This is a genomic window from Dyadobacter pollutisoli (genome assembly GCF_026625565.1).
GTDB classification, from domain to species: Bacteria; Bacteroidota; Bacteroidia; order Cytophagales; family Spirosomataceae; genus Dyadobacter; species Dyadobacter pollutisoli.
The window spans coordinates 6,861,686-6,919,356 of sequence record NZ_CP112998.1 but is presented as its reverse complement, the minus strand read 5'-3'; the positions used below and the strand labels follow the sequence as shown (position 1 = coordinate 6,919,356).

Here is a 57,671-nt window from a genome sequence, read left to right as displayed (position 1 = left end):
ATATTTGCCTGAATCAGCCTGGCCTACGCAGGTTTCCAAAACAGAGCCTGAAACCATTGCATTGGAATTTGTACAAGGTGAGCTGAAAGGCGTGGCTGGCGAAAGTTTTGAAAATTCCGTACAGGCGATCCAAAAGCTGGCGGCGATTGCACAACCTTTCGGAATTGGCCGTGACATACATGTTGGCGATACGATTATTGGTATCAAAGGCCGCGTTGGTTTTGAAGCCGCTGCGCCATTGATCATCATTAAAGCGCACCACACGTTGGAAAAACATGTGTTGAGCGAGCAACAACTATATTGGAAAGAGCAGCTTTCTAACTGGTACGGAAGCCTTCTACACAAAGGACAGTTCGTGGAACCAGTGATGCGTAACATTGAAACATTCCTGACCGATACGCAATCGCACGTGACGGGCACAGTGCATGTTCACCTGGCTCCATACCGCTTCCATGTAGAAGGAATCGAATCTCCTTTTGACCTCATGTCTTCCAAATTCGGTAGCTACGGCGAAATGAATAACGCCTGGACGGGCGATGACGTAAGAGGATTCTCCAAAGTTGCGTCAAACCAGGTAATGATTTATCAGAAAGTGAGCGAGTCGAATTTGAGTTGATGAGTTTAGAGTTTATGAGTCTTTTCTATGCAAAATTATCAGGAGCTGAAGGTCTGGCAAAAGTCACATCGATTTGTATTGGAGGTATATCAAATTACCAATATTTTCCCGAAGAACGAGACGTTTGGACTGGTTTCACAAATGCGTAGATCGAGCGTTTCGATTGCTGCTAACTTAGCAGAGGGATGTGGTAAAAAAGGTGCCCTGGATATTGCAAATTTCTTTCAGATCTCTTTGGGTTCTTTGCATGAAACAGAATATTACTTACTTCTTTCAAAGGACTTACAATATATAACCAATGAAATATTTGAGTTACGCAATCTAGAAATTAAAGAGATCAAGGCTATGCTAGTATCTCTGATAAAGACAGTTCGTAACATTAGCTAAATAAAAATGACCTTATCAACTCATAAACTCATAGACTCTCTTAAGGTAGGTATAATAGGCGCGGCGGGCTACACGGGCGGGGAGCTGATTAGGATTTTGATCAATCACCCGAATGTAGAAATAGCTTTTGCACATAGTAAAAGCCAGGCTGGGAAACCGGTTTACGCGACGCATACTGACTTGCTAGGCGATACAGATCTGATCTTTTCAGGTGAAGACGTTCAAACACTTTTGAATGACCAAAACCTGAATGCTATTTTTCTGTGCTCTGGTCACGGCGAATCCAAAAAGTTTCTGGATGAGTATGCTGTTTCAGACAACATTAAAATCATTGACCTGAGTACTGATTTCCGTAACGAATCCGGCGGGTTTGTTTACGGGTTACCCGAATTACAAAGAGAGAAAATCAGAACTGCGACCAAAATTGCTAATCCGGGTTGTTTTGCGACAAGCATTGAACTGGCGATTTTACCACTTGCGAATGCAGGGCTGATTAAAGATGACATTCATGTTAGCGCAGTCACAGGTAGTACCGGCGCAGGTCAGTCGTTGAGCGCCACCACGCATTTTACCTGGCGTAATAACAATGTGTCGATATATAAGGCTTTTACGCATCAACATTTGACTGAGATTAAGATGAGTCTCGGGAAATTGCAGGATGGCTTTGACAAGGCGGTTAACTTCGTCCCTTATCGTGGCGACTATACCCGCGGAATTATGGCGAATGTGTACACTGCGTTTGACGGAACCCTGGAAGAAGCAAAAAGCATTTACAAGAGCTTTTACGCATCGCATCCATTTACGCATGTCAGCGACACACCCATTGACCTGAAGCAAGTTGTTAATACCAACAAATGCCTGATTCACCTGGAAGTACACGATGGTCAATTGCTGATTTCAAGCATTATCGACAATCTTACCAAAGGCGCTTCGGGACACGCTGTGCAGAACCTGAACTTGCTTTTCGGACTGCCAGAAGATTCGGGGCTGCGTTTAAAAGCACCGGCTTTTTGATCTATTAATTAGGACAATACCACATTAATTGAAATACCAAGATGTCACATTTATTTGATGTTTATCCAATTTACGATATAGAGCCGGTAAAGGCTCGGGGAAGTTATTTGTGGGATCAGAATGGCACCAAGTACCTCGATCTTTATGGCGGACATGCCGTAATTTCAGTGGGACATTGCAATCCATATTACGTGGATATGCTGACCAAGCAGCTTAATGCGATCAGCTTTTATTCCAATTCCGTCAAAATATCATTGCAGGAAGAGTTGGCTGAAAAATTGGGAGAACTTTCGGGCTACCCCGATTACAAGCTGTTTCTCTGTAACTCAGGAGCTGAGGCGAATGAAAATGCATTGAAACTGGCTTCATTTCATAACGGAAGAACCAAAGTAATATCGTTCACCAAATCATTCCACGGACGTACTGCCGGCGCAGTGGCCGCTACTGACGATGCGTCCATTGTTGCCCCGATCAATTACAATAAACACGTTACATTCCTTCCTTTCAACGACGTGGAGTCGGCTGAAAACGGTATTACTGACGAAGTTTGCGCGGTAATTGTAGAAGGAATCCAGGGCGTTGGCGGAATTAATGTTTCCACGGATGAATTCCTGCAAACATTAAGACGTAAATGTGACGAGACAGGCGCGATCCTCATTCTCGACAGCGTGCAATGTGGCTATGGACGTACCGGAAAATTCTTCTCGCATCAGTTCAGCGGGATAGAGCCGGACATTATGTCGATGGCCAAAGGAATGGGTAACGGATTCCCGATCGGCGGAATTCTGATCTCTCCCAAATTCAAAGCCAGCTACGGATTACTGGGTACCACTTTCGGAGGAAACCATTTGGCTTGTGCCGCCGGAGTTGCAGTACTGGATATCATGAAAAATGATAATCTGATCGAAAATGCTGCGAAAATCGGAGACTACCTTTTGAAGGGAATCGAGGAAATCGGAGGATATAAGGAACTCAGAGGACGTGGATTAATGATCGGTATTGAATTTGACTTCCCGGTTAAGGACCTTCGAAACAAACTTTTGTTCGAGCATAAAATGTTTACCGGAGTAGCGGGTGCCAACACCATTCGTTTGTTACCGTCGCTTACCCTGGGCAAAGAAGAGGCTGATCTTTTCCTTGAAGCATTGAAAAAAGAGGTATCAGTCGCCACCGTTTGATCTAAACTTAACACCTAAATATTGCTATAACCGGTTTCAGAACAACTCCTGAGACATGTCAGAATTCCTAACTGAATGAAACACTTCCTTTCCATAGACGACGTTACAGACCTTAACCAACTCATTTCAAGCGGAATTGCTGCGAAGCGAAATCCATTTGGCGACAGTGAGCTGGGGAAAAACAAAACCATCGGACTTCTTTTCTTCAATTCAAGTTTAAGGACCAGGATCAGTACACAAAAAGCTGCACAAAATCTCGGCCTGAATGTGATTACAATGAATGTCGGTCAGGATGGCTGGGGGCTGGAAATGGAGGAAGGTGTGATCATGAATGGCGACAAAGCTGAACACGTTAAGGAGGCTGCGGCCGTGATTGGAAGCTACTGTGACATTATCGGCATACGTTCTTTCGCGGGCTTACAGGATCGCGAAAAAGATTACTCTGAAATTATTTTTCAGCAGTTTAAAAAATACGCTCAGGTACCTATCGTCAATTTAGAATCTGCGACACGACACCCATTGCAATCCTTGGCTGACTGCATTACGATCGAAGAATTTAAACTTAAACAGCGTCCAAAAGTAGTTTTAACCTGGTTACCACACTTCAAAGCATTGCCTCAGGCAGTAGCAAACTCGTTTTGCGAGTGGATGAACCCGATGGATGTTGAGTTGGTTATTACGCATCCGGAAGGTTATGATCTGGCTCCCCAGTTCGTTGGAAAAGGTCAGGTTATTTACGATCAGGACAAAGCATTGGAAGGCGCGGATTTTGTATATGGCAAAAACTGGTCGTCTTACTCGAATTATGGCCAGGTATTAACCAGCGATCCGTCGTGGATGATCACGGAAGCAAAAATGGCACTGACAGATAATGGCAAATTTATGCATTGCCTGCCCGTTCGCCGCAACATGAAAGTCGCCGACGAAGTGCTGGATGGCCCTAGATCACTGGTGATTGAGCAAGCCGCCAACCGTGAATGGTCTGCACAGGCAGCTTTACGTGAGGTTTTGCTTGGAATGCAGCATTAACAAACATAGAATTAATCTATGGAAACGGTTTTCATTCACCCTGTTTCCAGTAATAAAAATATTACCTGTAATGAGTACCGCAACATTGACCCAGCCTTTCGATACAACAACTGTCAGTTCAATCCGTAAAACAGGCGTCTTAATTGTAAACCTGGGTACGCCGGACAGCCCATCAGTGCCTGACGTTCGCAAATATCTGCGTCAGTTTTTAATGGACGAAAGGGTTATTGACATTCCTTATATCAATCGCTGGCTGCTCATTAACCTCATCATTGCGCCGTTCCGGGCACCAAAATCGGCAAAAGTTTACAAACAGCTTTGGAGACCGGATGGCTCACCATTGAAAACTTACGGGTTTTCGGTTAAAGACAAATTGCAAAAGGCGCTGGGTGAAAATTACATCGTAGAGCTAGCCATGCGTTACCAAAGCCCGAGCATTGAAAATGGTTTGAAAGCCTTAAGGAAAGAATGTCTCACAGATATTATTGTAGTGCCTTTCTTCCCGCAATATGCTTCTGCATCAACGGGTTCGGTGTATAAAGAAGTAATGCGGGTGGTGAAGGACTGGGAAGTATTGCCTGAGATCAGGTTTGTAAACCGGTTTTTGGAACATCCCAAATTCATCAAGGGTTTTGTTGATCTTGGTAAAAAATACATGGCTGAGCGTGAATTCGATCATTTCGTGTTCAGCTACCACGGACTACCGGAGAGGCAAATTACAAAAGGCGATGTGACCAAAAGTTTTTGCCAGTTCGGATCTTGCTGCGACACATTAGATCACAGAAATCAGCATTGCTATCGTGCCCAATGTTTTGAAACAACGCGGCTGTTAGTCAAAGGAATGGGAATTCCGGAAGGGAAGTATACCACCTGTTTTCAGTCAAGATTGGGGAAAAATCCTTGGATTAAACCCTATACCGACGAAGTAATACCGGAACTAACCAAAAAAGGCGTAAAGAGTGCCCTGGCATTTTCACCGGCTTTCGTCGCAGACTGCCTCGAAACGACCATTGAAGTGGGCGAAGAATATAAAGAGCTTTTTGAAAAAGAGGGAGGAGAACACTGGCAGTTGGTAGAAAGTCTCAACGACAGTGACATCTGGATTGAAGCTTTGGAAGATATCATCAAAAATCCGGCAGCCTGATCAGGCGCCGGATTTTTGGCTTTATAGTGTTACACCTTCTTTCTTATAAAGTTCTGAAAGCGTATGCACGGCATAATCAATTTCTTCTTCCGTATTATATTTCCCAAAGGAGAAGCGCACGTTCGCCCGGTTTTCATCGATTTTGAGCTCTGTGAGCACATGAGACCCAATTTCCGTGCCACTGGAACAGGCACTGCCTCCTGAAACTGCTATACCTGCAATATCCATGTTAAACAACAGCATATCGCTGATATCGGACGGTGGAAGGCTCACGCTTAGCACTGTGTACAAACTTTTGTCCAGCTGGTCGGAATTTCCATTGAAAGTTATCCCGTCAATGCTGTCTCTCAGCTTTTCGATCATGCGTGTTTTCAGGCCTTCAATGTGGCTGCGATGCTCATCCATATCACGGTAGGCGATTTCCAGTGCTTTCGCGAGGCCTACTATCCCGTAAATATTCTCAGTACCGCCGCGCATGTTACGTTCCTGCGCGCCCCCATGTACGAAAGGTGCTATTTTAATGCCAGGCCTTACATATAAGAATCCAATGCCTTTGGGTCCATTGAATTTGTGGGCTGCGCCAACAATGAAATTTGTTTTCAACTGCTGCAGATCGTGCCTGTAATGACCCATTGTTTGAACGGTGTCACTATGAAACACTGCATTATACCTCTCACAGATGTCCCCTGCCGCATTCAGATCCAGCAAATTCCCTATTTCATTGTTCCCATGCATTAATGAAACCAATGAACGTGAATTCGACGCCAGTAATGTTTCAAGATGAGCCAGATCAACTTCCCCCTTGTCGTTCAGATTGACAAAGCTCAGCTCTATCTGCCCTGTTTTTTTAAGGTATTCAAGGGTATGTAACACTGCGTGGTGCTCAATACGGGAAGTGATGGCATGTTTCAGACCCAGCGTTTCAATGGTGGAACGAATGGCGGTATTATCAGCCTCAGTACCACCCGAAGTGAAAAATATCTCAGCGGGAGCTGCATTCAATATCGCTGCAATGTTCTTCCTGGCCCGCTCAATCGCCGAACGTACAGCCCGGCCATAAGAATGGATAGAAGACGGGTTGCCGAATTGCTCGGTCATCAGCGGTAACATCACTTCCAGTACCTCAGGGTCCAGTCGTGTAGTCGCCGCATTGTCCAAATAGGCTTTCATTTTTTCAATTAATTTCAATCAATCCGTCGTCGAAGCTTTATTTCTTAGGCTCGGAGATAATCTCCTTGATGTCAGAAATAATCTTGTTCGCGAGGTTGATCGCCGTGGTTTGTGTCTCCGATTCCGAATAAATCCTGATGATCGGTTCCGTGTTTGATTTACGTAAATGAACCCATTCTCTGTCAAATTCGATCCTTACGCCGTCGATTGTGTTCAATGGCTGCTTGGAATATCTCGTTTGAATGCGGCTCAATATGTTATCAACACTAATATCGGGCGTGAGTTCAATTTTGTTTTTAGAAATATAGTAGTTGGGGTAGGACCTACGCAAAACAGAGGCCGTTTTGCCAAATTTGGCCAAATGTGTCAGGAACAAAGCGATTCCAACCAATGCATCTCGTCCGTAATGACTTTCAGGATAAATCACCCCGCCATTCCCTTCGCCTCCGATGACAGCATGGTTAGCCTTCATCATATTGACAACATTCACCTCTCCCACTGCAGAAGCGAAGTATTTACCGCCAGCTTTCACCGTCACATCACGCAATGCAGCTGTGGACGAAAGATTGGAAACGGTGTTCCCCGGTGTGTTTTTAAGAACGTAGTCAGCAACTGCGACCAATGTATACTCTTCGCCGAAAGGAGTACCATCCTCGCACATCAGCGCAAGTCGGTCTACATCCGGATCTACGACGATACCAAGATTGAATGCACCATTATTTAACTCTTTGCTGATTTCCCGAAGATGTTCCGGAAGTGGCTCAGGATTATGGGCAAAGTTGCCCGTCGGCTCGCAGTTAAGCTTTTTTATGTTTTTGGGAGATACTCCAAGTGCTTCAAGCAACATTGGAACGACGATCCCACCGGTAGAATTGACTGCGTCAACAACAATTCTGAAATTTGCATTTTTAATTGCCTCCACATCGACCAAAGCCAATGCAAGCACCTGATCAATGTGCTTTTGGAGGTACGTATCGTCGGTGCTGTAACTTCCTAATTTCTTTACATCAACAAAAACAAAGTCTTCTTCATCCGCAATTCTCAGTACTTCTTCACCGTCGGCTTCTGAAATAAATTCACCGTCGTGGTTCAAAAGTTTGAGGGCATTCCATTGGATCGGATTGTGGCTCGCAGTCAAAATAATACCTCCTGCGGCGTTCTCTGCGGTAACTGCTATCTCAACGGTAGGTGTGGTTGAAAGGCCCAGATCCAGCACATGAAGCCCTACTCCCTGTAATGTACCTGCGACCAGACGGCTAACCATTTCACCGGAAAGCCTGGCATCTCTGCCAATAACGACCTTTAAATTTTGTGGATTTGTACGCCTCAGCCATGTTCCGTATGCAGCTGCAAACTTCACAACATCAATCGGAGTCAGCGCCTCACCCGATTTTCCACCCACGATACCTCTGATTCCTGAGATAGATTTAATTAACGTCACGATCTAGAATTCCTCTTTTTGTTTGGTTGCAAAAATACTAAATTTCCCTCTCTACTAGCCGAATTTTCTTCAAACAACGGCAACATTTGAGTTTATGGATTCCCATCACTCACTTAACGTTCAGCGTAATTTTTCTGATCTTGAATTGAATTATTATTAAAAACAGGTTGCGAAAGAATTCAGTTTGATGACGTTATCTCCATTTTATTAAAAACCGGATCCATCCATTCCAAAGGTAGTTTCTGAACCGAATTGCTCAGCAAAGCACTCCATTGCTTCCCTACATAGTCCAGGTCATCTTTTTCAAAGCGGTGTTCGACAATCTGAAAGGAGTCCTTTTCATACATCACCACATCTATCGGATAATCCACATCATTGGAGCTTACCCTCGTAGAATCAAACGAGAGGAACCCTATTTTCAAGGCATCCTGCATGGAAGAATCAAATTTGAGGCTGCGGTAAAGAAGCGGTTTCCCATAACCCGAATTACCAATGATAATAAAAGGTGAACCGTCACCTACCTCCACCCAGTTTCCCTCCGGATATAACAGGAACAGCTTGTGCTCCTTATCATTTTCAAGCTGTCCGCCTATAATGGCAAACAGATTAAAAGAAAGCCCGGCGGCATTCAATGCATTCCGGTCCTCGTCGGCCACACGCCGCACCTGTTCACCGAGCGCATTAACAGCCTTGTATAGCTTGTTGAATGAAGAATCACGCTCTTCCAGTACTTCCTTGAAATAAGTAATGGCTTTGTCCCGGACCGATCTCAACCCGGAAGTCATTACGAAAATCGAATGCTTTTCTGATTGATAAACGGAAACCTTTTTATTCGTTGAAACCTCCGTACCGGAAGTCAGGCGGGTATCAGCAATGGCGACGAGGCCCGTTGCTACTTTTATCCCAAGGCAATATGTCATGTCGTTGCGGCGCTACAAATGTTATAGGTCGCTAAGTTATTAAAAGTTTGTTCAGTTCATCCACTGGGTCTTAAATTGTCCCGTTGTTTGTCCCTGAGACTGACTTTGCGACTGCCCGGTTTCCAAACCGAAATACATATCAAAAATCGCATTGTCCACCTCGTTATTCTTAGTCTGAAACTTGTCCAGATATTCGTGAAGGCCCATTTTGAACACGTCTTCCACGTCTGTGAATTCCAGTTCACTCCGGATCTTGCTCAATGCACGTTCCGCCGGATTGGTATGCCCGCGCTCAGGAATCGATCCTGCGATGGCATATAACGACAGTTCAGCCTGGCGCACACAGTAGGCAATGGATCTCGGGAACAATTTGTCCAGGATCAAAAACGCAACGATGTTCATTGGCGTCAATGCGCGATGTGTCTGCCGGTACATATTATATGCACTCACCGATTTCAGAACCGCCGTCCAAAGCATCAGGTCCAATGTAGAACCAGAAGTACCGGCATCTTGCAAAAGAGTAAAATATTTTACGTCAAGAAAGCGGGAGCATTTGTCTGCACGTTCTATATGCCGTCCCAGGCGTCCGAAATGCCAGGCCTCATTTCGCGTAATGGAAGCATCCACAACACCGTGAAAAAGCTGGCAGCTTTTGCGGATATCTGTAAAATAGGACTGCATATGGTCCATGTTCCGGAAATTGTCCGGCGACGTACCGCGGATAGACAGATAAAATTCATTGATACTCTCCCACATTTCCTTCGAAATCGTCTCACGGATCGTGCGGGCATTTTCCCGCGCTTCGTAAAGACAGCTAATGATCGAATTAGGATTGCGTTTGTCGAAGGTCATGAAATGGATAACATCCTCTTTCGTCGGCTTATCATAATACTTATAAAATAAATAATGATCAGCGGTTGCAATCAGAAGAGGTTCCCATTGTTCGTCTACGTCAGGAGGGAGATCCAATGCCAGATTAAAATTAACTCCAACGAAACGGGCGTAATTTTCAACCCGCTCCATGTAACGGTTCATCCAGTAAATTGAATTGGCAACTCGGCTAAGCATAAATGGCAAGTATTATATCTAAATTGATTAATCAGAATAATTGTTAAGCGATCATACCAAAATACCTAATAAAATTTTGCAAATACAAGGATGTGCGAAAAGTAATATAATATCTGGAAAGATTATCATTTCAGGAATTTTCCCGTGATTGGTTTGGAATCCACCGGAAACATTTAATTTTTGTAAATTAACAAGTCGAAAACTATAACCTGTATTACTGTGTCGAAAAAAGAGCAATTTATTGCAGCAATTCAGAAATCATATCAAACTGACAAGCCGGTAATTCGTTTGGGCTCCGCTATTTTAGACGGAGAGATTATCGGGGAAGCAAGAGTAAGCCTGCCGCTGCGAATGATGAACCGCCACGGGTTGGTAGCAGGAGCCACAGGATCAGGAAAAACCCGCACATTACAGGTATTGGCAGAGCAGCTTTCCGCAGCGGGTGTGCCTGTGTTCATGTCGGACATTAAAGGTGATTTGTCGGGTATAGCCCAGCCTGGCAAAACCAATGCAGCATTGGAGGAACGTTCACAGATACTCGGAACCGTTTTTGAACCAAAGGGATATCCAGTCGAACTATATTCGCTGAGCGGACAAAAAGGCTCGCAGATGCGTGCGACAATTCTGGAATTCGGGCCTATTCTTCTTTCCAAGATATTTGAATTAAATGAGACACAGGCGGGCGTACTGGCCATTCTTTTCAAGTATGCCGACGATAAAGATCTGCCAATGGTGGATTTGAATGACCTGAAAAAAGTGCTCAACTACCTCGCCGAAGGTCCGGGCGCTGCCGAGATCAAAGCTGACTACGGTACCATTTCCACTTCGACGGCGGGTACGATCCTCCGTAAAATCGTTGCATTGGAGCAGCAGGGTGTAGGTACTATTTTTGGTGAAAAATCTTTTGACATTACCGATCTCATCAATCGCGTCGACGGCCAGGGTGTGATCAGCCTGCTTAACATTTCTGATGTTCAGGACAAGCCTGCATTGTTTTCAACTTTCATGTTGAGCCTGCTGGCAGAGCTGTATCAGAAGTTGCCGGAAGCAGGTGATTTGGACAAACCCAAACTGGTATTCTTCCTCGACGAGGCACATTTATTGTTTAAAGACGCCCCAAAAGCTTTCCTTGACCAGATCGAACAGGTAGTAAGGCTGATCCGCTCCAAAGGCGTAGGGATCTTCTTTTGCACCCAAATGGCGCAGGACGTTCCGGTATCGGTACTTTCTCAGCTGGGAAATAGGGTACAGCACGTTTTAAGAGCATTTACGCCACAGGATGCCGACGCATTAAAACAAACGGTAAAAACCTACCCGCGCTCCGACTACTACGCAATCGACCAGATTCTGACCACATTGGGGATCGGACAAGCACTTATTACGGTACTAAATGAAAAAGGTATCCCTACCGAAGTGGCCGCGACGCATTTGCTCCCGCCAACGTCCATTATGGGACCAATGGTGCAGGCTGATTATGACAAGCATGTCCAGCAGTCCGATCTTTACATGAAATACAAAGACCCGCTCGACCCGGAAAGCGCTTACGAAATGCTGACCAAAAGAATGGAGGAGCATGCGAAAGTAGAGGCGCAAGCGAAGGAGGAAGTCGTTGAAGCCAAAAAGCAAAAGGAAGAAACAAGCGTCATTGCCGACGCATTGAATTCTCCTCTGGCCAAACAAATTGGTCGTGAGGTAGTTCGCGGCGTTTTCGGAATGCTGTTTGGAAAATCCACCCGCACGAGAAAAACCGGCGGAGGACTTTTCGGATTTTAAATATCATTTTTATCCCAGCCGATAACACATCGTTGCTGGGATAATTTTTCAAGATTTGCCTGTACATCAATCCGGGTCTTGGCATTATCGAATGCATCCCGGTAACTTTCTTTCAATTCCCGACGCTTGATCGCTTCCAGAAAACGGCGGGCATCTTCTTCATTTTCCAGCAATAATTCCGGCACTACCGTCGGCTTATCATCATCGCCCTTCGCCACCATTGTGACGTAGGAAGTATTGGTATGCCGCTGAATGCCATTCCGTACATTTTCCGCAATAACCCTGATCCCGATCACCAACGAAGTTCTTCCGACATAATTGACAGAAGCATGCAGCGAAACCAGATCTCCCACCTCCACGGGTTCCAGAAAATCAACACCATCCACCGAAACTGTCACGCAGTAGGTACCCGCATGGCGTGCAGCACATGAGTAAGCCACTTTATCAATCAATGACAATAAAATCCCTCCGTGAATTTTCCCGCCAAAGTTGGCATAAGAAGGGATCATCAACTCGGTGAGGGTAGTTTGGCTGAAACGGACAGCGCGGGGTTCCTGCTCCATTATATTACTAATGCTATTTATTTCAAAAATACAGTCTTACCTGACTTCGCAGATTGCTTGGCAGATTCCAATATTTCTACGACGGTAACATTGACCGGTAACCCGTACAGGTCGTTGGTATCGAGCTTCAAGCGACCCTGCACCACATCCGCCAAAACTGCAAAAGGATCCGTAAATGGAGCCGGACGAGGGTCGAGCTTGATGGTTTCCTCAGGTGCTTTTTCCTGTAATCTTTGTCTGACAACGGTTGCGTTTACAGCAATCGCGTAACCCTTGTTACCATATACTTCCATATCTTTTCTTCCAAATGACCAGTTCCAGGAGCCCTGAATGATACATTGCGCCTTTGGATATTGCAGTACAATGGTCGCCTCATCGTCTACATTCTTGTAAATCTCCGGCTTGTCCTGATGCGTCACCGCAGTTACCGAAATGGGTCTTTCTCCCTTTAAAAGCCAGGTCATCAAATTGGCGCCATAGCATCCGAAATCAATCAGAGCACCTGCGCCGTTTTTGGCGGGATCAGTCAGAATGGCGAAAAATTCCTTGCTGACCCCAATTTCTTTCGGTCCCTGGTGACCATCATTCACCATTACCTTCCGAATGTCACCTAGCTTACCCTGGCTTACCAGATCATTCACATATTGGTTGCTGGCGTACCACGACGTTTCATAATTGGTCAGTACCTGAATGGAATTTTGGCTGGCCAGCTTCTGAATCTCCTTGGCATCTGCGAATGTAGTAGCCAATGGTTTCTCTACCATCACATGAATTTTCCGTGGTGCGCAGGCACGGACAACTATCACGTGATCGCTGATCGCTCCGAAAGCTGAAACGGCCTCTGGTTTCGTTTCATCCAGCATCTTGTTCAGATCTGAGAAGAAAAGCTTCTTGTCCAGCTTGTATTTTTCAGCAAATAAATTGACCAGATCAGGATTGGTTTCGTAAATCCCAACTAGTTGAATGACTTTTTTATCCGCACTATTAAAGACCCAGCCTACATGCCCGTGGCTAAGGCCCGCGACAGCGACGCGCACAGGAGACTGGGCGATTGCCTGGATACTCAGGAGCCCGAAAATCAGCAATAAGATCGTTTTCATAGATTAGGTTAGTTAGGATAGTTTATCAATAATATCTTTAATCACTTCCTGCAAGTAAGCCCCGTTATAAGGCCCGTACCAGCTCATTGTTTTGGTCTCGTACAAGTCACGGTCAAAGTATTTGTCATGCGTGATATAGCCGATATAGCCGCCATTAAAGCTCGTGACCATCAGATTAAGGCCTTTGGTTTTGGCATATGCGTCCAGCGTTCCGACCAGTTCACCCGAAAAATCGCAGGGCATTCCTACCATCAGAATATTGCCAATTCTCAATGCTTTTACAAAGACAGGATATTCTCCAAAAGCCTTGTTAAATGCCCACGACCGCAGCACCAGTCCCATGGTTAGCCGCGGAGAAGGATTGCGGAGAGGCAGCGGCAATGTGATCGCCTCTACGGTCGCACCTTTTACGTCTTCCTTCTTTGTTGAGTCTGAAAGCAATGCTTTTTGTACGCCAAATGCCTGATTTTTAACCTCATCAAAATCGTCGGTACCTTTTTCAATCGGCCCCATACTACCTACTGCCCCGGACATGTACATCGCGAAGTTGTACCGCCCTTTTTCCAGCGAATCCACTAACATACCAGGATAATCGCGCGACAGGACAATGTTTTTAGAGTTCAATACCGTCGAATGTGCCGCGAAGGAACTCAGAATGGCTTTCTGACCACTTGCCGTCACGAATGCAGCTGACCGGATCTCGGGATCAATCTCTCCCTCCTCGCCTACCAGCCTGTTGCGAATATCGACGGTGTCAATGGATTCCATATAGGTGAGCTTCGCCGGTTCCAGCTTAGCCTTGGCCTGGACGATCGCCTGAAAAATAGCATCAGCAATGGTTTCGACAGTCTTCTCATTATATTTTCCAGAAAAAAACAGGGACGATACACCTGTCCCCCAGCCACCTACACTGTTATGACTATGTGTAGCGCCAAAGTAAACATTGTCAAAGGGAATTTCCTTTTCCGTAAGCCGCGATTGGAGCAGTTTGACAACCGTAGGTGGGATAATCAGCAGATCGGCTGCGATAATGGCGGCTTTCGTAACGCCATTGTCAATCACCATCGCCCTTATGTACACTGAATCATGGACGGCGGTGTAAGGACGCCCTCTTCTGTTACCATAACCAGCTGTGGGCGTGGGAGATGCAGGAGTAATATTCACCTTTGCCCATCCTACCCTGAGCGCTCCGCTGGATCCCGAGGTGTCAGGTTTTACTTCACTGATGATCTTCTTCCATTGGGCATAATACGGCATTTCTTTGTAAGGAGTGTGGTCCATGGTGGTCACCATACTAGCAATGATCAATACAAGAAGCAGCACTATTGAGCCGATGATCCGAAAAAGTATTCGAAAGAACTTCATGGAGGCGGTATTTGGGGAAATTAGGTTATAAAATTAGAAAGCCGGAGGATTGGAAAATATCCTCATTTTAACAAAAAACCCGACAAGTGTCTGAGACTATGTCGGGTCTATTTCAGATAGACAACTGATAATTGATCACTTCAGGCTTGCTTTACCAGCTGGATGTTGGCGATCAATTTGACATCCTCACCGATCACGAGGCCACCTGAATCCGTTAACTGCATATAATTCAAGCCATATTCCTGGCGGCTTAACCTTCCTTCTACTTCAAATCCTATTCTGAGGTTTCCTTCCGGATCCTTTTCAACCCCTCCATATTCAGCATCAAGTTCAATGGGTTTGGTAATTCCTTTCAGCGTCAGCAGGCCCGAAAGCTTGTAGTTATCGCCTTTTACCTTATGAAAATAATTGGACTGGAATGTAATGTGAGGGAATTGTTCAGCATCAAAAAAATCTGCGGACTTAAGATGCGCATCACGCATATCCACATTGGTATCTATACTTTTCACATCGAGTGAAAAGTGAATTTCTGCATTCTCAAAGTTATTCAAATCCGATGTAGCTCCGCCTTCAAAATTATTGAAGGAGCCGGTAATCGTGGAAATGACCAGGTGTTTGATCTTAAACTGAACTTCTGAATGCACAGGGTCTACGATCCATTTTGTAACTGCCATAGGTAAGATATTTAAATTCCACAAATGCTTTTGGCACTAAAATTAGTGTTCCTGATTGACAAACGTCGATTAAAATGTTTTAATTCAGAACGCCTGGACGTTAACAATAAATTAAATGGCACGTAATTTTTAAGCAACTCGTTGTCATTACATTTACCAAATATATTAAATCGACTCATACATGAAAATGAAGGGAAGAAGCATATTCACGTATGACGTGTATGCCCCAACCACCGTAACAACTATGTTACGTCCACGCCGTCAGGAAGGCCAGTCTATCATTCAGGAAGGTTTTAATATTGAGCCGTCAGTACCATTTTCAGAGTATATCGATATCTACGGAAACCCTTGTCAGCGGACTATCCTTCCCGTTGGAAAAGTAACCATTACAACCGAAGTGCAGGCGCAGGTTAATCCTACCAAAGCGATCCCCAATCCGCCTCCTGCCTATATGCTGGTGGGTGATTTGCCGGATGATGTGATGCATTATATCCTGCCAAGCAGGTATTGTGAGTCGGATTTGCATGAAATTAATATGTTGGCCTTGGAAATAGCGGGAAACCTCACACCGGGTTATCATCAGGTAGAGGCGATCAGGACCTGGATACATCAGAATGTTACATATCAGTACGGTATGACTGATGCAAGTACCACCGCTTTGGACCTCGCGCGCAATCGTATAGGGGTATGCCGTGACTTTACACACCTCGCCATAGCATTATGCCGAAACCTGTGTATACCTGCGCGCATGACGGTCGGCTACCTGGACAGACTGAAAGTAATGGATTTACACGCCTGGTTTGACGTTTTTATTGGCGGAGAATGGTATACATTCGATGCGGTGCAGGAGCAAACCAGCGGTTATCGAATAGAAATCGCACATGGCCGCGACGCTGCTGATGTGGCAATGGTTACCCAATATGGCAATGCAACGCTGCAATCACTGCATGTGGAGGCGGAATTGATGGAGCCGGAACAGTAAAAAACGAGACTTTCCAGGTTTTGAAAACCTGGAAAGTCTTCCTTGTTTTTATATCACGCCAAGCTCTTTACCAACCTTGGTAAACGCAGCCACAGCTTTTTCAAGATGCTCCTGCTCATGGCCAGCGGAGATCTGAACCCTGATCCTGGCTTTTCCCTGCGGTACTACCGGATAGAAAAATCCGATCACGTAAATGCCTTCGCCTAATAATCTGGCGGCAAATTCCTGCGCAAGTTTGGCATCATAAAGCATAATGGGCACAATTGGGTGCTCACCCGGCAGAATGTCGAAACCTGCTTCCGTCATTTCCTTCCTGAAATAGGCGGTGTTTTTTTCCAGTTTGTCGCGCAATGCCGTCGACGATGAAAGCAGATCGAGTACTTTGATAGACGCGCCGACAATGCTTGGCGCTAATGTATTGGAGAAAAGATATGGCCGCGAACGTTGGCGAAGTATCTCCACAATTTCCTTTTTGGCAGCGGTAAATCCTCCCGACGCACCGCCCAATGCTTTTCCGTAGGTACCGGTGATGATGTCGATCCTGCCCATTACATTGCGGAATTCGTGAGAACCGCGGCCGGTTTTCCCCATAAAACCCGTCGCATGACATTCGTCGATCATGACCAATGCATTGTACTGGTCGGCCAGGTCACAGATTTTGTCAAGCTGCGCAATGGTACCGTCCATTGAAAACACGCCATCGGTCACAATTAATATCCTACGACTGCCCTGAGCGTCTTTAAGTTGTTGTTCAAGATCTGCAATGTCATTGTGTTTGTAGCGAAACCGTTTCGCCTTGCACAACCTGATCCCGTCGATCAGCGACGCATGGTTAAGTTCGTCGGAAATGATGGCATCTTGCTCGTTCAACAACGGCTCAAAAACACCTCCATTGGCATCGAATGCGGCGGCATACAATATGCAGTCTTCCGTTCCCAAAAACTCCGCTGTTTTCTTTTCAAGTTCTTTGTGAATATCCTGGGTGCCGCAAATGAAGCGTACCGACGACATTCCGAAACCATGTGTGTTAATCGCATCGATACCGGCGGCGATCACTTCCGGGTGTGAAGAAAGACCCAGGTAATTGTTTGCGCAAAAGTTTAACACATTCTTGCCGTCGGTCGCAATGCTTGCCGACTGCGGCGTGGTGATTACACGTTCCTTTTTATATAATCCGGCAGCTTTAATTGCTTCCAGCTCCTGATGTAGTTCTTCTTGAATTGTAGCGTTCATGAGTTCAATTTTGACCGGATCGCCGGTGAGATGAATGAGTGAATGACTGAATGAGTGAATGAGTGAATGGCCGGTCGTCGGATTGGCAAATATTCTATTGCTTCACTGTCTGATATTTCTTTCTGAGCTCTGCTATCATTTCTTCGGTCATTTTATCCAATGAATAAGCTGGCCGCCATCCCCAATCTTTTCTCGCTGCGGAATCGTCGATCTCTTTGGGCCACGAATCCGCGATTTCCTGCCGAAAATCTGGTTTATAAATGATTTTGAAATCCGGAATGATCTTCTGAATGCTGGCTGCTATTTCTTTGGGAGAAAAGCTCATTCCAGCCAGATTATAACCCGTTCGAACCGTCACTTTTTCTTTGGGAGCCTCCATTAAACGCACAGTCGCATCCATGGCGTCGCTAATGTAGATCATCGGCAGCTTGGTATCCTCACTTAAAAAGCATTCGAACACCTCTCCTTTTACAGCTTTATGATAAATGTCCACTGCGTAGTCTGTTGTACCGCCACCGGGCATGGACTGGTACCCGACAATTCCCGGGTAGCGCAGTGACCGGATATCCATCCCGTAGCGTTTGAAGTAGTAATTTGACCAGTTTTCACCAGCTGTTTTGCTGATACCGTAGACCGTAGCTGGGTCGAGATAGGACCATTGTTCGGCTTTGTCTTCCACCTGATCTCCAAATACGGCGATGGAGCTGGGGTAAAATATTTTCGTAACACCGTTTTCACGCGCCACTTCCAGCACATTGAAATAAGTCTGCATGTTGATATGCCAGGTTTTCAATGGCTCTTGCTCGCCCTTCGCAGAGAGAATTGCCGCAAGGTGATAGATCTGGGTAACCTTATATTTGGTGACAATCAACGCTAATGCATTGGCATCGGTAGCGTCCAGTTTTTCAAAGCGTCCGGTTGAAAATTCGGGCTGGCGGATGTCTGAGGCAATGACCTGGTCCATTCCATAAATCTCCCGCAGGTACTCAACCAAAACCGAGCCAATCTGTCCATTTGCCCCTATCACTAATATGCATTCCGTTCTCATAGCAGTCTGATTTGTTAAAAGCATAAATCACTTGCAATTTCCCATATTTGAAAATTATTTTCAACGATCAGGCAATTTAACAGGAAATGTTCCCGGACTATCTTATTTTTAAAGTAAAAATTACTTCCCGAACCGTAAATTATTCTCCCATACAGTAAATATTATTGCCCCATGGAACAGTTGGACAAAATTGATACCAAGATCCTGCGCATTTTACAAAAAGATGCGAAAAAAACGACCAAGGAAATTGCTACTATGCTTAATCTGACGGTGTCGCCTGTTTACGAAAGGATCAGGAGGCTGGAAAGCCTGGGGTACATTAAACAGTACGTGGCAATTCTGGATAAAAAACTCATCAACCGGCAGGTAACCACCATTTGCCAGGTATCAATGCGGTACCACAATGAGGCATTTATAGAAAAATTTGAACAGGAAATACAAAACCTGCATGAAGTGCAGGAATGTTACCATATGGCAGGCCAGGTGGATTTTTTGTTAAAGATCAATGTAGCCAGCCTCGACGAATATCATGATTTCGTGAAGTATAAACTTTCAAAAATCGACAACATTGGTGTCCTCAACAGCACTTTTGTCTTGAAAGAGATTAAGCATACATCGGAATTCTACATTTAGAAATTCCTTTTACCCACTTCAAAATTCAGGGTTTTGCTTCCCGAAACGCCAGCCGGGGTAATTCCCTGAATGACTACCTGGTACTCACCAGTTTGATCTGAGGTGTAAAACTCCACTTTCGCTTTGCCGCTTTTATCGGTTACCACATTGGGTGACCAATGCAGGAGGTTGCGGAAATCAGGAATACGGCTGTTGGCATTGCCATTGTCGTATTTAGGAGCATAAAATTCCCTTTGAGCCTGGACGCCTTCGTAAGGCATGACCATCACTTTTGGATCAAGTTCAAAGCCTGCCAGATCACTGCGGTAGGTAGAAAAACTTACTATACCTGTAAAAGTCATCGACCCAAGGAAATAACGGGCACTCATCAGCTCTATCTTTTTGACTTTCAATGGGTCAAACTCCATGATCTTATCCGTATCGAAAATAGGGATGCCATCCATCATTATCAATGGATCTGTGGTATAGAATGTGTTAGGAAGCAGCTTGTCGATCATTCTGAAATGAAACTCCTTCTGTCTCTTTCTTACAAGTACCCCTTTGACATATTCACGTAATACCTCTTCCATGGTTGGAAAACGCGTAAAATCATCCAGAAAATACTTCTCGTCCGGTATGCCGAAGAATGCGAGAGAATCGGTCAGCACCGCCTTTTTCTCCGTAAATACTCTCGGCAGAAACACATTGCCGGTCTGCATATTGATCGTGCGGGTCAGCAACTGGTTTTCCAGGGTTTTGTCAAAATAGAAAGGAGGTATTCCTGTGCCGGAAAATTCCTTTGAAAAAGGACTGGCTACTTCAAAACGATAGATAGAATCGCGGCTCAGGTCGGTTTGCAATGTAAGTTCTTTCGGCCCGATAAAGTTGCGCACCTCGAACATGATCTTTCCGTACTGATCACTTTGTGTGACGTACAAGCGCGCAGGAACATCCAGCGCGGCCAGGTAAGCATCCATGCCTTTCGCAGGGGATCCATCATTTTTATTCAGGACTTTACCGGTAATAAAATGTCCGTCATATTCGGGAAGATATTCGAATGCAGGGACCTGGCCGGCCAGCACAGTGTCCCATTTCAAACGCCTCCATCCGTGCGTCAGCATCAGATTGTCCAGGCGCTGGTCGGTTTCTTTTGTTACATTGTTGAAATAATATTCAGGGGTCTCGATGTCTCCCTTCAAATCGGCCGACAGCCACAAATAACTGTTAATGTCCTGCTGAGGCTGAGATTTGATTGAATCATTGAGGTAAATCGCGACTGACAGATTAGCCATGTCTGATGCCGCCGCAGCCACGGCCGCCGTTAAATCCAGCGATACTTTTTCCCTGGTAATGAAGGTTTTTGCCAGTTTGGCTTCAACTTCAAGCCGTTGTTGCGGGCGTTTGAAATATAGTCTCTCACAAACCGGTTTTTGCTTCTGATTGAATATCGTAATGTGTGAAATCCCTTCGCCCAAACTGCTTTTATCCAACAGAAAAACAGCCCTGTTTTTGATCAAAAACTTCTTTTCTATTTTCGAGTTGGCCTGTCTGGTGTGAGTCAGCATGTAAACCAACACCGGCTCCTCCGTGGTCAGCTTGGTAGTGACCATTACCTTCACCAGATTTGCCGTAGAATCCTTCACCTGCATCACAAAACCTTGCTCCTCTACATTGGGAACAGGATATTCGAAGCGTTTCCCGCTCTTGTCGGTAATCACAGCTTTATAACTGGCACCTTCCTGAGGCGTAAAACTGAACTGGCCGATGCCATTCATTTCGGGAGTAAATTTCTGAATCGTATCATTTTGCTGATTTAAAATCGCTCCATTGAAATCAATGCCTTTCCCTTTGCTGCTCACTGCCCTGAACCCTACCTTACTTTCCAGACCTTTGACAAGATGTCCTCCTTCCGGGAAAAACTGAACATCATATTTCACCTCATCCTTTGCCGTACGGTCAGGATCAAATCTCACAAATGGATTTACAACCGAAACAGTTGTTTCAAAATAATGATCGGCACTGAAATTCTTCATCCAGTTGGTATAGCAGCGCACCTTATATTTCCCGCTGATCGTGGTCGAAGGGATTAGCAAGGAACCATTTCCTTTGCCATCAATGAGTGAGAATTTGGTCTGGATCACCGCATTGTTTTCAAGGTCCAGCACTTCCAGATAGGCGATTTTGCTCAGGTCCAAAAATTGATGGGTGGAGCCGCTGAGGATGTAGGCTTTGAACCAGATTGTTTCACCTACCAGATAAAAAGGCCGGTCGAGATGGACATACATTTTCTCCTGAACAGCCCTTTCGGTGTACAGGTTGAACCTCTGCTGAATGGAGGTTACCATGGCATCTTCCTGTGCAAAAACAGAAAGCGGCATGGCCATTGCAAGCGTTAGATAGATAAAAGTCCTTAGTTTCATAATATTTTCATCAACAATGAAATAGCTTGTTACCAAAACGACGGTCTGTTCGTTGTTCCTCCCTCCGTCCGGCAATCCGCACAGGAAGCCGGGGCTGTCAGCACCGAATCGGACCGCATTCCGTAGTAGCTCAAAAGCAGCTGTGGGGTTTTAGTAGCACAGTCTGAACTTCTTGGTGGGCATACAATCGGCAATGTGTCGGGTGCGAAACATCTTGGGTACGTTCCCAGGTTCGGCGTTATCGTGATCCTTTTTGTTTCCTGCGTCGAAGCACTGAAATAGCCAAATGCCAGTTTTTTCGAATCAGTCGTATTATATATATTTCCTGTTACCTGTGACGGTTGAGGGTCAAAAAGACTTCCGGTACCTTGCGTTGTTTTGGACAAACTGGTCCAGTATTCAAACGCTGGCCTAGACAAACCATATTGCTTTACAAGAATGCTGTACTTGATGTAAAGCTTATTGGTCGATACCGGGACAATGTTCAACGGCAGGTTTTTAATCACGTCGCTAGTCAGCTTGACAGTGCTTCCCAGTAAAATACTCCCTGAATTTTTGTTCGCCCAGCATCGGTTAATGTCCTGCGTCCTGGTCACCACCTGTTCGTTAATCACTTCAAGATAGGTCCCATAAGCAGACCGGTATTCCCACGTTTCTTCAAATTTCCACCTGTAAAACTGGGTCTTCCCTTGTGCGTCATGGGTATTGACGTAAAAAACCATCGCATTCTGTCCTGCATCCAGCTTATAGGTCAGGCTGTCGATAACCGGCGTCACACTTACCGTAACATACTCTGACAGGTACTCCTGGCCATCTTTCGTTTTGACACGCAACCGGTATTTCCCTGCCATATTGTACTGTCTTGGCGGCAAAGAATACAAGCCTCCGCCAGATTCTATGAATTCGTACTTTTCTCCTGTTTCTTGCTCTACCGTCAGCTTCGCTCCTGTTTCAATGATCGGGGCTTTATTCTGATTGACATTCTGGCTATGCCTCAGCTCTATTTTACTGGTGTCGTTCCCAACATTCAGAAATCCGTCGATCACGAGATAATTTTCATCCGAATTCACCTCCGGTGGAGAAAACGGCTCTATACAACTGTACATTACAGCAAATAAAACGGCCAGCAATGCGCACAATGTAATGCTTCTGATTCCCACGTTTGGTTTTTTGTAATCGTTAATTATCCCAAAATACCGGCCTTTGGGTTACTCCTCCCTGGGTCCTGCAATCCGTGCAGCTCGACGGCGCACCCAATATATATTCCGATCGCATTCCTCCGTATGACATCAGCAAGGATGAAGTTTCCAACGCACATTGACGCATGCTCAACGGATTACACACAATATCAAAGGTATCGGGTTCTATACATCTTGGATAGTTTCCCAGGCGCGGCGTAATAGTCAGTCGCTTGGTTTCCTCCGTCGATGCGCTAAAATAACCGAATACCAGGTCCTTCTGATTTTTGGTATTTTGAATATTGCCGGTAACCTGCGAGGGCTGCGGATCAAAAAGACTACCCGTTCCCTGCGTGGTTTTGGCCAAACTGGTCCAGTATTCAAATGCCTGGCGCGATAAGCCATACTGCCTTACCAACACACTGTATTTAATAAAAAGCTTGTTGGTTGAAACAGGAACACGGAACAATGGGAGGTCCTTGATGACATCTGCGCTTAGTTTCACAGTGCTGCCAAGCAAAATACTTCCTGAGTGCGTACTTCCCCAGCATTGGTTTATATCCTTTGTCCTGACCTGGATCTGCTTATTGACCACTTCGAGATAGGAGAAATACGCCGCGCGATATTCCCAGGTCTCTTCAAATTTCCAGCGATAGAACTGCGTTTTGCTTTGTGAATCGTGTGTATTCACATAAAAAATCATCGCATTCTGCCCTTCATCGAATTTATTGGTCAGGCTGTCGATAGCAGGCGTCACACTCACCGTAACATACTCTGATAAATACTCTTTCCCATCTCTTGTTTTGACTCTCAGCCTATACTTATCTGCTGCATTGCGTGCCCTGGGTGGCGAGAGGTAAATCCCTGCACCAGACTCAGTGAACGCCGATACTTCCCCTGATTCCGCCTCCACGGTAACAACTGCTCCCGATTCCACAATGGGTACGGCATGTTCGTTTACGTTTTGTGTCCTCCGCAGTTCAATTCTGCTCGTATCATTTCCAGTATTGAAAAACCCATCAACGACCAGGTGATTTTCTACCGAATTCACTTCCGGCGGAGAAAATGGTTCAATGCAACTGTACCCTACAAACAGCAGGGCTAACGAAAGAAAACTTATAACTGAATATTTCATAACAAACTCAGAACCTGAAATTATAGGTAATAGTAGGAATTGGCTGTCCGAAAATCGAGAGCTGATAGCCATTCACCTTGCCCGCAACCGTCTGGAAATACACCGAAGTAGGGTTTTTCCTTCCCAACACATTGTACACTGCCAATGTCCACGAGCTATGCGCCAGTTTTTTGATACGGTGGTTACCCTCAATATTCATGGCAAGGTCCATCCGGTAATAGTCTGGTATCCTGAACTGGTTCCGGTCGGCATAATAAACTCGCTGCGCACCATCGATAATGTATTTCCCGATGGGTGGCGTATAGGGTCGGCCAGTACTGTATGTGAGGTTCAATGATAAGCTGAACCGGTGCGAGAACCGGTAGTTCGAGATCATCGTAAAATCATGCGGCTTGTCATAATTGCTCGGGTAAAAATTACCGTTGTTCGGCGCATCAGGCGAATCCCTGTCCACGGCCCTGAGCAATGTACGTGCGTAGGTATAACCCAGCCAGCCGTTCAGCTTACCCGTCATTTTTTTGATCATGAATTCGATCCCGTACGCTTTGGCCTTGGTATTGAGTACGGCGGCTTCAATGTTGTGGTTCATGATCAGCGAATCCCCGCCTTTGTAATCCAGGAAGTTTTGAATGTTCTTATAGTAACCTTCCAATGAAACCTCTACTTTATTTCCGCGGAAGTTGCGGTACAATCCCAGCGATATCTGATCACCAATTTGTGGCTTAATGTAAGGATCGCTCAGTTTCCAGATATCCGTCGGAGAGACCGTCATGGTATTGGTCAGCAAGTGAATGTACTGGCGCAATGTGTTGTAACTCACTTTCAGCGAAAGGTTGTCAAACACGCTGTAACGAATGGAAGCACGATATTCGGGCCCGCCATAGCTCTTGATTTTCTTGCCAGCATCGTATTTTTCAACCCCTTCCTGATAAATGTATTCGATCGGGAAGCCGGGAAGATATTTGTTCACGTTTTTGGGACCCAGATATTGGAAAAACGAGTAACGGATACCTGCTGAAATCGATAATCTGGGGCTAACTTCCCACTTATCTTCGAGGTATAATGCGCTTTCCGTAGCCTGTTCAGCTTCCAGTTCATCAGGAATAATCAATGACTCGGCGCCTTTGGGCTGGAAAGAACCCGGATGCAGCTTGTAGTAAATGGTACTCAACCCGAATTCGAGGGTATGCTTCGGATTCAATTGATAACTGAGGTCAGCTTTGAAATTGGACTGATTGATATTGAATTTAAGATCAAAAGAGTTCAGAGGTAACCCAGCTGCGCCCATTGCGTACTGGTACTTACTGTGCGACGCGGTGAGGACCCCATATAATCTTGAATTAAATGTATGTTTCCATTTCAATGATCCCAGCTGATTCTGGTAGGTATACAAAGTATCACCATATAATTTGAAGCGGTCATCACTCACATACCCGGTCAGGAAAAGGCTGTTCTTTTCGTTGATCTCGTGGCTCACATGTAGGTTAACATCGTAAAAGGAGGCTGAGCTTTTATTATAATTTTCATTATCCAATGCCTTGATCACCCAGTTGGAATAAGTAGAGCGACCTCCCAGCAAGAACGAAGTCTTGTCTTTAATCAAGGGCCCTTCCAGCGTAAGTCGCCCGGTAACCAATCCTATACCACCCGAAGCAACGAATTTCTTCTTGTTCCCGTCCCGGCTGTTAATGTCCAGTACGGATGACAACCTACCGCCGAATTTGGAAGGAATGGTACTTTTATATAATTCCACATCTTTCAAAACATCTGGATTGAATGCCGAGAAAAATCCAAAAAGGTGGGACGGATTGTAAATAACCGCATCATTATATTGAATCAGGTTCTGGTCAGTGGAGCCCCCGCGCACGTTCAGCCCGGTACTGTTTTCCCCGACGGACTTGATACCCGGCAATGTGAGTACGGTACGCAGCAAATCCGTTTCCCCAAACACTGTGGGAACCTGTTTCAGGTTTTTAATGGTCAGTTTTACTGTTCCCATTTGGGTACCAACCACATTTTTGTCCATTCCGGCTTTTACGGACACTTCTTTCAACGCGATCACGCTTTCACGCATTTCAATGTCGAGCTTGCCATCGGAGTAAAGTACTACCTGCCGCTGCGTTTCGCGCATACCCGTACTTTTGATCCTGATGAGCTGTTTCCCGCGTGGAATGGTGAGTGCATATAAGCCCAATGCATCAGTAGTAACACCAATCGAAGGCGAATTAATGAACACCGCTGCCCCGATTACCGGCTCGCCCGTAACTGCATTTCGGACGTACCCCGTGATCGTCGAGTTACCCGGGGTTATCCTGTGTTTTTTTATCCCAATGTCGTGTATCTTGCTTTCAGCAGTGGAAAGTAATTTTTCTCTAACATCACTTTCAGGACCGACATAGGCAATAGAATCATTGTCGCCAGCCCGGTCGGGATCAAAAAGTCCTGGTGTAAGCTGCGTAATGATCCTTTGGCCGTGGGTAATGTAAATCCGCTTTTGCGCGTCAATCGCATATTCGAACTCCGATCCTTTAAAAACCTGATCGAGTACCTCTCTGATGGAAAGATCTTTTGCGTTCAGATCAAGTGTGAGACTATCAAAACGGCTTTTTTCGTAGTAAAAGTAATAACCTGTCTGCGATTCCACCTGTTTTACGAAGTCATCAAACCTTGCCGAATCCAGGCGGATCGTTATTTTCTTTTCCGGCGTGTTCTGAGCATAAGATGCCCCCGAGAGAAGAATTGAGCAGGTGAAAATAATTAAAGGTAAAAGTATCTTCATTGTTTGGCTAGTTCGTCGTAAGTGGCGACCATTTGAACGATGGCTATTTCTCGGTTTTTCCTGAATTTGATCTTCTGATCTCTCAATACTTTCCGCAGCTCCTTTTTATGTTCTGAGAAAAGATTGAAAACTGATTTTTTGGAATGAACAGCATTGTAGCGGTCATTTTTGCGGATATAGAAAAAGTTTTTCTGAGGATACAGCGCAATGACCATTTTATCCACGATCTTCTCCTGCCGCTGCTTCACTCTCCTGACAATCGTCCGCGAAGTTCCATTGTACAGAATATCGTAAAATCCCGTGCGCATTTGTTCATTGATATCCTTACCGGCTTCCAGACGTTCAAAATTGTGGTCGTCCAGCATGAAGAAATCTACCTTTTCGGACTGCAGCAGAAGGTGGTCACCATTGAAATGTTTGATCACCAACTCATCATGAAACAGGTCGTAAAGCATGGGAATACTGTCGAACTGCTGGTTGTCGTACAACACCACTCCATTGTGCCATTTTCGTTGGTTCAAAAACTGATGTTCTTCTCCCCTTGCATCGTAAACGTAATATTGCCGACCATTATAAAGATTCTGGGACTGAGCTGTCGCCGCTTTGTACAGGGATACGGGGTATGGAGCTGCCTCTTTTGCCGATGCGTTGAGTTTCGCAGTTTGGGCAAAAGAATTGGCGGTAAGACAGGTAACACAAAAAACGAAAGAAGTAAAAATGCGCATTCAGGAGTAGTTTTTTGATTCAATACGACAAAAACTTACTTATTTGTTGCAAAACGGATTAGTATTTAAAGAAGTGATCATAAGTTACATACTTCAATTCAAATATATTTATTTTATTTAGGATTAACTTTGAATTTCCATCCGTCCACACATTTCTACTACTACAAATTTCTTTTATGAAAATTTTAATCACAGGGGGAGCCGGTTTCGTGGGTTCTGCATTGGCCATTTCATTAAAAATTAATTATCCGGACTACCAGGTTTATGCGTTGGACAACTTAAAACGCCGGGGGTCGGAACTGAATTTAAGCCGCCTGAAAAAACATGGAGTTGAATTCGTTCACGGAGATATCAGAAACAAAGAAGATTTTGACGCTTTTCCCGCAGTAGACACCGTCATTGAAGCTTCGGCCGAGCCTTCCGTTTTAGCCGGACTGGACGGTACTCCCGATTATCTGATCAATACCAATCTCGTAGGGACGGTCAACTGCCTCAATTATGCATTAAAACACAAAGCAGCTTTTATATTCCTTTCCACAAGCCGGGTGTACCCGATCAAAACGATTGAGACGCTTAATTTCGTGGAAGAAGAAACCCGTTTCGCATTGTCGGATGACCAGCCGGTTCCGGGCGTTTCTTCCAAAGGAATAGCCGAGGATTTTCCGCTGAATGGCGCGCGCTCTCTCTATGGAACGACGAAGCTTGCTTCCGAGCTGATCATTCAGGAATACAATGAGTTTTATAATCTGAAAACGGTCATTAACCGCTGCGGTGTGATCACCGGGCCATGGCAAATGGGGAAAGTAGACCAAGGCGTAATGGTGCTTTGGATCGCAAAACATTATTTTGAACAACAACTGGGTTACTTTGGCTACGGCGGCACCGGAAAACAAATTCGCGACATGCTGCACGTGGCTGACCTGTACCGCCTGATCGACTGGCAGTTGCACAATCTCGACAAGGTAAATGGTGAAATTCTGAATGCGGGGGGTGGGCTGGAAAGCAGCGCATCTTTGCAGGAATTGACCAAAGTATGCCAAGAGGTGACCGGCAAAACGATTCCTATCAAGGTGGTTCCTGAAAACCGTACCGCCGACATTCGCCTTTACGTTACCGACAATACCAAAGTAACCACATTGACCGGCTGGAAACCTGAAATAGGCATTCGTCAGATCGTGGAAGAAATTACTTTGTGGCTTGCTGAAAATGAAGAAGACCTGGCTCCGATATTGAGATAGTGACTGAATTTTGAATGAGCGAATGAGTGAATGAGCGAATATTTGGTATTCACTCATTCACTCATTCACTCATTCAATCATTCAATCATTCAATCATTAAAAATTGAAAATAATCGAATGTCCGCGGGATGCATGGCAAGGCTTTCGTCCCTTTATCCCCACTGAGCAAAAAGTTGCTTATCTGAACCAGCTACTGAAAGTGGGTTTTGATACACTTGACTTCGGAAGCTTTGTTTCGCCCAAAGCCATGCCGCAGGTCAGCGACACAGTTTTGCTGATGGATAAGCTGGATTTGTCTGCTAGCAAAACGAGACTATTGGCTATTGTAGCCAATGAACGTGGAGCTGAGCAAGCCTGTGGATTTGAGCAGGTCAGCGACCTCGGCTACCCCTTTTCCATTTCCGAAACCTTCCAACTCCGCAATACCAATGCTACCATTGACGAATCAATGGAGCGGGTAAAACGCATTGCAGACCTTTGTGAGCGACATGGTAAGGAATTGGTTATTTATATTTCAATGGGCTTTGGTAACCCTTATGGTGATATTTGGAGCCCAGAAGTTGTTTTGAATCGCATAGAAAAACTGTCCCAATTCGGAATCCATACGTTTTCGCTGGCTGATACGGTGGGACTGGCCAAAACCGATGACATAAGCGCTATTTTCTCTGAAATTATTCCAATGTACCCGAATCTGGAATTTGGCGCACATTTTCATACCACTCCCGAAAATTGGAAAACCAAAGTTGCGGCAGCCTATGACGCTGGTTGCCGTAGATTTGATGGTGCTTTGCTAGGATACGGCGGCTGCCCAATGGCGCAGGATGACCTCGTCGGCAATATGCCCACCGAGCAGCTGGTTGGATTCGCAATGGAGAAAAACGAAGATCTTGGCCTGAAATTAGATGAGTTGCAAACTGCGCAAGCAATGTTCCGGCAGCTGGTAAGTCATTGACACTAACCCAAGGCTTCAGCCTTGGGATGACAGATGGATGACAGATGGATGACAGATGGATGACAGATGGATGACAGATGGATGACAGATGGTCGTGGCTAAAGCAAATCTATCACCGTCCTTGGAACCCAAGGCTGAAGCCTTGGGCTGGGGCTGGGTTGCTACCGTAGCAGCTTCGCCGTGTCAATTTCAGCTAAACTTCCTCTTCACAATGGCCAATAATGCTGTCACAGCTTCGCCGTTCACATCCCAGGCGTATTTGGAAGCGTACCGGTGCCATATCAGGTTTTCAGCCTCTTGAAAGCTTTTTACGGTATCCAGCTCATAAATCGCCTTCTCAAAATGATCGCTATTTTTACTGAAAAGCTGATTTACAAACATAAATCGCTGTCCCAACGGGATCGAACCTGCGATACTTTCCACTTTCACAGGAACACTTCCATACGATTTGTCCTCGGTTGGCTTTGGCAGCTCTACCTTAAAGCGGTTATTCAATGAATCTCTTTCTGATGCGTGGGTTTTGGCCACAATTTCACTGATCAATGCGGACGCGGGTTCTGCGCGCGGAATGCCTGATTTTGCAGTAGCGGGTTCAAGCTCAGTAAATGCCGAGTCGAAGAAAGACTTGGATTCGTGTTTCACGCTCGCTTGCGCAACCTTACTTTCCACGACTTTCAGCTCATTCAAATTGATCGGAAAAATATCCGAGAACTGCACCAGAAACTGATCTGTATCATCGATAAGGTCGGGATTGTCTTTTAATTCATACAACCAGCTCACCGCCTGGGTCTGGTACACGCTGTTGGAGCTGCTATCGGTTAACCTTCCAAGCATTGCTTCGGCCAGACCGCGGTGAATGTGCGTATATTTTACAAGCTGCTCCGCCTTTTCGTGGGTAAATTCCGAGTCAGGGGTAGCTCTTATTTTTTCCTCAAAATAACTTGCCGGCGAAAGCAAAAGTTTAAGTGCTTCCTTCACAGAATCCGAAAGCAACGGTTCCAGGTCAGCACGTTTGACAGCAATGTGCTGCGACGCGGTGTTCATAAATTCCTCCAGCGCGTTTTTGACGTCTTCGTTGGAAAAATCAAAATATGGACTTCTGAATGCAGCTGCATTGTTTTTCCATTCCTCAAACAAGCGGTTTAATATTCCTAAATTTACTTGTCTTACGGGTGTCAGTTTAAGTAATCCCGCTCCGGTAATTACATCCTGCGCCCTGTACACATCATTTAGAACAGTTGTAGTGAACCGGGCGGCGTATTGTTGGAGTGCATTTGAATTCAAATTATCCGGCATAACGAATATGAGCTTTTGATAACGATCGTGTTTAAAGAAAATATGTTTGATTTGTAAATATAAAAAAATTTGACCGTTCATTCGGTCACTCTGACATCAAACATGTTCGTAGAACCATCACATAGAAAAGAAAATCAAAGCCCGCGGACCGGCTGGATCGAAGTTATCTGCGGCTCCATGTTTTCAGGAAAAACCGAAGAACTGATCCGCAGGCTCAACCGTGCCAAAATCGCCCGTCAGCGGATACAAATTTTCAAACCTGCTCTGGATAAACGATATCACGATGAGAACATTGTTTCTCACAATGATAATTCGATCCGTTCTATTCCTGTCCAATTGTCTTCCGAAATCACCAATCTGGCTGAAAATTACGAAGTTATTGGTCTGGACGAGGCTCAGTTTTTCGACGAAGGTATTGTCGCTGTCTGCGATAATCTGGCCAATTCCGGGAAGCGGGTTATTGTTGCCGGCCTGGATATGGACTACATGGGCAAGCCATTTGGTTGCATGCCTCAGCTCATGGCTATTGCAGAGTTTGTCACGAAAGTGCACGCTATATGTATGGTTTGTGGTGAAGTAGCTTCTCACTCCTACCGGCTTTCGCCTTCCAATGAACGAGTACTCCTCGGCGAAACGGATTTGTATGAGGCCCGTTGCCGTCGTTGTTTCAACCTCGGAGATAATGCTTAGTGGTCAGAACATATGAAGATCAAGAGGTTACTGGCTTTATCGATTATTCTGAACATTCTTTTGATTGGTGCCGGTATCATTTTCGCTTACGTTTATCGTGATAAAATTTTGCAAAGATTCGTTTCGCTAAAAGGCAACCCGGCCATTGTCATGTACGGCAATTCCATTACCGCCCAGGGCAAATGGGTGGAGCTGCTGGGACGGACCGATGTTATGAACAATGCGCTTCCTGGCATGTCTACCTACCATTTTCTTCAACTGGTACAGACGCATGTTATTGATCTCCATCCAAAGATCTGTTTTATCAAAGGCGGGATTAATGACATTACGGTAGGTGTTTCGCAGGAAAAGCTGCAAGCGAACTATCAGGCGATTCTTGAAAAGTTGCTCAAAAATCACATTGATCCGGTCGTTACCCTTACGATATATGAGCAAAATGACCCTTACAGTAAAAAGGAAGTTGATGCGTTAAACCACTTTCTGATTCAATTCTGCGACGATCATAACATTGCCTACATTGATCTCAATCATTCTATTTCGGATTCAACGGGTCTGAAAGCGGAGTATGCGGTAGACAAAACACATTTGAATGAAAAGGCCTACCGAATCTGGGCAAAGGAAATTTCAGCAGTATTAAAACAAAAAGGGATATAAAGCAAAAAGGCTGCCTCGTGTGAAGCAGCCTTTTTCTATATCAATTGTCCGATGCTAAGCGCTAACCTGGTTCATCACCTCGGTTTGCTTACGGATAGATTCCATGTGAACCAGTTTGAAAAGCTCATCAACCAGATTTGCATACAGGTTCATGCTTTTTCCCCAGCCCGCACGTGTTTCCAATACTTCGCGGAAACGGTCAACCTGGTAAGCTGCAACGTTGTTATCACGTTTGTATTCAGCCAGTTTTTCAACCAATGACATACGAGCTGCAAGTGTTTCCAGCAATTCACGATCCAAATGATCGATTTTGCCACGGATCACTTCCAGTTGAGATTGGTAGTCGCTGCCGTATGATTCTTTACGAACATGCAGGTCGTGCAACATTTGTCCCAAAGCAGCAGGAGTCAATTGTTGAGAAGCATCAGACCAAGCTTTATCCGGATCACGGTGTGATTCGATGATCAAACCGTCATAGTTCAAGTCAAGTGCACGTTGTGCAAGCTCATATAAGTAAGCACGTTTTCCTGCCATGTGGCTTGGGTCACCGATTACCGGCAGCTCAGGGAAAAGTGTCTTCAGTTCGATAGCGATGTTCCACATTGGAGAATTGCGGAATTTCGTTTCTTGCGCATTGGAGAAACCACGGTGGATAGCACCCAATTTCTTAACACCCGCCTGGTTCAACCGCTCCAAAGCACCGATCCATAGCTGCAAGTCAGGGTTAACAGGGTTTTTAACTAAAACCGGCACATCAATTCCTTTCAATGCGTCCGCTAGCTCCTGTACGTTGAAAGGGTTAACAGTTGTACGCGCTCCTACCCAAAGTATATCAACTCCGTATTTCAATGCTAATTCAATGTGTTGAGGAGTAGCCACCTCAACAGCAACGGGCATTCCGGTTTGTTTCTTTACTTCCTGTAACCAGGGCAAAGCAGCCTCTCCCATACCTTCAAAACTTCCTGGACGAGTCCTCGGTTTCCAAATTCCCGCACGGATAATGTGCGCAAATCCTTCCTCTTTGATCTGGGTTGCGGTTTCTAACATTTGTTCCTCGGTCTCTGCGCTGCAAGGCCCGGCGATTACCAAAGGCTTTCCTTCGGTATTGATCCAACTGCTTAACGGAAGGATATCTAAAGAAGCATTCATATTCAAAAACTTGTCCTTAATAAAAAATAGAAACTGTAATATTTTGACCCGGTATTATGCGTATTTCTTGGATTGACGTACATTTGATGCCATAAAAGTCAATCAACTTCTTAATGCGTACTATCTTCCTCTTGTGACATTCAATAAAAATGTTAAAAATTCACACAGGAAAAACGTGCAATAAAAATGGCATATCCCTCACCAAAAGACCAAATACCTGTATTTTTTGAAGATACTTCCGTTGCTTTTGCTTCTAAATCTGATGCTAAACTGCGCAAGACCTACTGGTTATTCAGCCTTATGAATCAGGCTCGAGTGGTAAATTTAGGCACTTTTTTTATAAAGCTTGCACTAAAACTTAACTTACCTATAAAAAATCTCATCCGCGTCACCATTTTTGAACAATTCTGTGGCGGTGAGACAATTAACGACTGCGACGCAACCATCACAATGCTCGGTCAATCGGGCATCGGTACCATACTCGATTATTCTGTTGAAGGCGAAGATAAAGAGAGCAGCTTTGAGGCAACCGCTGCCGAAATCCTCAAAACAATCGACAAGGCTGCAAGTTCTAAAACCATTCCATTTTCAGTATTCAAAGTGACCGGCGTCGCTTCTGCCGAGTTGCTGGAAAAAATCCAGAAAAAGGATCCGCTTTCGGAAGAAGAGAAGGCATCTTACGAACGTGTCAAAGAACGTGTGGAACGCTTGTGCGGCCACGCTCATGATAAAAGTGTGAGGATTTTTGTGGACGCGGAAGAAAGCTGGATCCAGGGCATCATTGATGATCTCAGCTACGAGATGATGGAGAAATTCAATAAGGATAGGGCCATTGTTTACAATACTTATCAATTATATCGCCACGAAACGCTGGAAGCTCTTAAAACCGCCTACCTGACAGCCCGCCAGAAAGGTTATTTCCTGGGTGGTAAACTGGTCCGGGGCGCTTACATGGAAAAAGAGCGTTTGAGGGCACGGGAAAATGAATATTTCAATCCTATTCACATTTCAAAAGACGCTACTGATATTGACTATAATCTCGCCGTTGATTTTTGTCTGGACCACATTGAATACATTGCGATCTGTCTTGGTACCCACAATGAATACAGCTCTCAGTACTGCGCTACTAAGATGAAGAAGTTGGGTATCGCCCAGAGTGACGACCGGATCTGGTTTGCACAACTTCTCGGCATGAGCGACAATATTTCCTTCAACCTGGCGAAAGCGGGTTACAATGTGGCCAAATACGTCCCCTACGGCCCTATCAACGCAGTTCTGCCTTACCTCATCCGCCGGGCAGAAGAAAACACCTCCATTGCAGGCCAAAGCAGCAGAGAGTTTTTGTTAGTCAAAAGTGAATTGAAGAGAAGAGGAATCGGTTCTTTATAAGTAAGTTATTACTTTCGCATTCTCAAAATTGTCAATTGTTTTTAAAAAGGAATGAACCAATCCAAAAATCCAACACCATATTTACTTTTCAGTTTACTGCTCATTGGTATTGATCAGGTCTCCAAACTTTTGGTCTATAAATACATGGAACCGGGTTTTTCAGGCCAGATAGGGCTTATTGGAAATTGGTTGAAACTCCATTATGTGCTTAATCCCGGCATGGCATTTGGTATGCAGCTGGGTCACGAATATGGTAAGCTTTTCCTGACATTGTTCCGGCTCGTAGCAATGGTGGCTATTGGTGGCTATATGATCCACCTTGCGAGAGCAGGTGCTTCTAAGGGCCTGCTTTGGGCCCTGGCGATGATATTGGCCGGCGCGGTGGGTAATGTGATAGATAGTACATTTTATGGCGTTCTGCTGCACAATGCACCTTACGGATCGCCTACGCCCTGGTTTCATGGTCAGGTTATTGATATGATCTTCGTTGATTTCTGGGAAGGCTTTATTCCTGAATGGGTTCCGGTCTGGGGTGGCCAGTACTACTCAACCCCTATTTTCAACATTGCTGATTCTTGTATTTTTATTGGTGTATGCAGCATTCTCGTATTCCAGGGAAGCTTTCATTCTGCCGCACATACAGAAGGTGAAACGCCCGAAACAACTAAGTCTGAATTAACCGATAGCGAGCTCTCACAGGAAGAATTTAACACTGGAACGCACCACGATACCGAGATATCTACACTTCCCGCCTCAGAAGAATTGGAAGATGATGAAAACAAAAAAGAGAGCTGATCAGCTCTCTTTTCACTCTTTGTATATTTTCTATTTCTAGTTTTCGTCTTTTGTATACGGAACGAAGTCTTTGAATGCTTTCTTCAAAGCATTATCCGTAGCTTCCTTTTTATTCTCCCAGTTAGCATCCAGTTCCAGTGCTACCAACCCGCTCAGGTTCATCAATGCTTTGAATTCATCCAGTTTACGAATGAATTCAGGGTTTCTCCGAGCTGACTTCTGACCGTATTCTCTTGCAAAAACATCGCCTTTATTCTGCAACTCGTTCTTTTTTTGCAAAACATAATTGAAGCGATCCAGCAAACCATTGGTTGACTTCCCTATTACCTCCGTTGCTTCCAGTGTTCCAACTGTCGCAACCGTCGTACCGCCGATCGTGGTAATATAACCACGTGTCTTTGGATCGCTTTGCGTAAACTGCGGAGCGAGACCTGTCGTTGCACCCAGCGACGCATTCAGCAGCGATCTGCTCCTTTTTCCTCGTTTCGCTTTGGAATATGCCTTTTTAAGATATATCTCCTTCTCTTGCATCTGTTCCAGAAGCCCCCACGCATTCACAAGTGCACCTTTGTACAAACTGTACACATATGCGTCACGAAGGCTCTCATCCACAGTATTTTTTATAACGAACTTAACCGTCTTTTCCTTCTTGTTCTGAGCTTTGTCCAGCACATAAAATGTAATGTTGAAAGCCAGGGTATCAAATGGATCCTTTACAAACTCAAACCCGGGCTCCCATATAAATTCATAACTGGTCGGTGTATTTTTGATCAATGCTTCGGTTGGTACCCTCTTGTTTTCCGAAATAAAATTAAATGTCGAAATATCATCTTCTCCATTTGGATCCGACAATGTAAACCGGAGGTTGATACGATTATTCTCAGCACTTCTAACTACCGAACTTTGCGGAATAACTGTGAAGTCCGGCGCGAGGTCCATCTGCGTTACATCCAGTTTCAGACGTCCCTTCGTACGCGTTTTGGATGGCTGATCTTCCACATAAAACTCCATGTATTTGGCAGCCTTTTTCAAGATGTTAAACTGCACTACCGATGGGTCCCAGGTTATCTCGCCTGCGGCAGTCAGCTTCATACCTTCCGGCATTTCATCCAATATTGGCACAAAAACGATCGGGTCTCCGTCCAGATCCCGAACTGAGCCCATGTCAATTTTATATACGTTCTGTGTTTTGTATTGTACGTAAAAAGGTTGAAGCTCGTCGACCTGAGGTGGACGGTTGACGTGGTTAACTTTGAAAACAACTTCGCGCGAAGCGGTTTCACCCGACGAATTCTGGGCTTCAAAAACTATCGGGAATGATTTGGTAGTATTAATACGGTCGGCGACATCATAGCCAGGCGTCCATACAAAATGGCCCGACGTGTCAAATTTCATCTCCTTGATCCAGCCACTGGCAATGCTATACCGTACTGAATCGCTCTTTCCGCCTTTGACCTGAAGATGGAAATTTATCTCTTTTCCTTCTTGTAAAATATTCCAATCAGGTTCTACGGGAAATACAATCTGTAAGGGACCGGAAGAAGTACTTTTCATATTATCCTGTCCCTGAGCCGCGGAAAAGAAGAAAACGGTTGTCAGAAGTATCAGTATTTTATGAATATATCTTTTAATCATAATGTCGAAAATGTAATTAATTCCATTGTTAAAAGGGCACTGAGATTTTAACGCAAAACTAGTAAATACTGTATAGAAAGCCCTCTGAATAGTTATAAAATTGGATTTCACAGAATAGCTTTTCTCACTTTCAGCACCTTTTGCATTTTTTAAATATTTGCCGCATTCCCCGGATTATAATAAAAGCAAGGAAGCCGGAATCAAACCCGGCTGACCAAAAACAAAAACCGGAGATCAGCCGTTTAAAAGACTGCCCTCCGGTTTTTTAAGTTCAATAATGTACTTATTATTTTTTCTTAGGCGTCGTCGCTGGAGTGGTTGCCGGTGTAGTGGCTGGCTTAGCTGGCGTAGTGGCCGCTGGTGCTGCTGCTTCTACTTTGTCAGGATCAACTCCTAGTTTCCTAAGGATCAGATTGGTTGCATTGTTTTCCTCGGAAGCTGCAAACAGGATAATTGGAGTAGTTCCAGCACCTGCATCCATGTTCAGAATGAATAGGAACCCTGCTTCTTTACCCACTTCCTGAATTGCGTTGTTAACCTTAGTCAAGATTGGCTCCAGCAATTGTTGTTGCTTGGTTTGCAAAGAAGTCTGTGCATTGTTACGCATTTCTTCAATACGTGCTTGCAGGTTTGACAATTCTTTTTCTTTATCTGCACGGATCACATCAGTCATGTTAGCCCCGTTTTTCTGATAAGCTTCATACTTGTCCTGCGCTTCTTTGTAGGTTTCTCCCAATGCTTTATCCAACTGGGCCTTTGTCACTTCAAGCTGATTCTGCATCACTTTGCTCTCAGGCAATTTACCGATTATATAATCGACATTGGTATAACCTATTTTGGTAAGTCCGCTTGCAGGGGTTGTTTGAGCTAACAGAGGGGTGGTGATAATGGTCATCAGGACCAAAAAAGCCATCAATTTTTGTTTCATTGCTTTGTTACTTATTTAAGTTTACTGGTTGTACTTTTTTGTTTTGGTGAGTTCTCTGTTGGTGCCGTCACTGGTTGCTCTGCTTTGCCTGTCTTTTCAGTACCAGCCTTGGTTGCTTTGGAATCGATTCCAAGTTCTTCCATCACATAATCCGAATAATCATGTTTGGGATTGGTGAAAAGCATTCCAACGTCGCTGGATTTGTCAAACATAAAATCAAGCCGGCGCTGGCTGCAAACTTTGGTGACGGCCCGTTGGACTTTTTCAAGTACCGGCTTCATCAGCTCTTTCTTTTTCTGAAAAAGAAGCCCTTCCATTCCGAATATCTTACTGTTATATTCCCCGGCTTCCAGTTCTTTCTCCTTGATCTCGCCCAGCCTTTTCCTTTTCAGGTCATCAGTCAGCAGGATTTCCTCTGCCATATATGCACGTTGCATGCGATCGGTCTCCGCGAATTTGTCCGAAATCTCCTTGGCCCACTTTTCAGAGAATTTTTTCATCTCCGTTTGTGCCAGTTGGTACTCCGGCATTTTACTCGTTATGAATTCCATATCAACATACCCGATCTTCTGGGCCCATACCGCTGATCTACATAGAATTGACAAAACTAGTAAAATAAAAATCTTCTTCATGCCAAGCAGCTAATAATTTGCAAACTTCTTAACGAAACACCTGTTGAGAATATTATCTTATTTGCTGTCCGATCGTAAAATGGAACTGCGGGCCGCTTCGCTTCGGTTCGCCCTGGATTTTATCAAATCCATAACCCCAGTCGATACCCAAAAGCCCGAACGCCGGCATAAAGATACGAGCTCCTACCCCAGCCGATCTTTTCAAATCGAACGGATTGAACTCTTTATAAGTACCCCAGTTATTACCTCCCTCAGCAAATCCGAGGATAAAAATCGTAGCCTGTGGATTCAATGAAACCGGATAACGAAGTTCCATTACATATTTGTTGTAAACGATACCACCACCTGAGGCCGGGTAACCATTTTGTGCCAATGGTCCTACTTTCTGATCCTGGTAACCACGCAGACCGATGATGTCCTGATCAGCCAAAGAGAATGACCCCTGACCTGCCAGACCTGATCCACCGACGATGAAGCGACCAAATGGGCTGTAACCTACTTTGCTTCCGTATGCTCCCAGGAAACCCATGTGCGCCCTGGTGCTCAGTACCAGCTTGCCTGTAATGGTCGCATAGTAACTTGCATCGAACATCCATTTGTGGTATTCAACCCAGCGGTAAGTATCGGTTTTATCCGTGAATGCCTTTTTCCGTAACAAAGAATATGGCGGCGTGAATGTTCCGCTCAAAGAAATATTGCTTCCGCTTCTCGGGAATTGGAAATCACTTAATGTATTTCTTGAAATGGTTGTATTAAAAGAAATGTTGTTGGAACTACCTGTGCTGTATCCGATGCGGAAAATGTCCAGGCTATCCAGACGATACCGCTGATAAGACAGCGAGTGCGTCATCACGAGGTTACGATCCGGTTCTTTCAAACGACGGCCTAGTGAGAATGTGATACCATTGTTATAGTACCCACCACGGTAGCTGATATTCCGTGAGCCTCCTGAACCCAAACCGTAGATTGAACTGTAATCAGTCATCCGATAAACGGTTCTTTGAAGGGAAACCCCAAAGTTGATTGGCTTCTTTCCTCCAAGCCAGGGCTCACTGAATGAAAGTGAGTAAGTCTGGTACTGCTTTCCGTTTGCCTGAAAACGAAGGGATAATTTCTGTCCGTCACCCGAAGGCAATGGGCGCCACGTTTCACGGTTAGGAATGTTTTTCAATGAGAAGTTATTGAATACAAGACCTAATGTTCCTACAAAACCAATGTAACCGCCCCATCCACCTGATAATTCAATCTGATCGGAAGGTTTTTCCTCCACAGTATACTCGATATCCACCGTTCCGTCAGACTGGTTAGGAATGGGGTTGATCTGGATTTTCTCAGGGTCAAAATATCCCATTTGAGATAATTGGCGCTGTGTGTTGATGATCTCAGTTTTGCTAAACTTCTGCCCCGGCAATGTAAATAGCTCGCGAAGCACTACCCTGTCACTGGTTTTAGTATTTCCGTTCAAAAGGATGCGGTTAATAGTAGCCTGCTTACCTTCGAACATTCTCAATTCAATATCAATTGAATCACCCTCTACCGCTTTTTCGGTAGGCTCAAGGCGGAAATACAGGTAACCATCATCCATGTAAATGGAGCTGACATCCGCACCCGGGATACCATTGATCTTCTTTTCCAGTTCTTCCGGATTGTAAACATCGCCTTTCTTTACACCCAAACGTTCGCCCAGGAACTGTGAATTGTACAGGTAATTACCCGACCAGGTGATATTACGGTAGTAGTATTTTGTTCCCTCATCGATCTTCATGTCGATACTGATCGTTTCATTACCATTTTTAATGGTGTCAAAAGTGATCGTAGCGTCACGATAACCGTTTTTACGGTAGTATGCGATCAGTTTCTCCTTGTCCTCGTCGTATTTTTTAGGAATGTATTTTGAAGGGTTGAAAAGTCTGCCAATTCTCTTTTGCTTGGTTCCTTTCATCTTGCGTTTCAGCAGTTGATCGCTGATAGCAGTGTTTCCTTCAATATTGATCTTTTCGATTTTAACCTTTTTACCCTTGGTAATGGTAAAATTCAATGTAGCCTGGCCTCGTGTTGAATCCGGGATCTGCAGCACCTTCACTTTGGTGTTGTAAAATCCTTTATCCATGTAATATTTCTTGATGACCAGCTGAGTATTTTTAATGATCGTTGGCGTGATCACACGGCCTTTGATCAGCTTCACCTTGTCATTAAGTGTTTCCCGCTCTCCTTTACGGATACCTGAGAATGATACTTTGTAGAGCCTTGGCCTTTCCTTGATATGAATGTTTAACCAAACTTTTTCGTCCTGAATCTTTGTTGCCAGAATCTCCACGTCATCCAACGTACCGAAATCCATCATTCTCTTGATCGATGAAGTTACGGCTGGTCCCGGGATCCTGATCTTGTCCCCAGGCTTCAAACCAGAAATTGAAATCATGGAATTAGGATCCAGAAACTGTGTTCCTGAAACAGTTACTTCGGCAATTGTATACTCTTTTGGATTCGCGGGATCTATGCCCATATTGGCGGCTGGTGTAGCCGGCTTGACTGTTGCGCCCAGTCCAACCCGTTGTGCTGTTGCAGATAAGCAGCTGCATATCAGCATAAATGCCAGGATACCTTTCAGATGTGCTAATGGTTTATTCAAATTTTTCACAAGGTTCATATTATTCTACTTAGCACTATTCGCTTTTATTTGTTCACCCGTTTTACCGAAACGCCTCTCTCTGTTTTGAAAAGATAAAATCGCCTCGTAAAGATGCTCCCGCCGGAAATCAGGCCAGAAGAGATCTTCATAAAAATACAGTTCAGCGTAAGCCAGTTGCCATAAAAGAAAATTGCTGATCCTGTGATCCCCACCAGTCCGTAACATCAGGTCAACGTCGGGACGATCCTCTGTTGAAAGATGGGCAGACAATAGGTCCTCGTTAATCTCCTCCGGGGTCAAAATCCCTTTCTTTACGTCTTCCGCTATTTTTCTCGCTGCCTGGGTAATATCCCACTTCCCGCTGTATCCCAATGCTAAAATGAGGTTCAGGCCGGTATTGTGGCTGGTAGCTTCTATTGCTTCCGCAAGCTGGTTACGACAACTTTTTGGCAAACTTTCTGTATTACCGATCGTGTCCAGCCGCACATTGTTTTTAAGCATAGTTGGCAATTCATTCCGGATTGACTGCACCAGCAACTCCATCAATGCTCTCACCTCAAACTCGGGACGCGCCCAGTTTTCAGTAGAAAATGCATAGAGTGTCAAGTATGAAACTCCCAAATCCGCACACCCCTCAGTTACTTCCCTCACGGCTTTAATCGCATTACGATGGCCGAACACACGCGCTGCTCCCTGGTTTTGGGCCCATCTTCCGTTACCGTCCATGATAACGGCTATGTGCTTTGGCAGATTGCCCGTATCAATGAGCTCCTTCATTATTCCTGATCCCTTTAACCTTTTTTAACAAAACAAATGAACAATAAATAAGGATCTTATCAATTCGTGCTGAATTTTTTAGTCACCTTGGTTTTCAGGAATCACTTTGCTCATCAACAGATACGCTTTATCAGGTTATTATGTGCCGAAAGTATGAAAATTTCAACTGTTAAATTATCCTGAGTGACCGTGAACCTTCTGATGAACAGCAGATTAGCCTTTCAAAATTGTATTGGGATTTTAAATAGGGGCGCAATTTAGGAATAAGTATGGCCTCTTCAAAATCAATATTCCCGTGCAGATGTGGCGGTAACCCAATTAATTATCAAGAAGATGGCGGATCACATCTGTGTATGTGCTCCCGCTGGTGACCTGCGATGCTTTGCGATCACGCATTAAAATGACATACTTTCCATTGAAATGTTTCTGGATTTCTTTGATGTGGTGCGAGTTAACTATACCCGCCCGGCTGATGCGGAGGTAGTGTCGTGGAAGTTTTTCTTCCAGAGAGGTTAATGTGTAGTTCAGCAGATATTTCTGTCCGTCCAGCGTATTGAGGAAAACGTACTTTTCCTCCGCTTCAAAATGGGTGATTTCCGTCAGTGGAACCAGCAGGATACGGTCGCCGGATTTGACCGACAATGAAAATATCTCCTTTTTTGGCTTCATTTCTTCGAGAAGCCTCAGCAGGTTGTCCGAATAGGGGTTACTTCCCGAGACGCCCGCGCCAGCACTGGTAATGTTACGGATCTTGTCAATGGTTTTGAGCAAGCGATCGTTTTCTACCGGTTTCAAAAGATAATCCACCGAGTTTTCCTCAAATGCGCGGATCGCATACTGGTCGTAAGCGGTTGAAAAAACGACCAGTGGCATTTTTGTAAGTTTGGAAAGCATTTCGAAACCATTCAATAACGGCATCTCAATGTCCAGAAAAATGATGTCTGGGTGGTATTTGTCGATTTCTACCAACCCTTCCGCACCGTTCCGGGCTTCTGAAACAATTGAAAAAACGTCCTGATGCTTTTCCAATAACCTTCTCAAACGGCTTAAAGCCAATGGTTCGTCGTCTATTAATATTGTTTTAAGAGGAAACTGCATGATTTGCTTGCTGATGTTGTTCGATGGCTGATTTTTGAATGGCAATGTTGACAGATTTGGTCGGTTGATTATGAAGTTCGAGCCTAGCCTCTTCGCCGTAAAGCAATTTCAGTTTATCCTGAATGCTGCGGATACCATACCCCGCTCCCATGGTATCGGGAAAAGCAGGCCCGTTGTCATGGACACACAAATGGAGCCAATTATCCTCTTCATATATCCTGACCACAATATTACCCTGTTCCGCCATTCTGGAAATACCATGCTTGATCGCATTCTCCACAATCGGCTGCAATATAAATTTAGGAACCTGTAATTCCCTCAAAGTCGCGTCCATTACTTCCACCGTAAACCGCAGGCGATCGCCAAACCTTACTTTTTCAACCTGCAAATACGTCTCTACCATTTCCAGTTCATTCTCAATAGTATCGAAATAATCCTCCGTCTTACGTCCCGTCGTGTATCGGAAAAGCTTGGAAAGCAGCAGTGTCATTTCTTCGGCTTTGTCGGGATCTTCATGAACGAGACTGGCGATGCTATTCAGGGAGTTATACAGGAAATGTGGGTTAATGCGGGCTTGCAATGCGTCCAGTTCGGCCCGTGTTTTCAGCTTTTCGAGATTGAGCAGCTGGTATTCCTGATCTGATATTTTTCGTGAAATCTGCTTTCCTTCCCTGCTGAGGTAGTAAAAAACGTTGGCAACGATGATCGGCCCCCACATGTACCAGTACCAGGGAGCCGATTGAGCCGTTTCGGTAGGATACATTTGTTTGTATTTCAATACGGTCTCTATCCCAACGACATAATAAATCGCAATGCTAAGCAAAGTATTGGTAGCAAAAATGATTACCGTCAAAATCAAATGCTTAACGCCGTTCCTTTTTACGATCATATCCAGCATGACCGTTAGCCCCTGCGTGACCAGGATCGTAAATACGCCTGCAATGATATTCTGAAAAACCAGGTACTGATACAGCTTGATCCTGACAGGCTCATCGGTATAAACAATCTCGGCAGTGAAGTATGAAATTGCATTGATCCCGTACAATATCACCGCGCCCAAAATGATCGCAACCGACGTACCAAGCCAACCCTGATTTTTGATAAGACCGATCAGGCTGAAATCCTGCCAGTTGAATGGCTTTTCCTGAGATGTAAAACTGAAATTCGCCCCCTCAACTTTCGCCCCGGATAAATCCACATTAGACAGGCTGCTGAAACTCAGGTCCGCATTCCGCAGGTCTGCGTTCCTGAAAGTGGTGCGGTCGAGCGCTGAAAAACGCAGTTTTGCATTGCGTAGGTTACAGCCGTCGAAATTGATGTCTTTCAAACTCGAAAAACTGAAATCTGCATTTTCCAGATCCATATTACTAAAATCCCTCCCATCCAGCGACGAAGCCGTCATGCGTAACGGCTTCTTTTCTTTATCCTCCATTTGCTTCTATATGGCGAGTTAATCAATTGCTTTGAGACAGCATCCATTCCGTTTCCATCTTGCCCCAGGACGGATGTATCGGAGATTCAGCTTTAAATGCAGAGAATTTTTGTGTCGCTTTTTCCAACAACGGTTTTGCTACTTTTTTACCTCCGCCGTACTCTTCCGGTGTAAAGAATAAACTCGACCCTTCCAGGTAATAAATACGCGGATTTTCCGGGTTGATTGATTTGGCAGCATCCAGGTACTCTGCAAATTTTGCTCCATCTGCCTCCCAGCGGTTCATTGGGTCCGCTGCCAGGTGTATTTGCGACCGGTATGCATTCAATACTTGCAACTCATCATTGGGCTTACCTACTATTGCCTCGGCCTCTTTCAATAAGGCGTTAGCTTTATCCAGATACTGATCTTTTTCGGTAATACTGGCTCCTACAAAGCCCAGGATCACATTGCTATATGCTGCATAATATTTGGGCAGCCATTCCTTTGGCTCCGCCGCCGCTATTCTTTCGAAACGATTAGCGATGTCCTGCAAAACTTTGGCATCGGGCTTGACACGGTCGATACCATTCAAAGCCTGGATCCCGTCGGTCATCGCCTGGGTATATTTTTCGTTCTGAGCCCACAACGCGCCTGCCGAAAGGATAATGGCAAAAGCAGTTGTCAATAGATTTTTCATTTGTTATACTGATTAAAGTTTGATTGTGATTAAAATTCAAAGATCGTCTTTGGAAACCTTGGCCTTTTTTGGGAATAGGCAAGTGGTGAAATGAATAACAGTAAATAATAAAAAAGCTTCATGGCTAATAGCATTTGTGTTATTGTTGACACAAATCTATTGGCCATGAAGCCAGTGAGTTAGTTAATTCCGACGAACTGCCGTTTTCGATGGTATGAATTTACCGGGCGCCCGAATGAAAAATACGGCTGGTTAAAGCTCTTCTACTACTATATTTTTCCAACGTACCTTGATACCTCCGCCGTCGTGGATCTGCAATGCAATAGAACCATTTCCCGCACCGATTTTAGCATCATCAAAATCCACCATGGCATTACCATTGAGCCAGGTCTGTACTTTGTCGCCCACTGCGCGAATGCGCAATGTGTTCCATTCTCCCATTTTCAGGAAACCCTCTTTTTCGTCAGGGATCTGAACCAGCCAGTTGCGGCCATATGATTCGTAAATACCGCCAGTATCGTGGTTTGGCGGCGCTACTTCTACCTGCCAGCCCGATACTTTGGTGCCATCCACGGTAGAACGGAAGAATACGCCGCTATTGCCGTTTGCTTCCTGTTTGAACTGAAGGGATAGATCGAAATTCTTGTAAAACTTGTCCGTAGTCAGGTAGCCGTATTTTTTGTCCGGGCCGCTTTCGCAGATCAGCTCGCCTTTTTCAACATACCATTTTTCCGTTCCGTTAATTTTCCAGCCCGTCAGGTCTTTTCCGTTAAATAGTTTTACGGGTTTCTTTTCGGGAGCCAGAGAAGGCAGTTTGTTGACTAAAAAAGCGGAGTTTACAAGCAAAACGGTGGCACAAATGACAAGCAATTGTCTAGGTTTTAACATAATGGTTTTTGGGTTAGGATTAAAAAAAATAGGTCAGGAATTCTGTGAAAATACATTTTCCATTAGTTTTACAGAAATTAACCAATTGGAAAGCTATGAAAAAAAACCGTTTTGCAGGGCGTTGCGTGAGATTTTTTTTAGGTGTAGTGGTGTTTTCAACAGCCGTTTTTTCATGTAAGGAAAACAGTGAAGATTTAATAAAGCCTAAAACCATTACCGATGTGCTCATTGAAAACGAGCAGTTCAGTATACTTTGGGAAATTGTCACATATGCTAAAATGGGCGATGCATTGAGAACGGATAACCTTACTTTTTTTGCTCCCGATAATGACGCGTTTGCCAAAGCCAACATTTCCAGTTCGAGCAAGTATACCGATCAGGCAACTGCCGAGGCTTTCATTAAAAATCATATCATTGCAAAGGAGATCATCGACTATGATAATTTAAAAGCAGGTGTTAAAAAATCAAAAAACAATAAGGATCTCAGCATTACGAAAATTGACAGCGTAGTAGCCATTAACAAATCTGACATTGTCAAAAAGAACGTCAATGCGGATAATGGAATCATTCACGTGATAGATAGCCTGGTAGTAAACTAGTTGATACTACATCTCAACAATAAAATACCCTGACGATCAGATCGTCAGGGTATTTTATTGTTAACTGGTCAGCTATTAGAACTGTTCAAGATGCGCGAAGAAGAAGTTGCCCTCGATCTCTGCATTTTCATCTGAATCAGATCCGTGGATCGCGTTGGCTTCAATGGACTTCGCAAACAATTTACGGATAGTACCTTCGTCAGCATTAGCAGGGTTAGTTGCACCGATCAAGGTACGGAAGTCTGCCACTGCGTTTTCTTTTTCCAAAATCATCGGAACAATCGGGCCGGAAGACATATATTGGCACAGACCATTATAGAACGGACGCTCTCTGTGAACTGCATAGAATTCTCCGGCACGTTCCGGGGTAAGCTGTGTCTTTTTCAAAGCTACTACACGAAAACCCGCAGCTTCAATCATCTTGATAATTGACCCCGTATTACCGTCCAGTACGGCATCCGGCTTGATCATTGTGAATGTTTTATTCGTTGGCATGGTATTGGCTAAATTTTTATTTTGGTGCAAAACTACTCTTTTTCGTTTTATATCCCCCCTCCTCACGCGGGTTACAATACAGGAATAATAAAACATCGCCTGATAGCCAGCCTTTAGTGCCCAGGATTGAGCAAATCCCAACAGTTTTATTAATTTTGTGGGCTCAAAGCAATAGCAAAGTCTCCCCTTTTGAATTAAATAACTGTGAATCAAACCATTGAAGAGCTAAGCTCTTTTTTATCCCATCCCCAAAAAATCATCATTACGATGCACCGTGACCCTGACGCCGACGCGCTGGGATCATCGCTTGGGTGGGCCAGTTATCTGATCAAAAAAGGCCACGATGTTACAGTAATCAGTCCAACGGAATACACTGCGAACCTTAAATGGATGTCAGGTATTGCGGATGTGCTGGTGTATGAAAAGTCAGGAGACCAGGGTAAATGTAAAAGAAAAATCGAGCAGGCTACATTGATTTGCTGTCTTGATTTTTCAGCTCTTTCACGCTTGAAAGACCTTGGCAAAGTAGTACAGGATGCTGCCGCTCCGAAGTTAATGATAGACCATCACCTTGAACCTGAGCACTTTGCAAAATGGATGATCTGGGATACACATGCTGCTGCTACTGCTCAGCTGGTTTATTCCCTGGTGAAAGAAATGGAAGGCGGGCTTTCAGCTGATCAGCTTTTTGACATCCCTACTGCCGAAAATCTGTATGCCGGTATTATGACGGACACAGGCTCATTCAGGCATGGGAACGTCACTCCGGAAGTACATTTGGCGGTAGCGGATCTGATGTTGACAGGTTTCGATTCGAGCCGTGTTCATAGGATGATCTACGACAATGCGCCATTATCAAGACTGCAATTCCTGGGTTATGTACTTTCTCAAAAGCTGGTAGTACTTCCTGAATACCGAACTGCATATATGGTGCTGACGGAAGCTGAGTTGCTTAAATTTCATTCAAGTACCGGCGAAACTGAGGGTATCGTGAATTACGGGTTGCAGGTTGAAAACGTAGTAATGTCGGCTATGTTTATTGAAAGAAAGGGAGAAGTGAAAATCTCTTTCAGATCGGTAGGGACATTCTCGGTGAGAGACCTTGCAAGTACACATTTTAGTGGAGGCGGGCACAAGAATGCATCGGGTGGACGTTCAGAACAATCAGTAAATGAAACGGTTGCCTATTTTTTAAGTGTTCTTCCGGCATACCAACAGGAGCTTTTGAACGTTGACTAAACTTAAATTCTTATCTTAAAATTTACCAAATATTTTCTAATTAACGCAATCAAATGAATCTTAAAACAATCGGTTATGCGATGGGCATAACTATTCTCGCAGCCGCTTGCAACAAATATCGTACGCAGGTTACTGAAAGTGGGCTAAAATATCAGATTTTTGAACATGACGATGATGCTAGAAAAGCCAAATTAGGAGATATCATGTCTTTCCACATGGTTTTGAAAAATGGCTCTGACTCTACGCTTCGGGATACTTACAAAGAAGGAAATCCTTACAAAATGGTATTGCAGGCTCCTCAGTACAAAGGAAGCTTTGAAGAAGGTTTGACTTTGCTCGCAACTGGTGACAGCGCGAAATTCATGATCAATGCAGATACAATGTTTGCGAAAATTGGTCAGCCTATGCCTCCTATGATCAAAAAAGGATCAGAACTGACTTTCACTGTTAAGGTTGTCAGTGTACTTACTTCCGAAGAATTCCAGAAACAACAGTCTGAATCTGCGGTAAAGCAAAAAGCTATTGACGCAAAAACCATTGAGGCATTCCTTGCCAAAAACAATCTGAAAGGGAAAGCACGTAAAACTGCTTCGGGCTTATATTATGTACCGCAGGTTGAAGGTGCTGGTGCAAGTCCTGCTGCCGGGGATAATGTGAAAGTACATTATACAGGTAAATTCCTGGATGGAAAAGAATTTGACAGCTCTAAAAACCAAGGCAAACCTCTTGACCTGCAAGTGGGTGCAGGAATGGTAATTCCAGGCTGGGAAGAAGGCATTATGTTGATGAAAAAAGGCGAAAAAGGATTGCTATTGATTCCATCAGGACTTGCTTATGGTCCGGAAGCATACGGCCCGATCCCTGGAAACTCGGTACTTCAGTTTGAAATGGAACTGATTGACTTCTCAAAAGGTCAGGCTGCACCAGCTGGTCCTCCGGTGGCTCCTCCCGCAAAATAATATGAAAGGAATTTTAAAAACGGCTGCTTCACAAGAGTAGCCGTTTTTTTATGTAAAATGCAATTCGATTACCATACATTCTATTCTATGAAACTTTGCTTCGCGACCAATAACCTTCACAAACTAGAAGAAATACAGGTATTATTAGGCACTCATTTTGAACTTGTTACATTAAAAGACATTGAATGTAATGAGGATATCCCCGAACCTTACGACACCATCGCTGAAAACTCGAAAGGGAAAGCTGAATACGTTTGGGACAACTTCGGTATTAATTGTTTCGCAGATGATACCGGGCTTGAAGTAGACGCTTTGAATGGCGACCCTGGAGTGAAATCAGCACGATATGCCGGTCCGCAGCGGGATGCCGGTGAAAATATTGACCTGCTGCTTCAAAACCTAGCCGGGCAAACTGATCCCGCAGCGAGATTTATTACGGTAATTACTTTGGTAATTGACGGTCAGTACCGCCAGTTTGAAGGTAGTGTGGAGGGTAAAATCATTTTTGAAAAACGAGGAGCAAACGGTTTTGGATATGATCCTGTGTTTGTTCCCGAGGGTTACGACCGCACATTTGCGGAGATGACTTTAGCCGAAAAATCCGCACTAAGTCATCGTGCGCGGGCATTTGCCAAACTGGTAGCATTCTTGAAAGCACCAGAGAATTCATAGTGAGCTACATTCTTTTTGTCATTCATAAAAACCAACACTATGTCGGACTTTAAAATAGAAGATTACCGCATCGACGGCACGGCAAAATTTGACATCAAAAAAGCCAAAACCAGATTCAAGGACATTTACGATGACAAGGAGGAGTACGAGGCAATGCAAAGCCAATCGGCCAAGGAGCTGGATGAATTGCAGAGTATGATGTATGCCCACAACAGGTACGGCCTTCTCGTCATTTTCCAGGCCATGGACGCTGCGGGCAAAGACGGCACTATTAAACATGTTCTTTCCGGAGTAAACCCCGTCGGTATCAAAATTCATTCATTCAAAAGACCTACGGAGACGGAACTGGGTCATGATTTCCTGTGGCGGACTAATCAGGTACTTCCTCAGCGTGGTACCATTACGATCTTCAACAGAAGCTACTATGAGGAAGTACTGGTGGTAAAAGTGGAACCGGACATATTGACTAAGTCCCAGCGGTTGCCCGTAGAGCTTACCGAAGACCTTGATAAAGTGTGGAAGCAGCGATATTCAGATATCGGTAATCTCGAAAAGTACTTATACAGGAATGGTATCAGAGTGATTAAATTCTTTCTGAATGTATCGAAGGAAGAACAAGCCGCACGCCTCATTGAGCGCATTGAAGATCCTTCAAAGAATTGGAAATTTGAAGAGCAGGACGTGAAGGTCAGGGACAAGTGGAATGAGTATATGGAGGCTTACCAAACCTGCATTAACGAAACCGCCTCAAAAAAAGCGCCCTGGTACGTTGTGCCAGCTGATGACAAGAAAAACCTCCGCTTAACCGTGAGCAGGATCATCATTGAAGAATTAAAGAAAATGAACATGTCGTATCCCGATTCCGGCCCCGAGCGCACCGAGGAATTGAAGAGCTTCATTGAAGTCATTAAGAATCAAAACAATGTCTGACATTGGTGCACAAAAAATGCGGCTGATAAATCAGCCGCATTATAGCTATGCATGGTGTGAAGTTAAGTCTTATTTCTTGATGGTGAAATTTCCGCCACCAATTTTGTAGCCCTCAGCATACAGCTCCACATTGTATTTTCCCGGACGGAACTGAGAAGTATTATCGTACAACATTTCAACTTTCTGATTGTTGTTTTGATATGCAATGGATTCACGAGTCGTAAATTTAGACGGCGCTCCATCCACTTCAAATTCTCCTGAGCCAGTAGCATTGTCAGCTACCACTGCTCCTTCCGGATCCAATACCCGTACATAAATGTCTTTCGCTTCCTGAGCAGTAAGCTCGTTTTCAGGCAGGTTGAACACCAACTTCAGTTTGTCAACGCGGCTCGCTTTGTACTCTTCTTTATCCTTTATTTTTCCTCTTGAATTAACAGTCAGGATTTTCAGGTTTTGCGCTTTCAAAGCAGCTGCTTTCGTTACTTTATCGCTCAGCTCTTTATTAGCAGCCGTAAAGGTTACGACCGAGTCAGTCAATTCCGCCTGGCGTTGTACCAGTCTCTCGCGCTCGCTTGTAAGTGATCCTACGTGTGTGCTTAGCGAATCGTTAGAGGCCACCAGATGTTCGTTCTCAGCTTTCAACTGAGCAATCATTTCGTCTTTCTCCGTCAGGAATTTTTCGTATTCCTTGATTTTTCCAAGATATTTGTTGGTTTCAACTTTTCTGCTGCGGCTGAATGCTAGCTTATCAGCTTCCAGTTTTTCTTTTACTTTTGTCAACTCTGTGATGTCTCCACCTAATCTTTCTACTTCTGCAATTTTGGCGTCAAGTACTGTTGATATCGAATCCAGTTTAGTTTTCGTAACAGCTAATTCTCTTGCTTTCTCAACTACCATAGATTCCTGAGTTGTCAACTCTTGTTTCTGAGTTGTAAACAGGTAGCCAAACATGGCTGTTGCTAGCCCAAGGACAACCACCATCGCCCACGCTATGCTTTGCTTATTTTTTTGTTCTTGTTGCATTGAATTAGAATTTGTTTTGTGATTTAGTTTACATGTTGACAGGTTAAAAATATGCCGGGTCTACATGGTATTGCTTTCAATGCAACCAATTCTGTGCCGAATCGGCTTCCGATGCAATTATGATCACTTCCTAATAATGCGTAAGATTCTCCGTAACAGCAAAAAAGGGCCAAAATGATGACATTTCGATCCTTTCTTGCTTAAAATCTAAGAATTGAAAATTGTGAAGTTGGCAGGAAAAGTAAAAATTGATTTTGGATTTTTGGGTAATGTTTACCCAAAATATGGTGTAACAGTACAACCCAAAGCTATGCAAAAACCCCTCTAAAGTCCTATATTGGCCTTAATATCAAAGGTCTTGCGATCCATAAAGATTAATTGCTGATATCCGTTCACTGAATAAGACGTCAATTCCCAAATATTATCCCCACGCGTGCAGGACAGTTCAATGGTCTTTTCTGACTTATATATCCTGTTGCTGGATTGAAACAAAGCTTTGACATAAATCGGCTGATGAAGACTGCTATCGGTGATGATTTTGAGATATGTGACGGGCAGATCCACATTCGGTTTTAGCCGATACTCGTAAGTCGAAGAGTCCTTTCTTTCAACCATATAACTTTGACGGTAGGAAGGTTTGTTGAGATCTGCCTGAACAAACAGTTCGAGTTCTTTTTTCCAATCAATGTCTTTCGATTCATTGGAAACCGTTTTACCATCCAACCCCACAGTTTTGGAGACGATTGGCTTCTTGTCATTCAGGTATACAATCTGATTCTCGACAAAACTTTTCAGATCAAAATAGAATTTCTCGTCTTTGTTCCGATCTTCTTCATTTTGACAAGCGCTGACAAAGGTGCCGGCCAGGGCCAAAAGAACCAGAAAGAGCTTGTTAATGGAGGTATTCAGGCTATTAGGATAAATATTGTGATGCATTTTACTTGGCTCACCGGAATGATGAATAACAAAAAAACAGAGAGCCCGGTGGGCTCTCTGCAAAATTAACACGTTTTAAACAGGTTAAGTTTACAAAATGCTCGTTCCTGTCATTTCAGCTGGCTGGGGTATTCCCATAAGCTGCAAAATGGTTGGTGCGATATCCGCCAGCTTTCCGTCTTTGATTGGCGTTTGATAGTTGTTGTCAACCAATATACAAGGCACCAGGTTCAATGAGTGCGCTGTATTAGGCGAGCCATCATCATTTCTCATGTAATCCGAGTTTCCATGATCGGCAATGATAATGGATGAATAACCATGGTTCAAGCCGGTCGTAACAACTGCCTCTACACATTGGTCCACAGTTTCACAAGCCTTCACAGCTGCCTCAAAAATACCCGTATGACCCACCATGTCCGGATTAGCAAAATTAAGGCAAACGAAATCTACCTCTTCTTTTTCCAGCTCAGCAACGATTGAATCCCTAAGACAAGGTGCAGACATTTCCGGTTGTAGATCGTATGTCGCCACTTTTGGGGAAGCACAAAGCAACCTGCTTTCTCCTACGAATGTTTTTTCTCTGCCACCAGAGAAAAAGAAAGTCACGTGAGGATATTTCTCTGTTTCAGCAATGCGAATCTGCTTCTTGCCAGCGGATTCCAAAACTTCCCCCAGGGTGTTATTAAGGTTGTCCTTATCAAAAATCACGTCTACACCCTTGAATGTATCATCATAGTTGGTCATGGTGATATAACGAAGGTTCAGTTTGTGCATATTCTGCTCGTGGAAATCCTGTTGTGTCAGCACTTCTGTGATTTCACGTCCACGGTCCGTCCTGAAATTGAAACATAATACCACATCCCCTTCTTCGATCACCGCAACTGGTATTCCTGCTGCGTCGGTAGCGATAATAGGAAGAATAAATTCATCCGTCACGCCTTCTTCGTAAGATGCCTGCACAGTTTTCAAGACATCAGCAGAAGGCACATGCTTGCCCTCGCCATGAACCATGGCATCGTAGGCCAGCTTTACACGCTCCCAACGCTTATCACGATCCATTGCATAGTACCTGCCGGTAATGCTTGCAATCTTACCGGTAGTTTGCGCCATTGAATCTGTCAGGTCCGTCAGGAAACCAAGTCCACTTTTAGGATCACAGTCGCGGCCGTCGGTAAAGGCGTGTACAAACACATTGGAAAGGCCCTTATCCGCAGCTATTTTACAAAGTCCCTTCAAATGATCAATGTGGGAATGTACCCCTCCGTCAGAAACCAGACCTATAAAATGTACCTTTTTGCCGTTTTCCTTGGCGTAATCCAATGCCTTCGTCAAAACCGGCTCCTGCCCCAAAGTACCTTCGGTAACAGCCAGGTTAATTTTAACAAGATCCTGATATACTACGCGTCCGGCGCCGAGGTTGGTGTGGCCTACTTCTGAGTTACCCATTTGTCCGTCAGGAAGGCCTACCGCCAAGCCACTTGCTTCCAGCTTGCTATTAGGATATTTTTGCAAAATACTGTCGTAAAAAGGCGTATTTGCAGCAATGACAGCTGAACGGTTTTCCTCGCCGAATTTGGCGATCCCCCAACCGTCCATGATTATAAGAATTACTTTCTTGTTCAATGTGGTGGAAAATTAAAAATTAAGAATGGTGCTGAGAGGATGATAAGACTATTCCTCTTTTTTACTTTCAACAGGCTGATTGTTTTCGTCAACAATCACGTATACCTCTTCATTGGGCCTGCGCATCATGAATTTCTCGCGCGCCCATTTTTCGAGCATCTTTGGATTTCCAAACACTTCATTGCGTTCCTTTTTCACTTGTCCGATCTTTTCGAGCAGGACGGCTTTTTCCTTTTCCAGGTCTTTCATTTTCATGCGATTGGAAACTACCACCCGCATGTTGTTATTATCAAGGAATAGTATCCACACCAACCACGCAACAAACGTGGCGATATAGAAATTTTTCATCGAATTGAGTGACCAGAATGAGTTGTTTTTCATTTTGAGATACCCTAAAACGAGAACCGGAGCTTATGGCTCCGGTTCTCAATGGAAATATTAGAATTTCAATCCTGGGAAGTATGCGCTTTCGCCAAGCTCTTCTTCGATACGCAGCAATTGGTTGTATTTCGCCATACGGTCAGAACGCGAAGCAGAACCTGTTTTGATCTGTCCTGTGTTCAATGCAACCGCAAGATCCGCGATTGTAGAATCCTCAGTTTCACCTGAACGGTGTGACATAATGCTCTTGTAGCTGTTACGTTTTGCAAGGTTAACAGTGTCAATGGTTTCAGTCAAAGAACCAATTTGGTTTACTTTAACAAGAACTGCATTGGCAATCTGTGATTCAATTCCTTGTTGCAAACGTGTTACGTTTGTTACGAACAAATCATCACCTACCAACTGGCATTTGCTACCAACAGATTCAGTCAAAGTTTTCCAACCAGCCCAGTCATCCTCATCCATACCGTCTTCGATAGAAATGATAGGATATTTAGCAACCCACTGAGTCCAGTAGTCAGCCATTTCAGGCGACGTCAGTTTACGGCCATCTGATTTTTTGAAATGGTACAATCCATTTTCGTAGAATTCAGAAACGGCAGCATCCATAGCAATGAAGATTTCTTCGCCTGGCTTATATCCAGCTTTCTCGATAGCCTGGATTACGATCTCGATAGCCTCTTCGTTGGATTTGATGTTAGGAGCAAAACCACCTTCATCACCTACGTTGGTAGAATATCCTTTGCTTTTCAAAACCGTTTTAAGTGTATGGAACACTTCAACACCCATACGTAGCGCCTGAGAGAATGTATCAGCTTTCGCAGGCATGATCATAAACTCCTGGAAGTCGATAGAGTTATCTGCGTGGCTTCCACCATTCAGAATGTTCATCATCGGAACAGGTAGGGTATTAGCATTCGTACCTCCTACGTAACGGTACAATGGAAGGTTAGCTTCCTGTGCAGCAGCCTTCGCAGCAGCCAGTGACACACCCAAAATTGCATTAGCACCTAACTTGCTTTTGTTAGGAGTACCATCCAATTCCAGCATGATTTTATCGATCAGGTTTTGTTCAAAAACCGAGCAGCCAATCAGTTCAGGGAAAATAATATCATTTACATTTTCAACCGCTTTCAAAACCCCTTTTCCAACATATACGCTCTTGTCATCATCACGAAGTTCAACGGCCTCATGCTTTCCGGTGGAAGCACCAGACGGAACAGCAGCGCGTCCTAAATAACCATTTTCGGTACGAATATCTACTTCTACTGTGGGGTTTCCTCTTGAATCCAGAATTTGTCTTGCATGTACTGATTGAATCGTACTCATTTGCAGCTTGTGGTTTTGATTAAAAAATTGAATATGTTAACGCTACAAAATAACACAAAAAAATTGTCATCCATAAACAGAAGCGCATTTAAACCTAAATTTACATACTCATTTTGCCAATCATTTAATAGGATGTTAACACGCGGTATGATTGCGCCGCTACTTCTTCGGATTGTAACGGTAGATGCTCAGACACAATTGTTTAAAAAAATGTCATATAACAAAAAATCCCTCGGTCGAGGGATTTTTTGTTATATATTTAATTTGCGCTTAGCAAACTGATGAACTCATCAAAAAGGTAGCGCGAATCGTGCGGTCCCGGAGACGCTTCCGGGTGATACTGTACTGAGAAGGCAGGATAATCCTTTCTTCTTATACCTTCAATCGTTTTGTCATTCAAATTAACGTGGGTGATCTCCACATCCGGATGGCTTTCGATCTCGTCGTGGTTGACCGCAAACCCGTGATTTTGAGAAGTTACCTCACACATTCCTGTTATCAGGTTTTTTACAGGGTGGTTCAACCCTCTGTGACCGTGATGCATTTTATATGTGTTGATACCGCTCGAAAGCGCCAGCAATTGATGGCCAAGGCATATCCCAAATAATGGCTTGCTGCTCTTAATCATCTGATTCACATTTTCCACCGCATATAACATCGCCGAAGGATCGCCCGGACCATTGGATATAAAAAATCCATCTGGTTGCCACTCCATTACTTCCTCAAATGGCGTTTTGGCCGGGAAAACTTTGCAATAGCAGCCTCTTGAAGTCAGGTTAGTAAGAATGCTTTTCTTAATACCATAGTCCATTACCGCGATCCGCCATTTACTATCCGCTTCATTTCCTACGAAGTAAGCTTCCTCGGTTGTTACCTGAGAAGATAATTCCAGGCCATCCATTGAAGGGATTTTCTTCAATTCTTCCATCAGCAAAGCTTCATCCAGAATCTCGGATGAGATAATTGCATTCATTACACCTTTCTCTCTCACGTGTCTTACCAGGTGTCTTGTATCGACATTGCTGATACCAACGATATTTGCTCTCTCAAAATACTCCTGCAACGAA

General features: G+C 44.4%; 53 protein-coding genes (2 of these 53 running past the window's edge). 20 read left to right on the top strand and 33 right to left on the bottom strand.

Annotated elements, in window-relative coordinates:
- The 6 genes from ON006_RS28775 to hemH form a co-directional block, all read left to right on the top strand.
- Positions 1 to 616, top strand: the 3' portion of a protein-coding gene (locus ON006_RS28775; RefSeq protein ID WP_244821631.1) for an argininosuccinate synthase. The gene continues 587 nt to the left of window position 1, outside the view; only the last 616 of its 1,203 coding nucleotides appear in the window; the start codon falls outside the window, past its left edge; the stop codon is at positions 614 to 616.
- Positions 617 to 643: 27 nt separating this feature from the next.
- On the top strand, positions 644 to 1,003 hold the full coding sequence (locus tag ON006_RS28770) for a four helix bundle protein (protein WP_244821630.1): 360 nt from the start codon (positions 644 to 646) through the stop codon (positions 1,001 to 1,003).
- 6 nt (positions 1,004 to 1,009) lie between these two features.
- Positions 1,010 to 2,017: an N-acetyl-gamma-glutamyl-phosphate reductase gene (gene argC / locus ON006_RS28765; RefSeq protein ID WP_244821629.1), complete on the top strand. Its 1,008-nt coding sequence runs from the start codon at positions 1,010 to 1,012 to the stop codon at positions 2,015 to 2,017.
- 41 nt (positions 2,018 to 2,058) lie between these two features.
- Positions 2,059 to 3,195 carry an aspartate aminotransferase family protein gene (locus tag ON006_RS28760; RefSeq protein ID WP_244821628.1) on the top strand — a complete coding sequence of 379 codons (1,137 nt, stop codon included), beginning with the start codon at positions 2,059 to 2,061 and terminating at the stop codon, positions 3,193 to 3,195.
- 75 nt (positions 3,196 to 3,270) lie between these two features.
- Positions 3,271 to 4,224: an N-acetylornithine carbamoyltransferase gene (locus tag ON006_RS28755; RefSeq protein WP_244821627.1), complete on the top strand. Its 954-nt coding sequence runs from the start codon at positions 3,271 to 3,273 to the stop codon at positions 4,222 to 4,224.
- 70 nt (positions 4,225 to 4,294) lie between these two features.
- A complete protein-coding gene (hemH, locus tag ON006_RS28750; protein ID WP_244821626.1) occupies positions 4,295 to 5,368 on the top strand; it encodes a ferrochelatase in 1,074 nt (357 codons plus the stop codon).
- 21 nt (positions 5,369 to 5,389) lie between these two features.
- On the opposite strand, the gene ON006_RS28745 is transcribed toward hemH, so the two are convergent.
- The 4 genes from ON006_RS28745 to ON006_RS28730 form a co-directional block, all read right to left on the bottom strand.
- Positions 5,390 to 6,538 (bottom strand): cysteine desulfurase family protein, encoded by a 1,149-nt coding sequence (locus ON006_RS28745; protein ID WP_244821625.1) that lies wholly within the window; start codon positions 6,536 to 6,538, stop codon positions 5,390 to 5,392.
- Between the two features lie 37 nt (positions 6,539 to 6,575).
- The gene (gene glmM / locus ON006_RS28740) at positions 6,576 to 7,979 is read right to left on the bottom strand and encodes a phosphoglucosamine mutase (protein WP_244821624.1); all 1,404 of its coding nucleotides are present in this window, start codon (positions 7,977 to 7,979) and stop codon (positions 6,576 to 6,578) included.
- Between the two features lie 179 nt (positions 7,980 to 8,158).
- Positions 8,159 to 8,899: a proteasome-type protease gene (locus ON006_RS28735; RefSeq protein WP_244821623.1), complete on the bottom strand. Its 741-nt coding sequence runs from the start codon at positions 8,897 to 8,899 to the stop codon at positions 8,159 to 8,161.
- A gap of 51 nt (positions 8,900 to 8,950) precedes the next feature.
- Entirely contained in the window at positions 8,951 to 9,967 is a 1,017-nt protein-coding gene (locus ON006_RS28730; RefSeq protein ID WP_244821622.1) for an alpha-E domain-containing protein, read from the bottom strand.
- A gap of 219 nt (positions 9,968 to 10,186) precedes the next feature.
- Between ON006_RS28730 and ON006_RS28725 the strand changes: the two genes are divergently transcribed.
- Positions 10,187 to 11,740 (top strand): helicase HerA-like domain-containing protein, encoded by a 1,554-nt coding sequence (locus ON006_RS28725; RefSeq protein ID WP_244821621.1) that lies wholly within the window; start codon positions 10,187 to 10,189, stop codon positions 11,738 to 11,740.
- Here the strand turns inward: ON006_RS28725 and ON006_RS28720 are convergent.
- The 4 genes from ON006_RS28720 to ON006_RS28705 all read right to left on the bottom strand — a co-directional run bounded on the left by ON006_RS28720 (position 11,737) and on the right by ON006_RS28705 (position 15,442).
- Positions 11,737 to 12,303, bottom strand: a complete 567-nt coding sequence (locus ON006_RS28720; RefSeq protein WP_244821620.1) for an acyl-CoA thioesterase — start codon at positions 12,301 to 12,303, stop codon at positions 11,737 to 11,739. The genes ON006_RS28725 and ON006_RS28720 overlap by 4 nt on opposite strands.
- Before the next feature lie 17 nt (positions 12,304 to 12,320).
- Positions 12,321 to 13,403, bottom strand: coding sequence for a Gfo/Idh/MocA family protein (locus ON006_RS28715; RefSeq protein ID WP_244821619.1), 1,083 nt, complete (start codon positions 13,401 to 13,403; stop codon positions 12,321 to 12,323).
- A gap of 12 nt (positions 13,404 to 13,415) precedes the next feature.
- Entirely contained in the window at positions 13,416 to 14,768 is a 1,353-nt protein-coding gene (locus ON006_RS28710) for a neutral/alkaline non-lysosomal ceramidase N-terminal domain-containing protein (RefSeq protein WP_244821618.1), read from the bottom strand.
- Between the two features lie 140 nt (positions 14,769 to 14,908).
- Positions 14,909 to 15,442, bottom strand: a complete 534-nt coding sequence (locus ON006_RS28705) for a YceI family protein (RefSeq protein ID WP_244821617.1) — start codon at positions 15,440 to 15,442, stop codon at positions 14,909 to 14,911.
- A gap of 244 nt (positions 15,443 to 15,686) precedes the next feature.
- Between ON006_RS28705 and ON006_RS28700 the strand changes: the two genes are divergently transcribed.
- Positions 15,687 to 16,424 carry a transglutaminase-like domain-containing protein gene (locus ON006_RS28700; protein WP_244821616.1) on the top strand — a complete coding sequence of 246 codons (738 nt, stop codon included), beginning with the start codon at positions 15,687 to 15,689 and terminating at the stop codon, positions 16,422 to 16,424.
- A 48-nt stretch (positions 16,425 to 16,472) separates the two neighbouring features.
- On the opposite strand, the gene kbl is transcribed toward ON006_RS28700, so the two are convergent.
- Positions 16,473 to 17,657, bottom strand: coding sequence for a glycine C-acetyltransferase (gene kbl, locus ON006_RS28695; RefSeq protein WP_244821615.1), 1,185 nt, complete (start codon positions 17,655 to 17,657; stop codon positions 16,473 to 16,475).
- 94 nt (positions 17,658 to 17,751) lie between these two features.
- Entirely contained in the window at positions 17,752 to 18,705 is a 954-nt protein-coding gene (locus tag ON006_RS28690; RefSeq protein ID WP_244821614.1) for an NAD-dependent epimerase/dehydratase family protein, read from the bottom strand.
- Positions 18,706 to 18,876: 171 nt separating this feature from the next.
- On the opposite strand from ON006_RS28690, the gene ON006_RS28685 reads away from it, so the two are divergent.
- Entirely contained in the window at positions 18,877 to 19,338 is a 462-nt protein-coding gene (locus ON006_RS28685; protein WP_106594330.1) for an Lrp/AsnC family transcriptional regulator, read from the top strand.
- Here ON006_RS28685 and ON006_RS28680 read toward each other — a convergent pair.
- The 5 genes from ON006_RS28680 to ON006_RS28660 are packed head-to-tail and all read right to left on the bottom strand — an operon-like array spanning position 19,335 to position 27,554.
- Positions 19,335 to 21,737 (bottom strand): hypothetical protein, encoded by a 2,403-nt coding sequence (locus tag ON006_RS28680; RefSeq protein ID WP_244821613.1) that lies wholly within the window; start codon positions 21,735 to 21,737, stop codon positions 19,335 to 19,337. The two genes, ON006_RS28685 and ON006_RS28680, sit on opposite strands and share 4 nt — an antisense overlap.
- Before the next feature lie 29 nt (positions 21,738 to 21,766).
- The gene (locus tag ON006_RS28675; protein WP_244821612.1) at positions 21,767 to 22,897 is read right to left on the bottom strand and encodes a DUF4249 domain-containing protein; all 1,131 of its coding nucleotides are present in this window, start codon (positions 22,895 to 22,897) and stop codon (positions 21,767 to 21,769) included.
- A 19-nt stretch (positions 22,898 to 22,916) separates the two neighbouring features.
- Entirely contained in the window at positions 22,917 to 24,050 is a 1,134-nt protein-coding gene (locus tag ON006_RS28670; RefSeq protein WP_244821611.1) for a DUF4249 domain-containing protein, read from the bottom strand.
- Between the two features lie 7 nt (positions 24,051 to 24,057).
- On the bottom strand, positions 24,058 to 26,829 hold the full coding sequence (locus ON006_RS28665; RefSeq protein ID WP_244821610.1) for a TonB-dependent receptor: 2,772 nt from the start codon (positions 26,827 to 26,829) through the stop codon (positions 24,058 to 24,060).
- A complete protein-coding gene (locus tag ON006_RS28660; protein ID WP_244821609.1) occupies positions 26,826 to 27,554 on the bottom strand; it encodes a hypothetical protein in 729 nt (242 codons plus the stop codon). Before ON006_RS28660 ends, ON006_RS28665 begins: the two co-directional genes overlap by 4 nt.
- A 176-nt stretch (positions 27,555 to 27,730) precedes the next feature.
- On the opposite strand from ON006_RS28660, the gene ON006_RS28655 reads away from it, so the two are divergent.
- Positions 27,731 to 28,792 (top strand): NAD-dependent epimerase/dehydratase family protein, encoded by a 1,062-nt coding sequence (locus ON006_RS28655; RefSeq protein ID WP_244821608.1) that lies wholly within the window; start codon positions 27,731 to 27,733, stop codon positions 28,790 to 28,792.
- 103 nt (positions 28,793 to 28,895) lie between these two features.
- On the top strand, positions 28,896 to 29,744 hold the full coding sequence (locus ON006_RS28650; protein ID WP_244821607.1) for a hydroxymethylglutaryl-CoA lyase: 849 nt from the start codon (positions 28,896 to 28,898) through the stop codon (positions 29,742 to 29,744).
- 189 nt (positions 29,745 to 29,933) lie between these two features.
- Here the strand turns inward: ON006_RS28650 and ON006_RS28645 are convergent, their stop codons facing one another.
- On the bottom strand, positions 29,934 to 31,040 hold the full coding sequence (locus ON006_RS28645) for a DUF8457 domain-containing protein (protein ID WP_244821606.1): 1,107 nt from the start codon (positions 31,038 to 31,040) through the stop codon (positions 29,934 to 29,936).
- Positions 31,041 to 31,142: 102 nt separating this feature from the next.
- On the opposite strand from ON006_RS28645, the gene ON006_RS28640 reads away from it, so the two are divergent.
- Positions 31,143 to 31,730, top strand: a complete 588-nt coding sequence (locus tag ON006_RS28640) for a thymidine kinase (RefSeq protein WP_244821605.1) — start codon at positions 31,143 to 31,145, stop codon at positions 31,728 to 31,730.
- 12 nt (positions 31,731 to 31,742) lie between these two features.
- Positions 31,743 to 32,384, top strand: coding sequence for an SGNH/GDSL hydrolase family protein (locus ON006_RS28635; RefSeq protein ID WP_244821604.1), 642 nt, complete (start codon positions 31,743 to 31,745; stop codon positions 32,382 to 32,384).
- Between the two features lie 54 nt (positions 32,385 to 32,438).
- Here ON006_RS28635 and ON006_RS28630 read toward each other — a convergent pair whose 3' ends face one another.
- Positions 32,439 to 33,533: a chorismate mutase gene (locus tag ON006_RS28630; protein WP_244821603.1), complete on the bottom strand. Its 1,095-nt coding sequence runs from the start codon at positions 33,531 to 33,533 to the stop codon at positions 32,439 to 32,441.
- Positions 33,534 to 33,719: 186 nt separating this feature from the next.
- Between ON006_RS28630 and ON006_RS28625 the strand changes: the two genes are divergently transcribed.
- Together ON006_RS28625 and ON006_RS28620 are read left to right on the top strand one after the other, a co-directional pair.
- Positions 33,720 to 34,922 carry a proline dehydrogenase family protein gene (locus ON006_RS28625; RefSeq protein WP_244821602.1) on the top strand — a complete coding sequence of 401 codons (1,203 nt, stop codon included), beginning with the start codon at positions 33,720 to 33,722 and terminating at the stop codon, positions 34,920 to 34,922.
- A gap of 51 nt (positions 34,923 to 34,973) precedes the next feature.
- On the top strand, positions 34,974 to 35,717 hold the full coding sequence (locus ON006_RS28620) for a lipoprotein signal peptidase (protein WP_244821601.1): 744 nt from the start codon (positions 34,974 to 34,976) through the stop codon (positions 35,715 to 35,717).
- 36 nt (positions 35,718 to 35,753) lie between these two features.
- On the opposite strand, the gene ON006_RS28615 is transcribed toward ON006_RS28620, so the two are convergent.
- From ON006_RS28615 to ON006_RS28575, 9 genes are all read right to left on the bottom strand, one after another.
- The gene (locus ON006_RS28615) at positions 35,754 to 37,352 is read right to left on the bottom strand and encodes a hypothetical protein (protein WP_244821600.1); all 1,599 of its coding nucleotides are present in this window, start codon (positions 37,350 to 37,352) and stop codon (positions 35,754 to 35,756) included.
- Positions 37,353 to 37,638: 286 nt separating this feature from the next.
- Positions 37,639 to 38,280 carry an OmpH/Skp family outer membrane protein gene (locus ON006_RS28610; protein WP_244821599.1) on the bottom strand — a complete coding sequence of 214 codons (642 nt, stop codon included), beginning with the start codon at positions 38,278 to 38,280 and terminating at the stop codon, positions 37,639 to 37,641.
- 11 nt (positions 38,281 to 38,291) lie between these two features.
- Positions 38,292 to 38,912, bottom strand: a complete 621-nt coding sequence (locus tag ON006_RS28605; protein WP_244821598.1) for an OmpH/Skp family outer membrane protein — start codon at positions 38,910 to 38,912, stop codon at positions 38,292 to 38,294.
- A gap of 52 nt (positions 38,913 to 38,964) precedes the next feature.
- Entirely contained in the window at positions 38,965 to 41,562 is a 2,598-nt protein-coding gene (bamA, locus tag ON006_RS28600; RefSeq protein ID WP_244821597.1) for an outer membrane protein assembly factor BamA, read from the bottom strand.
- A gap of 6 nt (positions 41,563 to 41,568) precedes the next feature.
- Positions 41,569 to 42,321 carry an undecaprenyl pyrophosphate synthase gene (gene uppS, locus ON006_RS28595; RefSeq protein ID WP_244821596.1) on the bottom strand — a complete coding sequence of 251 codons (753 nt, stop codon included), beginning with the start codon at positions 42,319 to 42,321 and terminating at the stop codon, positions 41,569 to 41,571.
- Between the two features lie 318 nt (positions 42,322 to 42,639).
- On the bottom strand, positions 42,640 to 43,419 hold the full coding sequence (locus ON006_RS28590; protein ID WP_244821595.1) for a LytR/AlgR family response regulator transcription factor: 780 nt from the start codon (positions 43,417 to 43,419) through the stop codon (positions 42,640 to 42,642).
- Positions 43,403 to 44,851, bottom strand: a complete 1,449-nt coding sequence (locus ON006_RS28585; protein WP_244821594.1) for a histidine kinase — start codon at positions 44,849 to 44,851, stop codon at positions 43,403 to 43,405. The genes ON006_RS28590 and ON006_RS28585 overlap by 17 nt, the downstream gene beginning before the upstream one ends.
- Before the next feature lie 22 nt (positions 44,852 to 44,873).
- Positions 44,874 to 45,530, bottom strand: coding sequence for a hypothetical protein (locus tag ON006_RS28580; RefSeq protein ID WP_244821593.1), 657 nt, complete (start codon positions 45,528 to 45,530; stop codon positions 44,874 to 44,876).
- Positions 45,531 to 45,782: 252 nt separating this feature from the next.
- Entirely contained in the window at positions 45,783 to 46,418 is a 636-nt protein-coding gene (locus ON006_RS28575; RefSeq protein WP_244821592.1) for a 3-keto-disaccharide hydrolase, read from the bottom strand.
- Positions 46,419 to 46,513: 95 nt separating this feature from the next.
- Between ON006_RS28575 and ON006_RS28570 the strand changes: the two genes are divergently transcribed.
- Entirely contained in the window at positions 46,514 to 47,017 is a 504-nt protein-coding gene (locus tag ON006_RS28570) for a fasciclin domain-containing protein (RefSeq protein WP_244821591.1), read from the top strand.
- A 75-nt stretch (positions 47,018 to 47,092) separates the two neighbouring features.
- On the opposite strand, the gene ON006_RS28565 is transcribed toward ON006_RS28570, so the two are convergent.
- The gene (locus ON006_RS28565; protein WP_244821590.1) at positions 47,093 to 47,512 is read right to left on the bottom strand and encodes a nucleoside-diphosphate kinase; all 420 of its coding nucleotides are present in this window, start codon (positions 47,510 to 47,512) and stop codon (positions 47,093 to 47,095) included.
- 204 nt (positions 47,513 to 47,716) lie between these two features.
- Here ON006_RS28565 and ON006_RS28560 point away from each other — a divergent pair, with 204 nt between their 5' ends.
- The 4 genes from ON006_RS28560 (at position 47,717) to ON006_RS28545 (ending at position 51,312) form a co-directional block, all read left to right on the top strand.
- Positions 47,717 to 48,751: a DHH family phosphoesterase gene (locus tag ON006_RS28560; protein ID WP_244821589.1), complete on the top strand. Its 1,035-nt coding sequence runs from the start codon at positions 47,717 to 47,719 to the stop codon at positions 48,749 to 48,751.
- A 53-nt stretch (positions 48,752 to 48,804) separates the two neighbouring features.
- On the top strand, positions 48,805 to 49,710 hold the full coding sequence (locus ON006_RS28555) for an FKBP-type peptidyl-prolyl cis-trans isomerase (protein ID WP_244821588.1): 906 nt from the start codon (positions 48,805 to 48,807) through the stop codon (positions 49,708 to 49,710).
- An 87-nt stretch (positions 49,711 to 49,797) separates the two neighbouring features.
- On the top strand, positions 49,798 to 50,382 hold the full coding sequence (rdgB, locus tag ON006_RS28550) for an RdgB/HAM1 family non-canonical purine NTP pyrophosphatase (protein WP_244821587.1): 585 nt from the start codon (positions 49,798 to 49,800) through the stop codon (positions 50,380 to 50,382).
- Between the two features lie 39 nt (positions 50,383 to 50,421).
- The gene (locus ON006_RS28545; protein ID WP_244821586.1) at positions 50,422 to 51,312 is read left to right on the top strand and encodes a polyphosphate kinase 2 family protein; all 891 of its coding nucleotides are present in this window, start codon (positions 50,422 to 50,424) and stop codon (positions 51,310 to 51,312) included.
- Between the two features lie 69 nt (positions 51,313 to 51,381).
- Here ON006_RS28545 and ON006_RS28540 read toward each other — a convergent pair whose 3' ends face one another.
- From ON006_RS28540 to carA, 6 genes are all read right to left on the bottom strand, one after another.
- Entirely contained in the window at positions 51,382 to 52,335 is a 954-nt protein-coding gene (locus ON006_RS28540; protein ID WP_244821585.1) for a DUF8428 domain-containing protein, read from the bottom strand.
- A gap of 324 nt (positions 52,336 to 52,659) precedes the next feature.
- Entirely contained in the window at positions 52,660 to 53,271 is a 612-nt protein-coding gene (locus ON006_RS28535) for a hypothetical protein (RefSeq protein WP_244821584.1), read from the bottom strand.
- A 90-nt stretch (positions 53,272 to 53,361) separates the two neighbouring features.
- Complete coding sequence (gpmI, locus tag ON006_RS28530) at positions 53,362 to 54,894, bottom strand: 2,3-bisphosphoglycerate-independent phosphoglycerate mutase (protein ID WP_244821583.1); 1,533 nt, start codon at positions 54,892 to 54,894, stop codon at positions 53,362 to 53,364.
- A gap of 48 nt (positions 54,895 to 54,942) precedes the next feature.
- Positions 54,943 to 55,275 (bottom strand): FtsB family cell division protein, encoded by a 333-nt coding sequence (locus ON006_RS28525; protein WP_244821582.1) that lies wholly within the window; start codon positions 55,273 to 55,275, stop codon positions 54,943 to 54,945.
- A 57-nt stretch (positions 55,276 to 55,332) separates the two neighbouring features.
- A complete protein-coding gene (gene eno / locus ON006_RS28520) occupies positions 55,333 to 56,604 on the bottom strand; it encodes a phosphopyruvate hydratase (RefSeq protein ID WP_244821581.1) in 1,272 nt (423 codons plus the stop codon).
- A gap of 259 nt (positions 56,605 to 56,863) precedes the next feature.
- Positions 56,864 to 57,671 carry the 3' portion of a glutamine-hydrolyzing carbamoyl-phosphate synthase small subunit gene (gene carA / locus ON006_RS28515; RefSeq protein ID WP_244821580.1) on the bottom strand. The gene runs 296 nt beyond the window's last position, so only the last 808 of its 1,104 coding nucleotides appear in the window; the start codon falls outside the window, past its right edge — the gene reads right to left on this strand; it ends in the stop codon at positions 56,864 to 56,866.

Bases quoted from the DNA above. Each gene is read 5' to 3' on its own strand.
- ON006_RS28770 (WP_244821630.1), top strand. From the start codon at position 644: ATGCAAAATTATCAGGAGCTGAAGGTCTGGCAAAAGTCACATCGATTT.
- argC (WP_244821629.1), top strand. From the start codon at position 1,010: ATGACCTTATCAACTCATAAACTCATAGACTCTCTTAAGGTAGGTATA.
- ON006_RS28760 (WP_244821628.1), top strand. From the start codon at position 2,059: ATGTCACATTTATTTGATGTTTATCCAATTTACGATATAGAGCCGGTA.
- ON006_RS28755 (WP_244821627.1), top strand. From the start codon at position 3,271: ATGAAACACTTCCTTTCCATAGACGACGTTACAGACCTTAACCAACTC.
- hemH (WP_244821626.1), top strand. From the start codon at position 4,295: ATGAGTACCGCAACATTGACCCAGCCTTTCGATACAACAACTGTCAGT.
- ON006_RS28745 (WP_244821625.1), bottom strand. From the start codon at position 6,538: ATGAAAGCCTATTTGGACAATGCGGCGACTACACGACTGGACCCTGAG.
- ON006_RS28735 (WP_244821623.1), bottom strand. From the start codon at position 8,899: ATGACATATTGCCTTGGGATAAAAGTAGCAACGGGCCTCGTCGCCATT.
- ON006_RS28730 (WP_244821622.1), bottom strand. From the start codon at position 9,967: ATGCTTAGCCGAGTTGCCAATTCAATTTACTGGATGAACCGTTACATG.
- ON006_RS28720 (WP_244821620.1), bottom strand. From the start codon at position 12,303: ATGGAGCAGGAACCCCGCGCTGTCCGTTTCAGCCAAACTACCCTCACC.
- ON006_RS28715 (WP_244821619.1), bottom strand. From the start codon at position 13,403: ATGAAAACGATCTTATTGCTGATTTTCGGGCTCCTGAGTATCCAGGCA.
- ON006_RS28710 (WP_244821618.1), bottom strand. From the start codon at position 14,768: ATGAAGTTCTTTCGAATACTTTTTCGGATCATCGGCTCAATAGTGCTG.
- ON006_RS28705 (WP_244821617.1), bottom strand. From the start codon at position 15,442: ATGGCAGTTACAAAATGGATCGTAGACCCTGTGCATTCAGAAGTTCAG.
- ON006_RS28700 (WP_244821616.1), top strand. From the start codon at position 15,687: ATGTTACGTCCACGCCGTCAGGAAGGCCAGTCTATCATTCAGGAAGGT.
- kbl (WP_244821615.1), bottom strand. From the start codon at position 17,657: ATGAACGCTACAATTCAAGAAGAACTACATCAGGAGCTGGAAGCAATT.
- ON006_RS28690 (WP_244821614.1), bottom strand. From the start codon at position 18,705: ATGAGAACGGAATGCATATTAGTGATAGGGGCAAATGGACAGATTGGC.
- ON006_RS28685 (WP_106594330.1), top strand. From the start codon at position 18,877: ATGGAACAGTTGGACAAAATTGATACCAAGATCCTGCGCATTTTACAA.
- ON006_RS28680 (WP_244821613.1), bottom strand. From the start codon at position 21,737: ATGAAACTAAGGACTTTTATCTATCTAACGCTTGCAATGGCCATGCCG.
- ON006_RS28670 (WP_244821611.1), bottom strand. From the start codon at position 24,050: ATGAAATATTCAGTTATAAGTTTTCTTTCGTTAGCCCTGCTGTTTGTA.
- ON006_RS28665 (WP_244821610.1), bottom strand. From the start codon at position 26,829: ATGAAGATACTTTTACCTTTAATTATTTTCACCTGCTCAATTCTTCTC.
- ON006_RS28660 (WP_244821609.1), bottom strand. From the start codon at position 27,554: ATGCGCATTTTTACTTCTTTCGTTTTTTGTGTTACCTGTCTTACCGCC.
- ON006_RS28655 (WP_244821608.1), top strand. From the start codon at position 27,731: ATGAAAATTTTAATCACAGGGGGAGCCGGTTTCGTGGGTTCTGCATTG.
- ON006_RS28645 (WP_244821606.1), bottom strand. From the start codon at position 31,040: ATGCCGGATAATTTGAATTCAAATGCACTCCAACAATACGCCGCCCGG.
- ON006_RS28640 (WP_244821605.1), top strand. From the start codon at position 31,143: ATGTTCGTAGAACCATCACATAGAAAAGAAAATCAAAGCCCGCGGACC.
- ON006_RS28635 (WP_244821604.1), top strand. From the start codon at position 31,743: ATGAAGATCAAGAGGTTACTGGCTTTATCGATTATTCTGAACATTCTT.
- ON006_RS28630 (WP_244821603.1), bottom strand. From the start codon at position 33,533: ATGAATGCTTCTTTAGATATCCTTCCGTTAAGCAGTTGGATCAATACC.
- ON006_RS28625 (WP_244821602.1), top strand. From the start codon at position 33,720: ATGGCATATCCCTCACCAAAAGACCAAATACCTGTATTTTTTGAAGAT.
- ON006_RS28620 (WP_244821601.1), top strand. From the start codon at position 34,974: ATGAACCAATCCAAAAATCCAACACCATATTTACTTTTCAGTTTACTG.
- ON006_RS28615 (WP_244821600.1), bottom strand. From the start codon at position 37,352: ATGATTAAAAGATATATTCATAAAATACTGATACTTCTGACAACCGTT.
- ON006_RS28610 (WP_244821599.1), bottom strand. From the start codon at position 38,280: ATGAAACAAAAATTGATGGCTTTTTTGGTCCTGATGACCATTATCACC.
- ON006_RS28605 (WP_244821598.1), bottom strand. From the start codon at position 38,912: ATGAAGAAGATTTTTATTTTACTAGTTTTGTCAATTCTATGTAGATCA.
- bamA (WP_244821597.1), bottom strand. From the start codon at position 41,562: ATGAACCTTGTGAAAAATTTGAATAAACCATTAGCACATCTGAAAGGT.
- uppS (WP_244821596.1), bottom strand. From the start codon at position 42,321: ATGAAGGAGCTCATTGATACGGGCAATCTGCCAAAGCACATAGCCGTT.
- ON006_RS28590 (WP_244821595.1), bottom strand. From the start codon at position 43,419: ATGCAGTTTCCTCTTAAAACAATATTAATAGACGACGAACCATTGGCT.
- ON006_RS28585 (WP_244821594.1), bottom strand. From the start codon at position 44,851: ATGGAGGATAAAGAAAAGAAGCCGTTACGCATGACGGCTTCGTCGCTG.
- ON006_RS28580 (WP_244821593.1), bottom strand. From the start codon at position 45,530: ATGAAAAATCTATTGACAACTGCTTTTGCCATTATCCTTTCGGCAGGC.
- ON006_RS28575 (WP_244821592.1), bottom strand. From the start codon at position 46,418: ATGTTAAAACCTAGACAATTGCTTGTCATTTGTGCCACCGTTTTGCTT.
- ON006_RS28570 (WP_244821591.1), top strand. From the start codon at position 46,514: ATGAAAAAAAACCGTTTTGCAGGGCGTTGCGTGAGATTTTTTTTAGGT.
- ON006_RS28565 (WP_244821590.1), bottom strand. From the start codon at position 47,512: ATGCCAACGAATAAAACATTCACAATGATCAAGCCGGATGCCGTACTG.
- ON006_RS28555 (WP_244821588.1), top strand. From the start codon at position 48,805: ATGAATCTTAAAACAATCGGTTATGCGATGGGCATAACTATTCTCGCA.
- rdgB (WP_244821587.1), top strand. From the start codon at position 49,798: ATGAAACTTTGCTTCGCGACCAATAACCTTCACAAACTAGAAGAAATA.
- ON006_RS28545 (WP_244821586.1), top strand. From the start codon at position 50,422: ATGTCGGACTTTAAAATAGAAGATTACCGCATCGACGGCACGGCAAAA.
- ON006_RS28540 (WP_244821585.1), bottom strand. From the start codon at position 52,335: ATGCAACAAGAACAAAAAAATAAGCAAAGCATAGCGTGGGCGATGGTG.
- ON006_RS28535 (WP_244821584.1), bottom strand. From the start codon at position 53,271: ATGCATCACAATATTTATCCTAATAGCCTGAATACCTCCATTAACAAG.
- ON006_RS28525 (WP_244821582.1), bottom strand. From the start codon at position 55,275: ATGAAAAACAACTCATTCTGGTCACTCAATTCGATGAAAAATTTCTAT.
- eno (WP_244821581.1), bottom strand. From the start codon at position 56,604: ATGAGTACGATTCAATCAGTACATGCAAGACAAATTCTGGATTCAAGA.